The following is a 57,671-nucleotide window of genomic DNA, read 5'->3' on the forward strand; positions in this document are numbered from 1 at the left end:
GGTGGTCGCGGCCAGGAAGGTCGCGCTCGCGGCGGAGACCCCCATCGACCCGCTCACCCTGGCCGCCCGCATGGTCGCGCGGCACCCGGACGCGGCGACGTTCGCGGTGGATCTGAGTGCGGCGGGCGAACGGTTCTGGGGGCACACCCTGGTCGGGGCGAGTCCCGAGTTGCTCGTCAGCCGCCGCGGGAACACCGTGACGTGCCGGCCCCTGGCCGGAACCGCGGCCCGACGCGAAGACCCCGACGACGACCTGCGCGCCGGCAAGGACCTGCTCGAATCGGAGAAGAACCTCGCCGAGCACCGATACGTAGTCGAATGGATCCGCGCCCGTCTCGCACCGCTGTGCGACGAGCTGACGATCCCGGAAACACCCGAGCTCACCTCCACGCCGGACGTATGGCATCTCGCGACCCCGATCACCGGGAGACTGCGCGACGCCGAGACCGACGCGCTCACCCTCGCGACCGCACTGCATCCCACTCCCGCCGTGGCGGGCACACCCACCGAGGCAGCGATGGACGCCATCGCACGGGTCGAGGGGGACCGCCGGTTCTACGGCGGGGCAGTCGGCTGGTGCAACTCCGACGGTGACGGCGACTGGTTCGTCGCGATCCGCTGCGCCGAGTTGAGTTCCGACTGCCGTCGGGCGATCGCGTGGGGCGGGGGCGGGATCGTCGCCGATTCCGATCCACATGCGGAACTGGACGAGACGACCGCGAAACTGCGCACGCTGCTGGGCGCGCTCGGGGTGTAGTTCCGTATCCGGGTGCGGACGGTCGGACATCGCGCGGTGGGGTGATAGTTTGGCGCGGAGCAATACGACATGCGTCACGAAATGCGTTACGAACGATGGGGAGATTGGTATGGCGAAGTTCCTGGCTCCGGCCCTGGGCAGCGCGGCAGTCGGTGTTGTTCTCGGCATCGTGGCGGTGTTCGGAGTGACAGCCGCCGTGCAGGAGAACACGCGCCCCGAGATCGACCGCAGCGGAAACGCCGATTCCTCCCTCCTGAACCAGGTTGAGTACGGCAGCCGCTGACGGCTCCGGCAACGCTTCGAGTTCACTCACGTACCGAGGCGCGACGGACACCCCGTCCGCCGAACCCCTGTCTCGACGGTGGCTGTACGGCGCCACCGTGGTGGCAGTGCTGCTGTCGTTCGCACAGGTCCCTGGCCTGGTCGTCGCCGACACCAAGTACGACCTGACGCAGAATCCGCTCGGTTTTCTCGCGCGCGCTGCTCACCAGTGGAGCAGCACCGCGCCGCTCGGGCAGGTGCAGAACCAGGCGTACGGCTATTTCTTCCCGCACGGCACGTTCTTCGCCGCCGGGCAACTGCTGCACATCCCGCCATGGATCACCCAGCGTGCCTGGTGGGCGGTGCTGCTCGTCGTCGGTTTCTGGGGAATCATCCGGCTTGCCGAGGCCCTCGGAATCGGTAACCGCGGTTCCCGTGTACTCGCGGCGATCGTGTTCGTCCTCTCCCCCCGCGTCCTGACCACACTCGGATCCATCTCCTCCGAGGCGCATCCGATGATGCTGGCCCCGTGGGTGCTCCTTCCCCTCGTCCGCTACCTGAGCAACCGGGATGTGTGGTCGCCGCGCAGGCTGGCCGCGCAGTCGGCGGTGGCGGTCGCGCTCATGGGCGCGATCAACGCCGTGGCCACCGCGGCGGCCTGTCTCATCGCCGCGTTGTGGTGGGTCGCGCACCGGCCCGATCGCCGATGGTGGCGATTCACGGTGTGGTGGATTCCGTTGTGCCTCGTCGCGGTGACGTGGTGGATGGTGCCGCTGCTCCTGCTCGGCCGCGTCAGCCCGCCGTTCCTCGATTTCATCGAATCGTCCGGCGTGACCACCGAATGGACGTCGCTCGCGGAGGTACTTCGCGGGACGAGCAGCTGGACGCCGTTCGTCTCCCCCGAGCGCATCGCCGGCGCCGTCCTGGTGACCCAGCCCGCCGCAGTACTCGTCACCGGCGCGCTCGCGGCAGCCGGAATGGCCGGCCTCGCGATGCGGTCCATGCCCGCGCGTGGCCGCCTGACCCTGATCCTGTTCGTCGGGATCGCAGGGCTCGGCGCCGGCTACGCCGGGGATCTCGGCTCGCCGTTCGCAGATCAGGTGCGCACGTTCCTGGACTCCACGGGCGCGCCGCTACGCAACGTCCACAAACTCGAACCACTGATCCGCTTGCCGCTCGTCCTCGGGCTCGCACACCTGCTGCGGTGGGTGCCTATGCCCGGTTCGGTGCCGTGGGCGCGTACCCGCGCCGCGTTCGCCCACCCCGAACGCAACCCGATGGTCGCCTTCACGACGCTCGTTCTCGTCGCGCTGACCCTCGCGACGTCGCTCGCGTGGACCGGCAAGCTCGCACCGCGCGGCGCCTACGACAGCGTGCCCGAGTACTGGCACGACACCGCGGCGTGGCTCGACGAGAACACCGACGATCGCGGGGAACGCGCCCTGATCGTGCCCGGAGCACCGTTCGGCAGCCAGATCTGGGGACTGACCCGCGACGAGCCGCTACAGGCACTCGCCTCCACACCGTGGGCGTCGCGCGACGCCGTGCCCCTCGTCCCGCCGGGCGCGATCCGGGCCCTCGATTCGGTGCAACGGCAGATCGCGGACGGTCGCCCCTCGCCGGGGCTGGCCGCGACCCTGCGCGGCCAGGGCATCGGGTTCCTCGTGGTGCGCAACGACCTCGATCCGGAGACGTCCCCGGCCGCACGACCCGCGCTGGTCCACCGCGCTCTCGACGAGTCCCCCGGCATCGAGCGGGTCGCCCGATTCGGCGACGACATCGTGTTCGCGAACGCCGACGGATTCGTCACCGACGCCGACCTGCGCCCGGTGTATCCGGCGGTGGAGATCTACCGCGTGACTGCCCCCGCGGCGGCCCCCACCGGCCCGTACATGGTGGACGCGGCGGACGTGCCCGTCGTCCAGGGCGGCCCCGAATCGTTGCTCGGCATCAACACCGCAGACCCGGACCGGGTCGGGCCCACACTGCTCGCCGCCGATGCGGAACGCGCGGGTCGACCCGTCGGCGAACTCACCGTCACCGACACCCCGACCGACCGTGAGACCGACTACGGCCAGGTGGATCACCATTCCTCGGCGATCCGCGCGGCCGACGACCCGCGGCGCACCCACAACGCGGTGCCCGACTATCCCGTCCCGGACACCGAACTCGTCCGCGCCGAGTGGGAAGGCGCACGAATCACGGTGTCGAGCGCCGCCTCGGATGCCACCCAGCTCGGCGGCACCGCGGTGGGCAGCGGACCCGCCGCCGTCGTCGACGGCGACCCCACCACCGGCTGGCACAGCAACGGTCTCGAATCCGCGGTCGGCCAGTGGCTGCAACTCGACCTCGACACCCCGATCCACGCCGGCATGCTGCAACTGACGATCAGTTCCGGAGCGCTCGGCGATCCCGTGCGGTGGCTCGAGGTGTCCACCGAACGCGGCAGCACCGCCGTACGCGTCGACGAACCCGGGCGGCCCCAGACGGTCGCGCTGCCGCTCGGGACGACGTCGTGGATCCGTATCACCTCCACCCACACCGAACGCGGGACGCGCGGCAACCAGTTCGGGATCGCCGAGCTCGCGGTGGACGAGTTCACCGACGGTCGCACCCCCGAACGCATCGACATCCGGCGCCGCATCGTCGTCCCGGGACCGTCCGCAGGCGCCGAGGTCCGCGGCTGGAATCTCGGACAAGAGTTCCCCGGGCGCGGTAGCTGCGTCGACACCCCGGACCGGGTGCGGTGCGCGCGTGGCCTCGCGACGTCGACGGAAGAGCCCAACACGTTCACGCGCACCCTCGAGGTTCCCGCCGCCACCGCCGTCGAACCGGACCTGTGGGTCCGGGCGCGGCCTGGGCCGGCACTCGACGCCCTCGTCACCCGCACCGATCGGGTCGTCGCCCGTGGCGCCGCCGAGGTCGTCGATCTGCAGGGATCCGCCTTCGCGGCAACCGACGGCGACCCCCGTACGTCGTGGGCCGCCGACGAGGGATCCCTCGGGCCCGGTGGCCCGCGCCCGACTCTCACGCTGGAACTGCCCTCGCCGCAACGGGTGACAGGTCTGGACATCGCAACGTCGCTGGGGACGCTGCCGGTCGCGCCGCAGGCTGTCGCGGTGAACCTGGGCAACGGCCCGCAGGTACGTGAGCTGGACGAGGGCACCACGTCGGTGGAACTCGCCCCGCATCTCACCGACCGGATCACCCTCACGCTCGTCCGCTGGGACGACGTCCTCGACCGGACGGTGCTGGGCTTCTCGAAACTCGCGCCTCCCGGCATCGCCGAAGTGACCGTCCGAGGTGAGAACGGCCCGATCGGCGCACAGGATCCGATCTACGACAGGGAAGTGACCGTCGGATGCGAGGACGGCCCGGTCGTCACCGTCGACGGGCAGCAGTACCGCACGTCGGTGACGGCAACCGTCGGCGATCTCGCCTCCGGAGCAGAAGTTCCCGCGACACTGTGCGACGCCGATGTGGTGGGCATGGCCGCCGGCAGCGTCGATGTCGACGTCGTGCCGGGCACCGCGTTCATCGTCTCGCGCCTGCACCTGACCGTTCCCGGCGCCGACCCTCAGGTCGTGTCCCCGGTGGAGTTGGAGAAGGGTCGCTGGTCGGCTGCCCTGCGAGAGCTGACCGTGCCCGCAAGCGACGAGGACCGGCTGGTGGTGATCCCCGAAAGCACCAACGTCGGCTGGACGGCCCGCAGCGCGGACGGTCTCGACGCCACCCCCGTCGTCGTCGACGGGTGGCAACAGGGCTGGATCCTGCCGGCAGGCGCGGAAAGCACGCTGACGCTCGAGTTCACCACCGACCGCTGGTACCGGCTGGGGATCTTCGGCGGTCTCGCGCTGCTGCTGCCGTTGTTCGCGCTGGCCCTGTGGCCGCTGTCCAGGCGTCGCGGGTCGGACCCCGGCCCCGCGTCGCGTACCTGGCGGTCACCGGCGGTCGCATTTGCCGGTGTGCTGGCCGCCGCGGTCGTCGTGGCGGGTGGCGCAGGTGCGGCGGTGGTCGTTCTCGGTGCCGCCGGGCTCGTCGCCGTCGTGCGTCGTCGGGGACAGCGCGCCGCGTCCCGTCTACTCGTGGGCACCGCAGGCGGCGCGACCATGGTTGCGATGGCCTTGCTGTCCACCGGGCCGTGGCGCTCACCCGACGGATATGTCGGGCATTCCTACCTGATTCAGCTTGCGGCGCTGGTCGGGCTCGTCGCGGTGGGTTTCGCGGCCCTGCCCTTGCGGGACGCTTCCCAACGGCGGAAAGCGTCGCGGGCGGGTACCTCGACGAGCGCGTAACTGACCGACGCGATCGCGGTGCTGAGCACCAACGTCACCGCGAGCACCGGCCAGAAGTGGCCCTGGAACGGCGCGATCCCGAAAACCGGGAACACGATCGCCATCACCGCCAGGTGCCAGATGAACAGCCCGTACGACCAGCGGCCCACTGCCAGTGCCAGCGGACTCGCAAGGATCCGGTGCCGCTCGCGTGGGGCGAGCACCAGCGGTGCGAGCAGCGCGAAACTCATGATCGCGCCCAGCACGATCTTGTTGGTGTACTCCCACGGTTCGAGGTCGGTGAGCGTCTTCGGCCCGGCCAGCGGAGTGGCCGCCAGACCGAACGCCACCACCGCGATCACGGCCATGAGAGATCGGCGTTCCGCGATCCGGTGCAGCCACGTCCGGGGACCCGTCACGAGTTCGGCCAGGAGGATTCCGGCGACGAACCACGGCACGTACCCGGGTAGCCAGTTCTCGTGGTTGGTGTGCTCGGGAGTCGGCACCGGCAACCACACCCACGCCAGCGACAGCACGCTCACTCCGAGCAGCAACGGAATCCGGAACCTGGCGGACGGCCCCCGCAATCCGGCTACCGCGACCGCCGCCAGTGGCAGCACCGCATAGAACGCGACCTCGACGGACAGGCTCCACATCTGGGTGAGCCCTTCGGTGAGCGTCAGGGGCACGAACACCTGCGTGAACGTCATGTTCGCCCACCACACCGTGGCTCCACCCCCGGCGCCGGGGAGCAGCCACAACACCAGGATCACCGCGATCCAGTAGGCGGGCAGAATGCGCGTCGCGCGCGAGACCAGGTATCGGCGGGTGGAGGGTCGCGGGCCGAGGCCGCGCACCTCGGCGGCGTGCGGCCGCCACAGCAGAAAACCCGACAGGGCGAAGAACAGAGCGACGGCGAGATCCATCCGTCCCCAGACCCGGCCGATCACCGGGTCGTTCACCGCGCCGGTCTGGAATGCGACGTGGGTGACGAGCACGGCTACCGAGGCCAGCCCACGCATGCCCTCCAGCGCTGGGAGAAAGCCCTTCGCGCCGGGGTCGGGGGCCGTACTACTAGTCATCGGCGACCAGTGTGCCCGCCTAGGCATGCCCGCGTAAATGCGGGTTCGTCACGAGCGACGACCAACTCGAGTCCGTGGGCTGTTAGTGTCTGGGCTCACGTGGCGTTCGCGGGTCGGATGCCAAGGCGATCCGCGCAGCCCTGCTGCCGGTGGGGGTACTCGATGACAACCCGTTGAGTGAGGAGAGACAGCATGGCTGAGCGTTCGAGCTCCGGCCGGATACTTGCGTTGAGTCTGATAGGCCTGGGGGCTTTCCTCCTGGTAATCGCAATTCTCGTACCGACCTACACTGTCGGCAAATTGGCGACCACGCCCCTCGACCTCGAGGTGACCACGATCGCCGAGGGCACGGGCGACATCCTCAATTCACGAGCGCTGCTCGCAGGCAAGGCACAGGTCGACCGGGACGTCCCGATCGTGGCACAGCGTTACGTCACGGTGGAGGATCCGTCGAACGGCGACATCATGACGCTCCAGGCAGGTCAGACGGTGCGCCGTCTCGACATGCAGGGCGACACCGGCCTGGTCTCGGCGACGGTCGACCGGGTCACCATCGACCGCGACACGGCGCTGCCGGTCTCGTCCGAGGACTTCGCCGACCGCGTGAGCACGGTGCAGACGACTGCCGACGCGCCGCCCACCGATCTCGGCGACCGCGGTGGCCTGCAGTACAAGTTCCCGTTCGACGTCAAGCAGGAGTCGTACCCCTACTTCGACATCAATGCCCGCGAGACCTTCCCCCTCGAGTTCCAGGGTGAGGAAGAGATCAACGGCATGGCGGTCTACCACTTCCGTCAGGAAGTCGGACCGATCGACCTGTCCGAGGCCGATCCCGAGGTCCCCACGTACAAGCTGAGCCTCCCCGCCTCCACCTGGGGTGTCGGTGAGGGCGACGAGCCGATCACGATGACCCGCTGGTACAACAACGTCCGCGACCTGTGGGTCGACCCCATCACGGGTGTCGTGGTCAAGGGTCAGGAAGCACAGGACCAGTACTACGCACGCGAAGCCGACACCCCGGAGGTGACGGTTCTCGACGTCACACTGCCGTTCAACGAGGAAACCGTCGAGTACCAGATCGGTCAGGCCAAGGACGGGCAGGATCAGCTGTCGCTGTTCGGCCGCACCCTGCCGATCATCCTGGGCATCCTCGGCGCGATCCTGCTGATCGCGGGCTTCGTTCTCGGTCTCCGCGGCGGGCAGAACGGTGGCCGTCGTGCCGCCACCGCCAACGGACCGTCGCCGGCCGGTCCGGAGACCACCACGGTCGGCACGACGCAGTCGACGACGTCGCAGCGTGACTACACCGACGACCGCACCGAGGTCATCCCGCGCACCGATCCGGATGCGGACACGCAGCAGCGTGACTGGACCACCGATCAGACGCAGGAGATCCCGCGGACGGACCTGCGTAAGCCTCCTCCCCAGTAGGGCCGCAGTTCAGTAGAGCCGCAGTTCACTGCACCTCGCGCACCGCCCCTCACCGTCCACGGTGGGGGGCGGTGCCGTTCTCCGGGTCCGGCGCCGGCACAGACGCGCCGGCGGCACGCACGGCCAGCACGGCGACGACCGCCGCTGTCACTGCCGCGACGCCGACCGCGATCCCGACGAACTGTTCGATCGTGGAGGCGACCGTGAGCATCAAAATCGCTTCGACGGCGAGACCCGCCCACGCGACCAGCGCGAGATGCGTCCTTTCGCCCGCTATCGCCGACAGCAGCGCCCCCTGCAGCACCGACAGGCACGCTCCCTGCAGTGCGAACATCCACAGCAGCGACTGCACAGGCTGGTACGCGTCACCGACGAGAAGCGGGACGAGCGGTGCGCACACCGCGGCCGCCGCGACCAGCGCCGCGCCCAGGCCCACGAGCACCGTCAGCGCGGACCGCACCGCCGCCGCGGATTCCGCCGGATCGGCCATGCGTGGATACAGCACCACGCCGACCGCCTGCGGCAGCCAGAACGCCACCTTCGTCGCCACCGCGCCGAGGGCGTAAAGACCTGCGGAGTCGGGATCGAGCACCACGCGGGCGAGCAGCAGGTCGAGCGACGTCAACGCGATCAGCGCGAGTTGCACCTGGGAGGCACGCAGTACCGCTCCGGCGCTGGGCACCGGTGACCGTCCCGGCTCCGCACGGTCACCGCGTCCGACGAGCGCAGCCGCGACGACTGCGGTGAGACCGGTTCCCACGGCGCCGGCGAACAACGCCGCACCGGGTCCGCCGCCGAGCATGAGCACCACGACCGCCGGAACCACCTTCGCGACGCCCGCGGTGGCCAGCACGACGCTGAGCGCGCCGAACCTGCCGCTACCTTGCAGAAGCCCCTGTTCACCCGCGAGGAGCACGAGCAGCGGTGCGGTCACCAAGGATCCGGCCGCGCCCGCGACGCTGGTGTCGAGCGCCCACGCCACCACCGGAACAAGCACCAGCGCGACGACACCCGCCGCGGCCGCGCACCGGAAACCGAGGCGGCGGAGCACCGCGACGCTGCTGCCGTGCACGGCCTCGCGGGCCACGACCGTCTGCAGGGCGAGCGCCGGAACCGCCAGCACGAGCTGGGCGGCGAGCAGGCTCGCGAACTCGCCGTATCCGGCCGGACCGAGCCAGCGACCCGCGGGAAGGTGCAGCAGGTAAGCCGCGATGTTCGCGGTCATCGCCCCGACGGTCACCATCGTCATTCCGGCGGCAGCCGACCGCCGCGTCGTCTCGGGTCGAGGCATCCGCCCATCCTCGCATCAGCAGAGACACCGTATTCTGCCGCCATGCTCACGCCGGTGTCCTCGCGTTCGGGCGCACCGGCGTCGGTGCGTGCGTTCGCACCGGCCCTGTGGTCCCTCCTGCTGACGTTCGTGGTTCTCGGCCCGCTCCTGACATCCCCCGGTTATCTGCTGCTGCGGGACGCGGTGAGCACGCCGCGCTCCTTCCTCACCGACTCCGCCCTCGGTTTGTCCGACGCGGCGGCTCGCGCCGTCCCCCAGGATGCGCTGCTCGCCTGGGTGACCACCATGATCGACGGGGGAATCGCGGTGACCGTCATCCTGGCGCTGTCGGTGTGGGCCGCCGGGTGGGGAGCCGCGCGGCTCGTCTCCGTCGTGCTGCCGCGGGCGGGGATCCCCGGACAGCTCGTCGCGGCCACGGTCGCGGTCTGGAATCCCTACGTCGCCGAACGGTTGCTGCAGGGCCACTGGAGCCTGCTCGCCGGGTATGCCGCGCTGCCCTGGGCGATGTGCGCGGCGGTGACGATCCGTCGCCGGCGACGCGGCGGGTGGCCGGCATTGACGCTGAGCCTCGCAGCGGCCGGGCTGACACCGACCGGAGTGCTGCTCGCGGCCGTCGGGGCTCTGGCGGTGCTCGCCGTTCCCGGAGGACGCGTCTCGGTGCCCGCGCGGGTGGCCGGCGGGGCTGCCCTCACCGTGTGCGCGTCACTGCCGTGGCTCACCGCCACGTTCCTGGCGGGCGGAGGAACCGAGGCCGACCCGGCCGGGGTGCGGGCGTTCGCCGCGCGGGCGGAGCCGATGCTCGGCACCCTCGGGTCGCTCGCCGGGCTCGGCGGTATCTGGAACGCCGGTGCAGTGCCGGAGTCGCGGAGCACGCCGTGGGCGCTCGTCGGCACGGTCCTGTTGCTCGTCGTCGTGGGATGCGGTGTCCCGGCGCTGTGGCGTCGCCGTCGTCATCCGGTGGTCGTCTCGGCCGCGGTACTGGCTGCGCTGGCGGTGCTGGGACCTGCCGTGGCCGCGACGGGCGCCGGTCTCGCGGGCGGTGCATGGTCGATGGAGAACGTGCCCGGCACGGGCCTGCTCCGGGATACCCAGAAGTGGGTTGCGCTGGCGATGCCGGGTTACGCGCTGGCCGCAGCGGCAGGTGTGGGGGCGCTACGTCGCCGGTTCTCCGGCCCGTCGACGGTCTGGGCGACCGCTCTGATCGCCGGACTCCTGCTCGCACTGCCCGACCTCGCGTGGGGGGTCTCCGGGCAGATCCGGCCGGTGCACTACCCCGACGGGTGGCGCAAGGTCGCCGAGTCCGTCACCGCGCGCGACGGCGATGTGGCGGTGCTGCCGGGAGGCATGTTCCGGATCTTCGATTTCTCCGGTCTGGTGGCCGTCCTGGACCCCTTGCCACGCATGGTGCGTGCGGACGTGTTGCAGACCGGCACGCTCGTCGTGGCGGGAGGCACGGTAGCCGGTGAGGGTCACCGTGCCGAGGAAGTCGAAGAACTCCTGCTGACCGGCGCCGACCCGGCGGCACTAGCCGCGAACGGTGTGGGCTGGGTGGTCGTCGAACACGGCACCCCCGGCGGCCTCGGCGAGTCGCAGCGCACCCTGGATGCACTCGAGCAGGTGTACGGCGACGACGATCTGAGCCTGTACCGGGTCGACGGGGTTTCCGGCGACGCGTCGCCGCACCGGGCGTCCGCCATCGCGGCGCACATGGTGTGGCTGCTGATGTCAGCGTGCGGCGCTGTGGGCGTGCTTGTGCAGCGGTTCGCCCGTTCTCGGAAACAGCCCTGAGACGGCTCGGCCGCGGGCGGTGCCCGACAGGACGTCGAACACTCCGTCACCGGTGGCCTCCCACGAGAATTCCCCGGCCCGGAAGCGGGCCTTCGCACCGAGCTGACGCAGCCGGTCACGATCCTCGAGCAGGTCGGCCACCGCATCGGTGAGCTGGGCCGGAGAATTCACCAGCAGCCCCGTCACCCCGTCGATGATGGAATCGGTCAGGCCCTTGGAACTGCGGTATCCGATCGTGGGCACACCGTGCTGGGCGGCTTCGACCACCGCCAGACCCCACCCTTCCTTGCGGGAGGGCATCACGTGCAGCCATGCGCGGGAGAGGAGTTCGTGTTTCCGATCCTCGGCGACGTGACCGTGGAAGGTGACCGCGTCCGCGATGCCGAGTTCTGCTGCGGCATCGCGCAGGTTCTGTTCCCACCAGCCGCCGCCGATGACGTCGAGATGCAGGCCGGGAATGCGTCTGCGCAGCGCGGCGACAGCGCCGAGCGCGTCCTCGATCTGCTTGTGGGGTACGAGCCGGGACAGCACGCACAGGCTCGGATGTTCGGTGCGGGTGTGGTCGTCTCCGGGGACGACACCGGCGGGGATCGCGTCCGCGCCGTTGCGCACCACCGCGATGCGGTCCCGGTCGACGCCGAGCGCACGCAGTTCGTCGGCCGACGGGAGCGACACCGTGAGGTACTGGTTGCGGCGGTGGACCCGCGGCGACAACGACGACTCGATCCACCAGCCGAGTTTCGCCATCAGCCGTCCCGCGACAGGCCACTGCTCCCGGTGGCAATGGTGCACGAGGAGGGTGACCGGTGCTCCGGCGACCACCCTGGCGAAGAACGGGATGCCGTTCTGGGTGTCGATGACAGCATCGGGGCGGATTCCGGCCAGCGGACCGAACCCCAGCCGTCCGGCCGCGATCGCGGCGAGTGCGCGCGGGTACACGGTGAGCCGGCCGCCACCACGGCTGATGTCGATGCCGTCGACGGTGTCGCGACTCGGCGCACCCGGATACGACGCAGTGCGCAGCGTGACTTTGATACCGCGCGCGGCGAGTTGGGCGCCCACCTGTTCCAGGTACCGCTCGCTGCCACCCCCTTGGGGGTGTCCGGTGTCCCGCCAGCAGAGCAGCAGTACCTCCTGCACGCGAAGCCCCCAATGTGTTGCAGACGTCCCGTAGGGACCGGTGGGTGACCCGGGAGGGCCTAGGTATGACAACGAACACCCTAACGGTTACGGGACCGGCATAGGTATGGAGATCTCCCTCGAGCTCCACACTAAGGTGGTTCGACGTGCCTTCTCCGACCGCGCCCGACTCCCGCGTGACCCGGCTCTTCTCACGACGCGCGACGCTGCGTCGGTCGGTGGGCCTGCTGAGCAGTTTCCGTTTCGAGCAGACTGCGCCCGAGAAGTTCTACGGCGGCCTCGCCCACGACACGGTCGATCTGATCGGGGATCTGTACACCGGCGCCACCGGCACCGGACTGTCGGGCACGACGGTCGTCGACGTCGGTGGCGGACCCGGATACTTCGCGGACGCATTCCACGCGGTCGGGTCGCGTTACGTGCCGATCGAGCCGGATCCGTCGGAGATGCACGCGGCCGGACTGCGAGTGGGTGGCGCGATCCGTGGATCGGGACTGGCGTTGCCGCTGCGCGACGGTTCGGTGGACGTGTGCTTCTCGTCCAACGTCGCCGAGCACGTCTCGGCGCCGTTTGTGATGGCCGACGAGATGCTGCGCGTGACGCGGCCGGGCGGGCTGATGGTGCTGTCGTACACGTTGTGGTGGGGTCCGTTCGGCGGTCACGAGACAGGACCGTGGCACGCGTTCGGAGGTGAGTACGCGGCCCGGCGGTACGCCCGCAAGCACGGACGCGAACCGAAGAACAGATACGGGCATTCCTTGTTCGAGGTGGGTGCGAGCGACGGTCTGCGCTGGGCGCGGGCGACCCCGGACGGCACCTTGCTCGCCGCGTTTCCGCGCTACCACCCACGGTGGGCGTGGTGGCTCGTGAAAGTCCCGGGACTGCGGGAAATCCTGGTGAGCAACCTGGTTCTCGTGATGCAGCGGCGGTGACCTGCGCGGGCACCGGGCGCACATCGCCTAGGGTCGCGGTATGACCGCACTGGCCCTCGACGTCGGCGGCACGAAACTTGCCGCGGCCATCGTCGCCGACGACGCGACACCACTCGAGCCGAAGTCCTTGCCCGTGCCCGCCACGGGTGTCTGGAATTCGTGCGCCGCACTGCTGCGAGACGTCGCCGGCCCGGAACCGGTGACGGCGGTCGGGATCGCCGCGGCCGGTCCGGTCGACGCCGTGCACGGCACCGTGTCGCCGATCAACATCGCCGAATGGGCCGCCGGATTCCCGCTGGTCGATGCCGTCCGCAGCCTCTTCCCGCGCGCCCGCGTACGCATGGCAATGGACGGTGCCGCCGCGACCCTGGGTGAGCAGCGCTTCGGTGCCGGACGCGGCGCGCCCGATCTGCTCGGCGTGGTCGTCGGTACCGGGGTCGGAGGTGGGCTGGTTCTCGGCGGCCGGATCGTCGGCGGGCGCACAGGCAATGCCGGACACCTCGGGCACATGGTCTCGGCGTACGGGAACGCGGTGTGTGCGTGCGGAGGGGTCGGTTGTGTCGAGACCGTCGCGAGCGGGCCGTCCGCGGTTCGGTGGGCGCGGGCGCACGGCTGGGAAGGATCCGACGGTGCGGCGCTCGCTGCCGATGCCCAGGCCGGCATCGGTGTCGCCGCGGCCGCGCTCGAGCGCGCGGGAACCGCGTTGGGCCAGGTCATTGCATCCGCCGCGGCCCTGACGGACATCTCTCGTGTCGTGGTCGGCGGCGGCTTCGCGCAGTCCGGTACGCACCTGTGGCGGCCGATGCTGGCGTCGGCGTCGCGGCATGCCCGGCTCGGATTCTTGCGCGAGTTGCAGATCGTGCCCGCCGAACTCGGTGCGCTGGGCACCCTCGCGGGCGCGTCACTGCTCGCCTCAGGTCACGACTAGATAACCAATCCCTGCTCGCCCTCGACGCTGCCCTACCCTCTGACGTACCACTCATCCAGCGGATCGATCGGCGGTATCGGGATGCGGATTGCTGAGATTTTGCGGAACAAGGGGTCGGGCGTGTGCACCGTCCCACCCGAAACGCCGATCTGCGAGTTGCTCGGCGATTTCGCGCGTTACAACATCGGCGCCATGGTCGTGGTCGAGAACGACGCGGTGGTCGGCATCATCACCGAGCGAGACGTGGTTCGCAGCCTCAACCACCGCGGACCGTCCATCCTCGCCGACACCGCGCGCAACCTCATGACCACCGAGGTGGCGACGTGTCTCCCGAGCGACACCGTCCACAGTCTGGCCGAGACGATGACCGACAGACGGGTCCGTCACCTGCCGGTCGTCGAGGACGGACGCCTCGTCGGGATCGTCAGTATCGGTGACATCGTCAAGAGCCGTCTCGACGAACTGCAGGACGAACGCGATCAGCTCGCGTCGTACATCCACCGAGGTTGACGACTATCCGTCCGAGTTCTCGGCGTCGCTCTGCTCGTCGTCACCGTCCGTGGCTGTCTTCTTGGGCCGATCGAGGACGCTCACGCTCATCCCGTAGGGCAGGAAGCGCACCGACCTGGTCGGATCGGTGTTGCCCTTGAGTGCGCGCAGGGCGTCGAGTTCGGCCGGATAGACCTGATCGACATACACGACTCCGTCGTCGTCGCTGGTGTAGACGACCCAGACGCCCGCGCCGGTCTCGCCCGTAGTCTCGGGCGAGGGGGCACTATGGGGTGTGCGGGGTCGCTCCGGCGCGTCGAGGAACGACAGCACACGGTCCTTGAGCTGACGTAACTCCTCACCGGCCTCGCGGACCACTCGGTCGAGGTCGTCGGGATCGAATCCGAAGGGGTTGTTCTCCGCCATTGTTCTCTCCTGCCGTTGGCCCCGTGACCGAGCGCCACGGCCACTGGACCCCGTCGCGTGACCCCGGGCACTGTCCAGTGTGGTCAACTCCCCGGGTTCCCGCCACCGCCCGTCCTCAACCTTCCCAAAAACCTGTAACCTGTTCTAGTGTTCGGGGTCACAGGCGGGGGCCGCCGGAACGCCGGTACCGAACCACGAACCTGCCTTGTATACGAGCAACCAGCAACTGGTGAGGATGCGGACATGACCGACTACGACAAGTTGTTCATCGGCGGCCAATGGGTGGCACCGTCGACCGACGAGAAACTCGAGGTGTTCTCCCCGGCGACGGAGACACGCGTCGGATCGGTTCCCGTCGCCGGGCCGAAGGACGTCGATGCAGCAGTCGCCGCCGCGCGTCGCGCGTTCGACGACGGCCCGTGGCCGCGCATGACCCCGACCGAGCGCGGCCGGGTGATCGCGAAAGCCGCAAAACTTCTCGAAGAACGCGGTGCCGAGATCGCGTCGCTCGTCTCGTCCGAAATGGGCCAGCCCGCCGCCTCGGTGCAGATGATGCAGATGACGCCGTCCCTCGCAACGCTCAACTACTATGCAGGACTTGCCGATTCGTTCAAGTGGACGGACGAGCGGACCGGTTCGTTCGGCCGCTCGCGCGTCACCCGCGAACCGGTCGGTGTCGTCGGAGCCGTGATCGCATGGAACGTGCCGTTGTTCCTGTGCGCCAACAAGCTCGGACCTGCCCTCCTCGCCGGCTGCAGCGTCGTCCTCAAGCCGGCACCGGAATCGCCCCTCGCGGTCAACGTCGTCGCCGAAATCTTCACGGAGGCCGGACTTCCCGAAGGAGTCCTGTCCGTGGTGCCTGGTGGCGCCGAGACCGGTGAATACCTCGTCTCGCACCCCGACCTCGACAAGATCACGTTCACCGGCTCGACGGCCGTCGGCAAGCACATCGGCGAGATCGCCGCACGCAATCTCAAGCGCTGCTCCCTCGAACTCGGTGGCAAGTCCGCGGCCATCATCCTCGAGGACGCCGATCTCGACTCCACCATCGCGATGCTCGTGATGTCGGGCCTGATGAACACGGGCCAGGCCTGCGTCGGGCAGACCCGCATCCTCGCGCCGCGGTCCCGGTACGACGAGGTGGTCGAGAAGATCGTCGCCACCGCCGCCTTCTTCCCCGTCGGCCCGCCGTCCGACGAAGGTGCACAACTCGGTCCCCTGATCTCGGCCAAACAGCGCGAACGCGTCGAGGGTTACATCGCCAAGGGCCTCGAAGAAGGTGCCCGCCTCGTCCTCGGCGGCGGTCGCCCCGCGGGCCTCGACACGGGCTACTTCGTCGAACCCACCGTTTTCGCCGACGTCGACAATTCGATGACGATCGCGCGCGAGGAGATCTTCGGCCCCGTCCTGTGCGTCCTGCCCTACGACAGTGTCGACGAAGCCGTGCAGATCGCCAACGACTCCGACTACGGCCTTGCGGGATCGGTCTACACCACCGATGTCGAGAAGGGCCTCGACATCGCGTCGCGCGTCCGGACCGGCACGTACGGAATCAACTGGTACGCATTCGATCCCGGCTCGCCGTTCGGTGGGTACAAGAATTCGGGCATCGGCCGCGAGAACGGTCCCGAAGGCCTCGAGGCGTTCTGCGAGACCAAGTCCGTGCTCTACCCGCCCGGTTACCAGGACTGACCCGAAACCGGGTCCAGCGAAACAAAAAGCGTGGCACTCGGTCGAAAGACCGGGTGCCACCCTTCGTGCTACCCCCGCAATGCTTCGTCCCGGACGTTCGGCCGAAACACTGCGACCTCTGCCAATGCAGCCGTGGCCGATTCGACAGCACCTTCGAACAGCGCTGCGCCGGCTTCAGCCGACGCCGCCGTCGGGTCGCCGATCACTCCGAGGCTGCCGAAGTCGTCGCTGAGCCACCCGAAGCTCACGGGCTTGCCGAACCCGACGTAGTGGTACTCCGTGAGGTGTTCGGGGACGCTGCGCTCTGCGAGAGACATATCCACCAAGTCCGGACGCAGATGCAACATCAGTGACGATTCCTTCGCACCGCCGTGTACACCCATCCCGAGTTCGTCACCGACCGATACGCCACCCTGATCCGCGGGCATGGACGCATGGAGCAAGAAAGTCTGCAGTCCGAAGCGGCGGCGCAGTTCCCGGCAGGCGACCTGGAGCAGCGCCGAATTACCACCGTGCCCGTTGAAGAAAGCCAGTCGACGACAAGGGGTCGACGCGACCGAGCGCCCGATATCCACCACGGTGGCCATCATCGTTTCCCACGACAACCACACTGTTCCGGGCGCCCAGTGGTGCTCGTCGGACTTCGTGTACGCCAGTGGAGGCAGGTGCCACACATCGACGCCACGTGCATGCGCACGTTCGACCGCACTCCGGGCCACCGCATCCGCAACGATCAGATCGGTTGCCAGAGGAAGATGTGGACCGTGATGCTCGATCGCGCCGGTCGGAACGACGATCACCGAATCGCGTGCGAGGACTGCGCCTGCGGCAGGCCCCGAGAGCTCGGCCAGATTGCGCGTCATACGAGCTTGCCCGGATTGAGCAGTCCGTGCGGGTCGACACGTGCGGCGTGCGCCCGGACGGCTTCCACGTTACGGTCCACGAACCACTGGTGGGGGCTGTGAACAGCGACCCCCAGTTCCCGTAGCCGGTCGATGCCGTCGTAGACCTGCTCCGGGCTGTGGTAGATCCCGTTGAGCATGCCGATCGGCGCCCTGTGGCCGGCCTCGATGTGCAGCATCGATCCGTCGTACACCTGGTTCACCTCCGCAAAGCGGTCGACCAGTGCGTCGCCGCCGACTTCCACGTGGAAGTATTTTCCGGGAGCCGTTCTCTGCAGATGCCACGTCGGATGGTTGTACGACAAAGAGGACAGTTTCGCTCCGGTCTGAGGCCCTTGCCGGATGTCCTCGACTCGGCCGCCCGCATTCTCGACCATGGCGACCGCCGTATCGAGGGCCTCCACATCGATGATCGAGCGGAGGCTCGCGCGGCCGTGTGGGTACCCACGATCGCGCGGCAGTGTGGCGACCACCTGCGGCACATCGGCCGAGACGAGGCGGGGACGGGGCGACAGACGGCCCAATTCCCGCACCATCGGTAGAGCTTGTTCGAAAGTTTCGAAGCTGCAGAACAATCCACGCCAGTCCTGGAGTGGTTCGAGCCTGACCGTCGCCCGTGCCAGGATGCCCGTGACGCCGTACGCGTGCAGATAGGTATCCACCTCCGCTCCGGACACGGATACGAGTTCACTGCTGCCGTCGGCATGTGCAACGTCGAGTGCGGTCACGAACCCGTCCATATTCGACCCGTGCGCGATAGTGCCCGTTCCGCCCGAACCACCAGCAAGAAAACCTCCGAGAGAACTCCCCCCGGTCGACGGGTACATCCACAATTGCTGGCCGTGATCGCGAGCGACGGATTCGAGCGTGGTCATCTTGGCGCCGGCCTCGGCAACTAGGTACCCGTCCCCGATCTCGAGAACCGCAGTCGCACGGGATAAGTCGACCACGAGCCCGCCGCGCATCGGGATCGCCTGGCCGTAGTTCCCGGTTCCTTTCCCTCGCGGCGTCACCGGGACCGCATGTTCCACCGCCAGAGCGACGATCGGCGCCACCTGGTCTGCAGACGACGGATACACCACGAGATCGGCGAGTCCGAGAGGGAGTTGAGCTTCGAGAATCGGTGACATCTTCGCCCAGTCGGCGGAGGCTTTCCGACGGGCCGCCAAGTCGGTACTCACGCAGTCGGCGCCCACGAGCACCCGAAGCTTGCTGGTGAAGACGTCGAGACGGGATTGGAGAACCGAGGTCACAGTTCCGCTCCGATCGAGGTGTCGACGAACTGGTTCGTGGCGATGTCGTCCGGTGTGATGTCGGCCTTGATCGACGCCCCGGATTGCTGAAGGATCGGAACGAACGTGTCGATCGTTTCCTGAATCCGAGCGATGTCGAATTGTCCGACGGCGAGGCCCGGTTCGGCCCCCATGAAGCCCTGCTCCTTCAACTGGGTCGCGCCGTATTCGGCCACCCCTTCGGAGTAAACCCAGCCGTCGTTGTACTGCGTGACGATGTCGGTGATGATTGCATTTGCCCTGGAGGGGTCGGCGACGTAGTCGAGAGTCGACTGCTGAATGATCGGCACGAGCTTCGCAAGACATGCCTCGTGCTCGGCAAGCTTGTCGGCACGAACCGAAATCGCCTGGGGATATACGACATAACCCTCGTCTGCGATAAGGGCCGAGGCGATCGGCCTGCCCCAAGCTCCGACTTCGTTCTCGTATGTGTACGGCTCGGCGGTCGCGTACCCCTGCTGCACGATCGTAGGGTCGGCAACGAACCGGGCCGGCGCACCGTCGTAGCTGTTGTCGAGCTGGTCTGCCTTCAAGAGCCCCCTGCTCACGAGCATCGGTCCGAAGACGTTGCCCTGGTTCACCACCACGGTCGCGTCGGACTTGCCGATATCGCCGAGGGTCTTCCAGTCGGGATAAGTTTCCGGATCCCACATCAGGATCTGGGGACTCTTCTTCATCAGGGCCGCCACCGCGATCACGGGCTGGCTCTGCGAAGCAGAGATGGCCCCGTCGGTGGTGATCGTGCCGAGCATCAGGTCGTCGTCGACGTACAGCTGGGACGAGACCGATTGGAATCCGATGGCCGGACCGCCGGCACGGACGTTCACCGCCACCCCGGTGTCCTTGCCATCGGCAACGAGAGTGCCGGTCACACTCTTGCCGGCGGTATCGACGGTGTAGTCGGGTCCTACCAGATTGTAGAGCGGGCCGTGTTCGGCTTCCGGTTCCCAATCCATCTGAATGCCGATCACATCCGGACATATCCCGGACAGTGCCTGATCTGCTGCGGCGGGTTCGAGAGAGACGGTCTCCGTCGTGCCGGTTTCCGAACTTCCGCATGCACCGAGCACCGCGGTGGACAGGACTATGGTCGCGAGGACCGGAATCGAGCGTGTCGATCGCACAGAATGCCTCCGATGGTGAGTGAGAAAGCAGGGTCGAGGGTCAGTCGGCGGTGTTCGACCGCACCGACGAATGCCAAGAACCGATCGCGGCCTTGGTCAGTGCGGTGACGACGAGGAACACCGTGATGCCGTAGAGCGAGGACAGTCCGATCGCCGCATAGAGGTCCTCGGTCTGGAGCCGAGCCCGGTATGTGGTCAGCAGGGTTCCGATTCCTGCCTGGCCCTGGGTGAAGAACATGTCCCCCACCACCGCACCGATGACAGCGAGTCCGGACGAGATACGCAAACCGGCAAAGATCGACGGGAGAGCACCCGGGAGCTGCAATTTGACCAGCCGATGCCACGACGACGCAGAGTTCATGGTGAACAGGTCGTGCATGCTCTTCTCGGTGGAGGTCAGTCCGAACAACGTATTCGAGATCATCGGAAAGAGCGCGATGATCACACATACGACTGTGCGCGAGAAGAATCCGTAGCCGAACCAGAGACCGATCAGCGGGACGATCGCCAGAATCGGGACGGTTTGCAGGATGATTGCGTAAGGGTAGAGCGCGCTTTCGAGCCATTTGGTGCGGCTCATCAGGATCGCCGACCCGATCCCGAGCACACAAGCTACGAGGAGTCCCACCATGGAGACTTGGGCTGTGAGCCACAAAGCTCGCAACATCGGGCCGAGATGCTCGAAATCGAGCAGAGAGACCTGCACGATCCGGTGCGGCGGAGGCAACAGGAACCTGCGCTCGGGTGGGAATACGAGATAACTCACTGCGTACCAGGCGGACACCGCCAGAATAAGGGTCACGATTGCGGGAACCGCAGACAGTACTTTGTGCCGCAACAATTCCCGCGGCCGACCCGCCGTCGAGCCGGCTTCCGGGACGAGCAGGGGAGGGCGTGGGGACTCCAGAAGGGTACTCATCGGTGGCCGCCTTCCAGAGCGGTCGAAACCGCAGCTGTGATGTCGGTGAACGATTGTTCGTAGCGCAGTTCCGGTGGACGCGGATACGCGAACGGCACATCGATCTCGGCGACGATACGGCCGGGACGTGCAGACATCACCACGACGCGGGTGGACAGATAGACCGCTTCGGACACCGAATGTGTGATGAAGAGCCCGGTCACTCCAGACTGCGCGACGATGCGTTGGAGCTCGACCTGCATCGTGAGCCGAGTGATCTCGTCGAGAGCTCCGAATGGCTCGTCGAACAACATGAGGTCAGGATCGCCTGCGAACGCCCGAGCGATCGAGACACGCATGCGCATGCCCCCGGACAACTGACCCGGGAGCTGCTTCTCGAAACCGGTGAGGCCCACGAGATCGATTGCTTCCTGGGCTTTGCGACGGCGCACTGCGCGCGGAACGCCCCGCAACTCCCCTGTCAGTTCGACGTTCGCGCGGACACTGCGCCACGGCAACAACGTCGCCTCCTGGAACACGTAACCCAGGCGAGCGCCGCCCATACGCACGGTTCCGGCAGTTGGTTCACTGAGCCCGGCCGCGAGGCGCAGCAGCGTCGACTTGCCACATCCGGACGGGCCGACGACGGTGACGAACTCACCAGGAGCCGCCACCAGGCTCACATTGTCGAGAGCCAGTGTCCCGGTAGCAAATCTCTTGGTAACAGAGTCGAATTCAACTCCATGCCTCCTTACTTCCACTCCGGCCGGGACCGGAGAGGGCAGTCGGCTTCGGGTGGCGAGGACTGTTGCGATGCTCATGAGCGAACCTCCGATTCGAGGGATGCTGCGAGAGGGACGTGTACCGAACTGCTGACGACCGAAGTGGCGACGAGCCGCCCACGATGCAGGACATGTCGAGAGGAAGGCGCTTCGGCGACTGCTTCGTCGAGGTCGTGCGCTCGAATGGCGAGGAAATCCGCCTGAGCACCTACCGCTACACCTGCCAGAGGCAACGACATGATGTCGCGCGCCGAAGTGCTTACCGCCTCGTAGGCCTCGGTGGTGGTCAGATGTCCCGCGGTGACCAGCAACATGGCGGTCTCGAGCGCGTCGCTCCGACCGAGGGGATTGAAGGGATCCCTGACGTTGTCGGCTCCGCCCGCTACGCGGACGCCGGCATCGAGAAGAGCTCGCACCGGCGTGAGACCCCGGGGAGTCGCCACCGGATGCCCCCAACCCTGGAGGTAGAGATTGGTGATCGGGAGCGCAACGATCCCGATGCCGGTCGCGCGGACGGCCTCGATCACGTGTGCCCGCACTCCCGGATCGACGGTGCCCAGACTCACGCAGTGTCCCGCGGTCACCGGAATGTCGTCGGGCCACCCGCGCACCGTTTCCGCGAGTTCCAGGAGGGTGAGCACATTCGGATCGAGTTGCTCGTCGGTGTGCATGTCCACGCCCACCCCACGCCGTTTCGCGATCGACAGCAGCCGCTGCAGGGTCGCGCTCGGATCGGGGGCGTGGTGGGGACTCCCGCCGACAAAGTCGACGCCGAGATCGATTGCTTCTTCGACGATCTCGTCACCCACGTCGTGTGGAGTGAGCGCGGTGAGTTGAATGTCCATGACGCTCGCCAGCTCCTCACGAACCTGCAGGAGTGCGTGGACGCCGCGCAGGGGTTCCGGCCCGGGAAGGAGGTCGACGTGTGTCCGGACCGCGGTGGTTCCGTTGGCCAGCAACGACAGTGCGGCACGTCGGGCGCGCGCTGCGACTCCGGTCACGGTGAGCTGTGCGCTGTAGTCTCTCCAGGCCGTGATGGCAGATGCAAGGTCGCCCATGGGGGGACGGATCTCGTTCCAGGACAGCGCTTTGTCCAGGTGCGCATGCGGTTCGGCCGGCGCCGGAAGAAGCAGGTAACCGTCGAGATCGAGGTCATCGGCCACTACAGCTTCAGGCGTCGCCGGTACAACCGCGGTAACGGTCCCCCCGGACATGTGTACGTCGACGCGAGAACCGTCGGCGGTGGTTGCCCGCCGCAGAACCGCCACTTCGCGTCCGTGTGCTCGGCTTTCGTCCACGCGGATCCTCCGTTCGACGAGTGCCAGCGCCCCAAATGTAAGTGCTGGTTACATCGAGTTAAGGTAGAGGCCAGGCGTTTCCCCTGGATGAAGGCGTGCGACGATCTTGTAACACTCGCCGACGGCACGGGGACCCGATTCGTAGGAGGTTTCCGTGACGCGTGTCGTCGACGAACAGTCGGTCCGGCTCGGTCGGCAGATCCGACGACTCAGGCGTGCTCAGGGGTTGACTCTCGTGCAGCTGGCAGAGCGCACCCACCTGACCCACTCGTTTCTGAGTCAGCTCGAACGCGGCCTGACCCGTCCGAGCATGCCGTCGCTCGATCGAATCGCCCGCGCACTCGACAGCACCCAACCCGCGCTGATGGCAGCCGCCTCCGAACCCGAGTTCGTGCTCACGCCCGGCTTCGAGACCAGGGTGCTGCGCGCCGACGAGGGCCCTGCCGTCCCCGCAGCTGGTGGACACGCGCGCATGCTGGTCCCGCACGACAGCGTCTTCCATCCCCTGGAGTACGTCGGTACCGAAACAACCGCCGGCACGTACTTCTCACATCCCGAAGACGAGTTCCTCTATGTTGCATCCGGTTTCGTAACAGTTGAACTCAGAGACGAGGGCTGTCACCGGCTGTCCCCAGGCGATTCGCTGTACTACCGCGGCGGGACACCGCATCGTTGGTGGGCATCGGAATCGGACGAACCCGGCTATCGGCTCCTGGTCGTGAAGCAACGAATCCACAACGGACACTGATCAAGGCGTTCGGTCGGCCAACAACTTCCGCAGAGAACCCACGATCTCCCGCTCGTCGCCAGAGACCAACTCGCCGTCACGGACCACCACCCTGCCCGCGACCACGACGTGCCGGGGCCTGCGGCCGGGCGCAGCCCACAGCAACCCTGCAACCGGGTCGGCAACTCCTACGTCGGCCACCCCCGCAACGTCCCAGACACAAAGGTCCGCCGCCGCACCGACCTCGAGAGTGCCCAACTCGGGCCGTCCCAAGCCTGCGGCTCCACCGGATGTGGCCGCCGCCAGGACTTCACGAGCCGGTATCGGCCGACCCACCAGGGGTGCCACCTGCATCGCAAGTCGCGCATCGGCGAGGAGGTGCCCGGCATCGTTGCTGCCGCCGCCACTCGTACCCAGGCCCACGACGACACCGGCATCCAGCAACGCCGCAACCGGCGCGATGCCCCACCCCATCGGCAGGTCGCATCCCGGCGCATGGGTTGCCGACACACCGGCAGCTGCGAGTCGCGTGATCTCCACGTCCGTCAGGTCACACAAATGGGCGAGGGTCACATCGGGCGCAAGCCACCCCCACTCGTCGAGCAGCTCGATCGGCCGGCGACCGTAACGCTCCTGAGCGACCGCCACGTCGACCTGTTCGTTGGCCTGTGTGCGGCGGCGCAGGCCGTACTTCGCAGCTACCGCCGCAAGGGCGTCGAACGTCTCGCGCGAATCACTGTGCACTCCGGCCGGGCCGACGGCCAACTGCACCATGCCGTCCTTCGTCACCCCTCCGTCACCGACTGTGAACCAATGTGCGGCAATCGCTTCCGCCGACTCTCCGGCCGCATACGGGTCGTCCTTGGCGCTTCCGCGCACGAACACCAGTCGTACGTGAAGTTCCTCGGCTGCTCCGCGTACCGCGTCGGCGAATTCTACGGTCGATGCCGCGGTACGACCCGCGGGCCAAGTCAGATGATGATCCGCGACAGTGGTGACGCCACACAACAGAGCTTCCGCGAGTCCGGCGCGCGCAGCGGCAGCGCCCAACTCCGGATCGGTGCCGGTGGACTCGTATGCCGCGGCCATGGTGGGCAGCCACTCCGCCATCGGAACCCCACGCGTTCCAGGAATCGTGCGGAATGCCGTCTGGAACAGATGATGGTGAGCATTGACCAAACCCGGCGTGACGACACAGCCGGACACGTCCAGTACCTCGGCACCCTGCACCGCGTCCTCGACAATGACGCCGTCCGCGCAGTGGAGGTCTCCGGAGCCCTCACCCGCGGGCCCGAGAAGGAGTCGCTCTGCTCCGGTGAGGCTCAACATGCAGTCACCGTACTAGCGTCGGCAATACCGCGCGCGGCGAACATGATTCGATGCCGACGCGAGCTCCGTAGGGCGCAATCGGCGCCCCACGGAGCTGCGGTCAGATGTACATCGCGGGATCGATGAAGGTCGTCGGATCCACGAGCGGCTCGTGCTGCCGACGCGAGCGAACGGTCGCCGGAATGCCGGTTGCGATCGAATCCGCCGGCACGTCGTGTGTGACAACCGCATTGGCTCCGATGGCGCTGTCGTCCCCGACGACTACGGGTCCGAGGATCTTCGCCCCGGCGCCGACGGTGACACGGTTGCCCAACGTGGGATGCCGCTTCTCCTTGAGAAGCGAGCGACCGCCGAGCGTCACCCCGTGGTACAGCATGACGTCGTCACCGATCTCGGCCGTTTCACCGATGACGACGCCCATCCCGTGGTCGATGAAGAAGCGCCGCCCGATGGTCGCGCCCGGGTGGATCTCGATGCCGGTGAGGAACCGGGTCAACTGCGCGAGCACCCGTGCGGGCCCACGCAGGGCAGGTACCGCCCACATCCGGTGCGCGACCCGGTGGGACCAGATCGCGTGGAGGCCGGAGTAGACGAGTGCATTCTCCGCGTTGCTGCGCGCGGCCGGATCCTGGCCGCGCGCAGCCTGCAGATCCTCTCGAACGGTCCGGAGGATAGCCAGCACGGAATCAGTCCCGGATGTGCTCGAACAGCGGGGTCGAGATGTAGCGCTCTCCGAAGTCGGGCACGACGACGACGATCAGCTTGCCCGCATTCTCAGGACGCTTCGCGATCTCGAGGGCAGCCCACACGTTGGCGCCTGCCGAGATGCCGCCGAGGATGCCTTCCTCGGTGCCCAGCCGGCGGGCGACGTCGATGGCGTCGTTGAACTTGACGTCGATGATCTCGTCGTAGATCTCGCGGTCGAGAACGTCGGGCACGAAGTTCGCACCGATGCCCTGGATCTTGTGCGGTCCGGGCTCACCGCCGGTGAGGATCGGCGAATCGGCGGGCTCGACACCGACGATCTTCACATCGGGCTTGCGTGCCTTGAGGGCGCGGCCGACGCCCGTGAGGGTGCCGCCGGTACCGATGCCCGCGACGAAGATGTCGACGGCGCCGTCGGTGTCGTTCCAGACCTCTTCACCGGTCGTGCGCTCGTGGATCGCCGGGTTGGCCGGATTGCCGAACTGGCGCGCGAGGACCGCGTTCTCCGTGTTCGCCACGATCTCCTCGGCCTTGGCGACCGCGCCCTTCATGCCCTCGGAACCCGGGGTGAGGACGATCTGGGCACCGTAGGCGCGGAGCATGACGCGACGCTCGGTGGACATCGTCTCGGGCATCGTGAGGACGACGTTGTAGCCGCGCGCAGCACCGACCATCGCGAGCGCGATGCCGGTGTTGCCGGACGTGCCCTCGACGATCGTGCCGCCGGGCTTGAGCTCGCCCGACTTTTCCGCGGCATCGATGATCGCGACACCGATGCGGTCCTTGACGCTGTTGGCCGGGTTGTAGAACTCGAGCTTCGCGGCGACGGTGGCGCCGGCGTCTTCGGTGAGCCGGTTCAGCCGCACGATCGGCGTCCGGCCGACCAGCTCGGTGACGTTGTTGTAGATCCCCATGGCGGAGTCCTCCTCGTGGCCACTGCCGCGGCCCTTGTCGATCCAGCTTTGTGGTCTATTGCACCATCCCGTCGTCGCGTGCAGACGCGGAGGTCCCAATGAAGTACGAACGTATCCGCTAGTCGTCGTATTCCCGCGGGAAGCGAGGATTCCGTCGAGGTCCGCATCGGAGCGCGGGTTCCCGTCCCCGGATACGACGAATGCCGCCGTCCTTCCGGACAGCGGCATTCGTCGTGCTTCGTTCGATCAGCCGAGACGCTGCTTCAGAGCCTCGAACTCGTCGCGGATGCCGGAGGGCACCTTCTCGCCGAGGAACTCGAACCACTCCTCGATGAGGGGAAGCTCCTGCTTCCACTCCTCCACATCGACCTTCAGTGCCTCGTCGACATCGGCGGCGTCGACGTCGAGCCCGTCGAGGGTCAGGTCGCCGGCGGTCGGCACGTACCCGATCGGCGTGGACTGTGCGTCGGCCTTGTGTTCGATACGGTCCACGATCCACTTCAGGACGCGCGAGTTCTCGCCGAAACCGGGCCACAGGAAGCGGCCGTCCTCGCCGCGACGGAACCAGTTGACGTAGAAGATCTTCGGGAGCTTGGTCTCGTCGGCGTTCTTGCCGAGGTTGATCCAGTGGTTGAGGTAGTCGCCGGCGTTGTAGCCGAGGAACGGCAGCATCGCCATCGGGTCGCGACGCACGCTGCCGACCTTGCCTTCGGCGGCGGCCGTCTGCTCGGACGACAGAGTGGCACCGAGGAACGTTCCATGCTGCCAGTCGAAGGACTCGCTCACCAGCGGAACAGTGGTCTTGCGGCGGCCACCGAACAGGATCGCCGAGATCGGCACACCCTGCGGGTCGTCCCACTCGGGAGCAAGGATCGGGCACTGCGACATCGGGGTGCAGTAGCGCGAGTTCGGGTGCGCGGCCTTCGTGTCGGACTCGGGGGTCCAGTCGTTGCCCAGCCAGTCGGTCAGGTGCGCCGGGGTCTCGCCGCCGATGCCCTCCCACCAGATGTCGCCGTCGTCGGTCTTGGCAACGTTGGTGTAGATGGTGTTGCCGGCCTCGATGGTGGCCATCGCGTTGGGGTTGGAGTCGGCGCTCGTACCCGGGGCGACACCGAAGAAACCGAATTCCGGGTTCACCGCGTACAGGCGGCCGTCCTCGCCGAAGCGCATCCATGCGATGTCGTCACCGAGGGTCTCGGCACGCCAGCCCGGGATGGTCGGCTGGATCATCGCGAGGTTCGTCTTGCCGCATGCCGACGGGAATGCTGCGGCCACGTAGTACGGCTTGTTCTCGGGCGAGATCAGCTTGAGGATGAGCATGTGCTCGGCGAGCCAGCCCTCGTCGTGGGCCATCGCCGATGCGATACGCAGCGAGTAGCACTTCTTGCCGAGGAGCGCGTTGCCGCCGTATCCGGAACCGTAGCTCCAGATCTCGCGGGTCTCCGGGAAGTGGGTGATGTACTTGGTGTCGTTGCAGGGCCACGCGACGTCCTGCTGACCTGCTTCGAGGGGCGCACCGACAGAGTGCAGCGCCTTCACGAACGGCCGGTCGGTGCCGAGCTTCTCGAGAGCAGCGGTGCCCATGCGGGTCATGATGCGCATGGAGACGACGACGTACTCGGAGTCGGTGAGTTCGACGCCCAGCTTCGGGTCGTCGGCGCCGAGGGGACCCATGCAGAAGGGAACCACGAAGAGCGTGCGGCCGCGCATGCTGCCGCGGTACAGCTCCGTCATGATCTCGCGCATCTTGTCGGGCGCCATCCAGTTGTTGGTGGGGCCGGCACCGACCTCGTTCTCGGTGCAGATGTAGGTGCGGGACTCCACGCGCGCCACATCCGACGGATCGGAGTTCGCGAGGAAAGAATTCGGCTTCTTCTCATCGTTGAGACGAGTGAACGTTCCCGCCTCGACCAGCTGCGCGGTGAGCCGGTCCCACTCCTCGTCGGAGCCGTCGGCCCATACGACGCGATCGGGCTGGGTGAGCTCTGCAACCTCGCGGACCCAGGCAAGCAGCTCGGCATGCTGGGTCGGGAGCTTGTCGTCGGTACCGTTCAAACCGGGGATGGTTGCTGAGGTCATCAAACTCTCCTGGGGTGTGCCCGGAACCGGATCCCTCCCCCGACCTGCGCCGATGGCGCAGGGACAGTGGCAGACCCGGGCTTTTCCCCTCTCGGCAGGGGTACCACCAGCTTCATCCGTGGCCGGACGGCGAAGCGGGCGCCGGAAGTCCTATTGGTAAAGGCTAACTGTGGATGTCCTACCGGTAACACTCGGGGCCGGTCGGAAATATCACATGAACGATTCAGAGAGCGCGCAGAATACCTTCACCTACCCCCCTCGTACAGACGGACACGGCTCACTTACCCGTTCCTTTCGTGATCTACGTCCTCGAGATTACCTTGGTCGACACACGTCCAGCGGGTGGTTCCATCGAGCTCGCGATGGAGTTCCCACACGCCGTACTGCCCGTCGTCCTCGATCGCCGTGAGCCTGTCGGTGTGCCCGTCGAGATCGGTGTCGGTGGCGACCACCAAGCCTCCGCTCGCGAAGATGCCCCGGTCGGCCACCGCACTGTCGGCGACGACGGTGTCGAAGATCCCGTCGCCGTCCAGATCGGCGGTCGGCACCGCTTCGTCCGCCCAGACGGCCGCCGCCACCGGGTCGAACTCATCGGGCACCACCGTGCCCGAGCCGTCGCCGCCCGGAAATGTCTCCATCATCAGATCCCCCGAACCCGTGCACGGTCGTCGCTCACCGACTCGCTCTCCTGACCGGTTCGACGCACGGCGCGCCCTCCCGGTTCCCCGTTCCTACCCGTTTCGCCGGCCTGCCCGAGTTCGCCGGCCCGCCCGAGCGCTGCGAGGTCCCTCTCGCACGCCGTGATCCGCGCGCGCCGCTCGCCGATGAGCCGCCCGATCTCGTCGTCGAGGGCGCCGAAGCGCTCCCGCCTCCGAGCGGTGCGCGCGTCGTGCGCACTCCGGGCAGCCGCTACCGCCTGTGATTCCAGTTCGTAGGTACGGGTGCGCACCCACGCCTCGAGTTCGGCACGTGCGGTTGCCAGTTCTTCGCCCACCCACCGGCGGACTCGCTCGCGGTGAGCGATGCGCCGGCGCACGTGGACGAGCCACCACGCTGCGGGTATCGCACCGCCGAGTGCGACGGCCACCGCCGCCGAAGCGGGAATGTCGCCGAACGGCGTGACCAGCAGCCGTCCCAGCCCCGCGCCCGCCGATGCGCCGAGCACCATGGTCAGCCGGTCCTCGAGAGCCCGCCCCGCGTCCGGCAGCGGGGAGAGGTCGGTGTCCGGGAGAGATGAGTCGATACCCCGGCGGTCCGAGTCCGTCCGCGAGGCGAGATTCGCGACGACGCGGGCGCGCACCCCCTGGAGATGCGCGTCCAACGCCGCGGCGACGTCGTCGGCAACGCACACGGTGTCGTCGAGCACGTCGCGCATCGCGGCCACCACACCCCGGATCTCGCGCGCGACGTCCTGGAGCAACTCGACGCGCACTCGCGGCAGTTCCGCCGCCGGGACTACGGGCAGGGGTGACGCCGCGAGTCGATTTCGCTCGGCGCGGAGGTCGGCGGTGTCGTCGTCCTCGTCCGCCCGCAGCGCCTCCATCTCGTCGCGAATCATGCGCTGTGTGTGCGCCAGGACGGCGCGGCGTGCCCGCCGGGTGTCGGTCGCGGCATCGACCGCCGCGGCGAGGACGTCACGCAGTTCGGTGATGCCCGCTTCGATCAGAAGTACCGAACCGGCATCACCCCCGATCTCGCGGGCGCGTCGCGACGTTTGCACCGACACCGGCAAAAAGGTGATCCGCTCGAGAAAGGTCGCGTGGCGGTGCAGCAGGTCCACGTCGCGGTCGCGGATCGGGCGCCACGCCGGATACCGGTCGATTCCCGTCAGGACGCACACCACCTCGGTCGCGGTGAGCGCTGTTGCGGCGAGCAACTCCAGTTCGGTGCGCCCGATCACCGCCGACGCGTCGAACACGACGAGCGCCACCGCGGCCGGCCCGTCGCGCACGATCCCCACGCCCCCGATCTGCCCGAGTTCGTCGCAAAGCGCCCCGGCACCCGACCCAGAGACGCCGACGACCCGCACGACCGGTGATGCCGGCTCGTGGAGCCGCGCCCAACCGTGCGGATTCCATCGGCGCACGACTTCGTCGGCACCGGTCGTCATGCGACCTCGCGTGACGTGCTCGCAGCGTCGATCGCCGCTTCGATCAGGTCGCGGGCCGCAGGGACGGCGGCGATTCCCGCGACCGTCCGCACGAGGTACTCGTCGCGGTGGGCGAACGCGGCGGCCAGACGCGCTGCCACAGCGTCGGGCAGCGCAGGATCGTCGACAGTGAAGACCCCGATGCCGAGGGTCGCGGCGATCTGATCGGCCTGTTCGCCCGGTCCGCCGGCGACAACTACGAGGCGTCGGGCGTCGATGCGGGCGAGCGCAGACCGGTCGGCGGGATGCACCGACGCGGGATCGAGACGGATCGGCAGCACGTAGACGACGACATCGCCGTCGAACGCCGGGTCGGTTTCTCCCGGCGCGTCGACCACCACGCCGGTGACTTCGGCGGCGGAGTCGGCTCCGACCGACGCAGTGACGATGTTCTCCACGGACCGTCGGCCGGTGCCCGCCCGGCCGGCCACCTGGATCCGCAAGGGCGCGGCACGTTCGCGAACCGCCGCGTGCACCGCGCGGCCTGCCACGCCGTCGAGTTTCTCCACCTCCACCGCGAGCCGGTCCCAGAGGTCCCCCGTCATCGACATCCCCCGATCGTCGGCCGGGATTGTGTCAGAACACACGACGTCGCGCAGGGGTAAGGCGCGACGCAATTCTGAGAAAGTGAGCGACTCGAGAGGCGAAGAAATGCGACGCGGAGCCGGAAAACGGCACGAAAGCCCGGGAAAACCGCTCCCGAACCCTAAAAATCCCGGTGTGAGCCTGAGAAAACACTGTGGTCCCTTCCGTCACTCCTGCCACCCACTCGCCGGATACGTGACAATGGTCGGGTGAACGACGCCGATCAAGACACCACCGAGATGCTCGACGAGCAGCCCAACCGCGGTAATCGCCTGTACCCGAGGGTCACGAGCTTCCGGTCCCGCCGGGGCGCGCTGACCGAACCCCAGCAGCAGACCTGGGACCGGCTGTGGCCGCAGCTCGGCCGGGACGTCGGCGACGACCAGCTCGATATCGACGCGTGGTTCGGCCGGTCCGCCCCCGTGGTGCTCGAGATCGGGTCGGGAACGGGAACCGCCGCCGTCTCGATGGCGCGCGCCGAGCCAGGCGTGAATCTGATCGCCGTCGAGGTCTACCGCCCCGGCCTCGCTCAGACGCTGCAGCGCATCGAACGCACCCTCGACACCGACTCCCCGGTCACGAACGTCCGCATCCTCCGGGGCGACGCCGTCGAGGTGCTCGAGAAGATGGTTGCTCCCGGGTCGCTGACCGGAGTGCGGGTCTTCTTTCCGGACCCGTGGCCGAAGGCTCGGCACCACAAGCGCCGGCTGCTCCAGGCACCGACGTTCTCCCTGATCGCCGATCGTCTCGTGCCCGGTGGTGTGCTTCATGTCGCCACCGACCACGCCGAATACGCCGAAGCGATCCGCGAAACGGGAGACGCCGAACCGCTGCTGAAGCCCCTCTCCGGAGAGTCGCCGATCAGCCTCGAGCGGCCCGTGACGAAGTTCGAGGGGAAGGCCCACCAGGTGGGCAGCACAATCTCCGAAATGGTCTGGGGGAAGATCGGAGCATGAGTGTCCACGAAGAGCTGTCCGATATGACCGACCCCACCGCAATCGAGAGCGGTCCTGTCGGCGGCAGCGACCAGCCCGGTCGTGTCCTTCTCGTGTGGGACGCTCCCAATCTGGATATGGGTCTCGGCGCGATCCTCGGTGGCCGCCCCACCGCGGCGTACCGCCCCCGGTTCGACGCCCTCGGCCGCTGGCTTCTCGGCCGCACCGCCGACCTGTCCCGTCGGGTCGGCGCGCCGCTCGAACCCGAGGCGACGGTGTTCACCAACATCGCCCCGGGCAGCGCCGACGTGGTGCGCCCGTGGGTGGAAGCCCTGCGCAACGTGGGTTTCGCGGTGTTCGCCAAGCCCAAGATCGACGAGGACAGTGACGTCGACTCCGATATGCTCGAGCACATCGAGCTGCGTCGGCGCGAAGGTCTCGCCGGTGTCATGGTGGCGTCGGCGGACGGGCAGGCCTTCCGTGAACCGCTCGAAGAACTGGCCGCCGCGGGCATCGCGGTGCAGGTGCTGGGTTTCCGTGAGCACGCCAGCTGGGCGGTGACGTCCGAGATCCTCGACTTCGTCGATCTCGAAGACATCCCCGGCGTGTTCCGTGAACCGCTGCCCCGCGTCAGCCTCGAATCGCTTCCCGACGAAGGTGCCTGGTTGCAGCCGTTCCGACCGCTGTCCGCCCTCCTCGTGGGCCGCAAGAGCGTCGCCGAATAGGAGATCCAGTGTTCGACCGTTGGGGAGAGCTCGTCTATCGCGCGCGCTTCACCGTGATTGCGGTGATGGTTGCGGCGCTGCTCGGGCTCGCCGGGTACGGACTGAGCCTGAACGACCATCTCAGCCAGAGCGGCTGGGACGATCCCGGTTCACAGTCCGTCGCCGCGGCGAAACTGGCAGACGGGACGTTCGGCCGCGACACCAACGGTGACGTGCTGGTTCTGTACACCGCACCCGAAGGCAAGACCGTCGACGACCCCGAGTTCGCAGCGAAGGTCAGCGACAGCCTCAACGCGCTCGTCTCGGAGAATCCCGAACACATCCTCAAGATCAACGGCGCGTACTGGCCCACAGACACCGCCCCGTCGCTCCCGAGCCTGGCCGACGAATCCCGGCAGCACGCCATCGCGTCCGTCGCGATCGCCGGCGCGAACGACACGGAACTGACCGGGAACTTCCGCGACGTCAAGGACAAGTTCTACATCGACGGCGTCGACGTTCAGCTCGCCGGCCTCCAGCCCATCTCCGGTGCGCTCAACGACACGATGGCCAACGACATCAAGCGCATGGAGATCCTCGCGATCCCCGCCGTCGGCATCCTCCTGTTCTTCGTGTTCGGTGGCGTCATCGCCGCCGCGTTGCCGCTGATCACCGGCGGTCTGACGATCGTCGCCGCAAACGGCGTCGTTCGGTTGATCACGAACTTCACCGAGGTCAACTCGTTCGTCGCGCCGGTCGTCTCGCTCATCGGCCTGGGTCTGGCGATCGACTACGGGCTGTTCATGGTGTCGCGCTTCCGGGAAGAACTCGCCGAGGGTTACGACACTCCCGCGGCCGTGCGGCGCACCGTCATGACAGCCGGTCGCACCGTCATCTTCTCGGCGACGATGGTCGTCACCAGCCTCGGCGGTCTTCTCCTGTTCCCCCAGGGCTTCCTCAAGTCCGTCTCCTACGGTGCGATCGCCGCGATCTCGCTCGCCGCACTGCTGTCGGTGACCGTCCTGCCCGCCATCCTCGGCATCCTCGGCAAGCGCATCGACAAGTTCGGGATGAAGAAGTTCGGCCAGATCCAGTCGAACGAACAGGTCGAGAACAGCTTCATCGGACGGCTGACCCGCTGGGTGATGCTCAACCCGATGAAGGTGACCATCCCGACGGTCATCGGACTGCTGCTGCTGATCATGCCGCTGACCGGCATCAAATTCGGCGGCATCAACGAGACGTACCTCCCACCCGACCATCCGACGCGAGTCGCGCAGGAGCAGTTCGACGAACTGTTCCCGGGTCAGCGCGCCGAACCGGTGCGCCTGGTGATCCAGGGCGCCGAGGGCGGCGATCTGAACAAGATCATGGAGACGGCGAACGGCGCACCGGGCCTCGTCGAGAAGTTCACCATCACCGGTCCGGCGAAGGACGGCGTGCGCGTCCTGAAGGCAGGGCTCACGGACCGCAACGAGACCTCCCCGACCATCGACTATCTGCATTCCGCGGAGTGGCCCGAAGGCGTCCAAGTGCTCGTCGGCGGCACCCCGGCCATCGAGCAGGATTCGATCGCGGCGCTGCTCGACACGCTGCCGCTGATGGTGCTGGTGGTCGTCTCGCTCACGATCGTGCTGATGTTCCTGGCGTTCGGATCGCTGGTGCTGCCGATCAAGGCCGTGTTGATGAGTGCACTGGGTCTCGGCTCGACGCTCGGCATCCTCACCTGGATCTTCATCAACGGCAACGGCGCGGACCTGCTCAACTTCACTCCGGGGCCGATCATGTCTCCGGTGCTCGTGCTGATCATCGCGATCGTGTACGGGCTGTCGACGGACTATGAAGTGTTCCTGCTCTCCCGGATGGTGGAAGCGAGAGCGCAGGGCGCCAGCACCACCGAATCGATCAGGGTGGGTACCTCGCACACCGGCCGCATCATCACCGCGGCCGCGCTGATCCTCATCGTCGTCACCGGCGCGTTCGCGTTCTCCGAACTCGTGATGATGAAGTACATCGCCTACGGCATGATCGCCGCTCTGGTCATCGACGCGACCGTCATCCGCATGTTCCTCGTGCCGGCAGTGATGAAGTTGCTCGGCGACGACTGCTGGTGGGCACCGGCATGGATGAAACGCATCCAGGAGAAGGCCGGCCTCGCCGAACCGATCCTCGCCGACGAACTGATGCCCGAGGACGTGCCCGAACTGATCACCGTCGGGATGTTCGGTCCCGCGACCGTGTCGGCAACCGGTTCGCATCGATTCCCCGCCGGCATATTCGGGGAAGCCGCGGACATGACGCAGCCGCTGCCCAAGATCGCCGCTCCGCGACCGGCGGCCGAGCAACGCAAGTTCCGCGACCTCACGCCGCAACCGCGGCGGCAGGGTCCCGGCCGTCCGGTACCTCGTCCCGCCGCACAGCGGCCCCGTCCGGACCAGCAGGGTCCCGACGCCCGCAACCGCACAGCCGACGGCCGTCCGTTGCCGCGCGCCGCGCAACCGGTCGACGGACGGGCGCAGCAGGTACCACCCCAGCGCCGCGCGCAGGGCCCCGCAGACGAGCACCAGGTTCCGCCGATGCCGCAGCGCCGTCCCGTGGGGCCCCCGGACCAGAATCCGAACCAGCGGTCGCAGATGCCGCAACGACGGGAAGCAGAGGGAGTAGATCCGACGCAGGTGCAGCCGCCTCAGGGACGGCCCTCCGCGGCTTCCCAGCCGCCGACGGCTGCCATGCCCCCGCTCCCCCGGCGTCGGCGCGGCGATGTTCCGCCGCCGTTGCCCCAGAACTTCGTGCGACCGTCCCCCGCGGAGCCGAGTCCGGTCGGGGACTCACCCGGCCGGCTGGGCGCCGGCGGATCGCAGCCCCACGGGGACCCGTCGACGGGTGCCGACCGGGCCCGGGATCCGCAGGCGATCGAGAGTTGGCTGTCGCAGTTGCGACGAACCGCTCCCGGAGCGGGGCAGTCCGCGCACCGCCCGCCGGAGACCGGACCTCGCCCCCAGGCCGGGCCACGTCCTCACACCGGACCTCGCCCTCAGGAAGGAGCGCGTCCTCAGGAAGGAGCGCGTCCTCAGGAAGGGCCACGCCCACAGGACGGGCCACGTCCCCCAGTCGGGCCTCGCCCCCAGGACGGGCCACGTCCCCAGGCCGGACCTCGCCCGCAGGTCGGACCTCGCCCCCAAGTCGGACCTCGCCCACAGGCCGGACCTCGCCCCCAGGACGGGGCACGTCCGCAAGCCGGGCAATATCCCCGAGGCGGGCCGTACCCGCAACAACCGCCCAACCCACAACCGCGGCCGCAGCCCGGTCAGAATGCCCAGCAACCATCGGCACGACCGGCGGGGCCGCCCCGGCCCGCCGGACGATCGCCGGAGGCCCCGACCGATCCGGAGGCCGACCACCCGGTCGATCCGGACGATCCGCAGGGCAGCAGGCACAGCGACGACGCCGGGCGTCCGATCAGTGTCAGCGAACTGATCGCACGCCGGCGCCGTCCCTGATCAGGGACGGCGCGGGCCGGGGAGCAATCTCAGGCGCCGTTGATGAACTTCCGCAGCCGCGTGGCGAATGGGTGCGCGACGTTCACGTTGCCGCAGAAGATCTTTCCGACCACGACGACGTGGAGCGGACCGAACGGCGCACCACCGCGCACCTTGGTGGTAGCGCTGGAAGCGACGGTCTCGACACCGTTGATGTCGGCTGTGGCTTCCGCGGGAAGCACGATCGAGATCGAGCTGAACGAATCGTTCACTTCGATCCGCACGACCTGCGTCTGCATCACCGCCTCGGTGAAGTCGAGGGTGACCGACGACGCGAACGTATCGAGACGGATGACCGAAGGGACGTCCCATCGACCCTTGCGGGTGAGGGACGACAGGCGTCCCTTGAGCACGAGCGGACCACCCGGCCCGGCTGCCGGGTAGGCCGGAGCACTGCCGGCCTGCGGCTGGACCGGGAACGCTGCCGTGGTCTGCGGGAGGTACTCGGGTCGCATCTGGATACCGGGCAGGTCGATGAGAACCTGATTCAGATCGCCACGGGTCTTGGCTGCCAGGACAGTGTCCATCCGTTCGGTGAACTCGCCGAGAGAGAGCATTCCCTGTCCTACGGCTCGCTGGAGAAGCCCGCCCACATGTTCACGTTCGGCGTCGGATACGCGCAGATCCTTCGGGTCCATGCGTACAGAATAGGGATCCGCGACACAGTTGGTCCGCCCGGAACGTCCGTTCCCTCACCGTGCGGTCGGCCGCGAGGGCGCCCGCACGGAACGAGAATCGCGTCACTCCGCGTCCCGAAGGTGACCACCACGCGTTGTGACCGTCCCGACAATGGTTTGATTTGAAGTCGTGCTGAGGTCCTATCGAGCCGTCGCCGCGACATTGCGTAGTCGCTGGCCGCTGTATATGGCCTCGATGGGCGCATCGAACCTGTTCGGCGCCATGCTGGTGTTCGCGTTCGTCCGGTACGGCGTGCCGTTCGCGGACGAGGATTTCAACACCGTCGACCGGGTTCAGAACTTCACCGTGTTCGCGGTGTATCTCGTCTTCGCCGGCATCGTGAGCCTCACGGCGGCCGCGCTCATGCTCCGCTCGGTTGTGCGCTGGCAGTTGCGCGGTGGTCCACCGACCCGGGCCGAGCAGATGGCGGCGCTGCACGCACCGCTGCGTCAGGCGATCGTGCACCTCGGCCTGTGGTTGCTCGGCGGCGTCCTGTTCGTGTTCCTCACCGCAGGGGAAACTCCGTCTCTCGCGGTGGCGGTGGCACTTACCGTGGCGATGGCCGCGACGAGCACGTTCGGCTTCACCTACATGCTCGGCGAGCGGATTCTGCGCCCCGTAGCGGCCCGCGCGCTCAGCGAGGGAAACTTCGACCGCACGATGGCTCCCGGCGTCGGTACCCGCCTGGCGATGACGTGGGGGCTCGGCACCCTGATGCCCGTCGCGGGGATCGTCCTGCTGTGCGTCACCCAGATCACGACCGAGTCCTCGTTCACGCCCGACGCGCTTGCCTATGCGGTACTTGCGCTCGCCGTGACGTCGATTCTGCTCGCCCTCGTGCTGTCGTTGCTGACCTCCGCGCAGATCTCCGACCCGATCAAGCAGTTGCGCTGGGCCATCGAACGTGTGCAGCGCGGCGCGTCGGCGGTGCAGGTCGAGGTGTTCGACGGCAGTGAGATCGGACGACTCCAGGTGGGCTTCAACCGGATGATGGCCGAGGCCGACGAGCGGCGGCGCCTACGGGAGTTGTTCGGTCAGCACGTCGGCGAGGACGTGGCCCGGCGGGCGTTGCAGTACGGGACCGAACTCGGCGGTGAGACGCGCTACGTGGCGGTGCTGTTCGTGGACATGGTGGGATCGACCGCCACGGCGGCGGAACGACCCCCCAACGAGGTCGTCGATCTCCTCAACGAGTTCTTCCGGGTTGTGGTGGAGGTCGTGGACCGGCACCACGGCTTCGTCAACAAGTTCATGGGCGACGCTGCGCTGGTGATCTTCGGTGCCCCCCTCGACCGGCCGGACGCCCCGACCGCCGCACTCGCGGCAGCCCGCGAACTGCGCTTCGCGCTGGACGACATCACGGGGCTCGACGTCGGTATCGGTGTCTCCGCCGGCCTCGCGGTGGCAGGCAACATCGGCGCGGCCGAACGCTTCGAGTACACGGTCATCGGCGACCCGGTGAACGAGGCGTCGCGTCTGACCGAACTCGCCAAGCTGCGTCCGAGCCGGGTCCTCGCGTCGTCGAGCGCCCTGTATTTCGCCGACGACGACGAGCGTGGGCATTGGGAACTCGGGGACGAAGTGCAACTGCGTGGACGACGGAGGGTCACCCAGCTCGCCTCGCCCGTCCGGTATCCGAGCGGACGCCGTCCCGGCGACGACGCCGCCGAACAGGGCGGTTGAGAGAGGGAGGTACGTCACCGGCGGACCTCATTTGCGCCATCTACATACCGGCGTCGGTTACGGTGAATGACGTGGCGCAGCCGCAGCAAGACCTCTCTGGCCCCGACGCCGCACCGCGCCGGGGCCGTTTCCTGTGGGTCAAGTGGCTGATCGCCGCGGCTCTCGTCGCCTTGCTCACGGTGGAGGCCATCTACTTGTGGCCGACGATGAGCGACTCGTGGAAAGCCCTCACCGGAATCCATTGGGGCTGGTTCGCGGCCTGTCTGGCGGCCCAGATGATGTCGCTGAGCGGTTTCGCGGGCGTCCAGCAACGACTGTTGCATGCGGGCGGTGTGCGGGTGGGTCATTTCCGCTCGGCGTCGGTGATCTACGGGAGCACCGCCATGGCGGTGACCCTGCCGGCCGGGCCGGTGTTCTCGACCGCTTTTACCTACAAGCAGACCCGCAAATGGGGCGCGACCCCGGTCGTCGCCTCGTGGCAACTCGCGGTGTCCGGAGTCATCGCGGCGGTCACCCTGGCATCCGTGGGCGTCGCGGGCGCTTTCGCGGTGGGTACGCGCATCAGCCCCGTGACGCTCGTACTGTCGCTCGCCGGCTTGATCGTGCTGTTCTACGGGCTCCGGTACGTAGCCCGCAATCCGTCGTCGATCGAAGCCGCGGGCACGCGGGTACTCGCTCGCCTCAACAGGTTCGCCGGGAAGCCCGAGGACACCGGTTTCAGCATGTTCGAGCGGGTGCTCGCTCAGCTCGAAGCCGTCGAACTCGCACGGCGCGATGCGGTCGCAGCGGTGGCGTGGTCGGCCGTGCACCGCGTTTTCGACGTCGCCTGTCTCGGCTTCGCATGCTGGGCGGTCGGAGGTTCGCCGTCGGTCGCCGGGTTGTGCATCGCATTCGCCGCCGCCAAGGCCGTGGGCAGCGTTCCGCTGGCGCCCGGAGGCCTGGGGTTCGTCGACGGAACCCTCATCGCGACGCTCACGGCGGCGGGCCTGACCGCGCCGCAATCGCTGGCTGCGGTGTTCGTGTACCGCGTGGTGAGCTTCGGGTTCGTGGCGCTCGCCGGCTGGGGCACGATCGCAGCCCTGTACCGCGGGAGCAGTGCGGACGAGGACATCGACGCCGCGGCGGAACGCGAGGAGCAAGATCGCACTGCCGTCGCGCGCCGTCGCAAGCCGGTGGCACCCCCGGGCGATGCTGTGCCGACACCGGATGCCGCTGTGCCTACACCGGACGCTGCTGTGCCGACACCGGACGCTGCCAGGCCGGCACCGGCTGCTCCGGGCCCGACACCGGACGCTCCTCGGGCTACCCCCGACCATTCGGTTGCCACCCCGGACAATTTCGAGCGCCGTCCGGACAACGCCGAATCCGTGTGATACCGATCACCGACTAGTTGCGTACGCAACCAAATCGTGCCATCGTTGTCGCATCAAGTTGAAAGTTCAATGATGCGAGGAGATTGCACATGACCACCGCCACCACCACCTTCCCCGGACTGACCGCAGGCACCTGGGTGCTCGATCCCGTCCACTCCAACGTCGGCTTCACCGTCCGTCACCTCATGGTGAGCAAGGTCCGCGGCAGCTTCGAAGACTTCTCCGGCGCGATCACCATCGCCGAAGACGGCACCGCATCGGTCCGCGCCGACATCCAGGTCGCTTCCATCACCACGAAGAACGCCGACCGTGACGCGCACATCCGGTCGGCCGACTTCTTCGACGCCGAGCAGTTCCCGGTCGCATCGTTCGTCTCCACCGGCATCCGCCCGGACGGCGACGACTACATCGTCGACGGTGAGTTCACCCTCCGCGGCGTCACCAAGCCGGTCGAGCTGCGCCTCGAGTTCAACGGTGTGAACGCCGGTATGGGCAACGGCCCGGTCGCCGGATTCGATGCCACGACCGTCCTCAACCGCAAGGACTTCGGCATCACCATCGACATGCCGCTCGAGGGTGGCGGCGCCGTCGTCGGCGACAAGATCACCATCCACCTCGAGATCGAAGCCGGCCTGCAGGCCTGATCGACCGAGTCTTCACGGGCGTTCCTCCTCGCGGAGGGACGCCCGTCGGCGTCTGCGGAGCCCGTTCGCGCCGGCGCTACCCTGAAAGCCGTGAAGAAGTACGCTCCCGCGCTGGTCGTCGACGTGGTCCTCATCGTCGTGTTCGCTGCCCTCGGCCGATCCAGCCACGAAGAAGTCCTCGATCTCGTCGGTCTGGCAGGCACAGCATGGCCCTTCCTAGGTGGTCTGACCGTCGGCTGGTTCCTGGTCGTGTGGCTCTACCGCGACAAGTTCGACGCGTTCGCCGCCGCACCAACCGGACTTCTCGTCTGGGTGTCCACCCTCGTCGGCGGCATGCTGCTCCGTGCCGCTACCGGTCAGGGCACCGCGACGGCATTCATCCTGGTCGCGACTGCATTCCTGGGAGTGACCCTGATCGGCTGGCGCGTCCTCGCCCGAGTGATGCGACGGTCCGAGACCCGGACGCGGTGAGCACAACCACTCGAGATTTTTTCGAGATCGATTGGCTCGAGATTGTTCTGCAGTGAAACATTGGATATATGACAGACACCGCTGCTTCAGTGCCGGAGTCGCGATCCGATACCAGGTTTTTCGGCCAGCCGTTGGCGCTGGCGAACCTGTTCGGCGTCGAGATGTGGGAGAGATTCTCCTTCTACGGCATGCAGGGCATCCTCATCTACTACCTGTACTACTCGGTCGACCAAGGCGGGCTGGGGATCAGCAACGCCGCCGCGACCTCGATCGTCGGCGCCTACGGCGGCACCGTGTATCTGTCGACGATCCTAGGGGGATGGATCGCCGACAGACTTCTCGGTTCCGAACGGACGCTGTTCTACAGCGCGTTCCTCATCATGTTCGGCCACATCGCGCTGGCGATTCTCCCCGGCTTCCTCGGGGTCGGCGCGGGCCTCGTGCTGATTGCCGTGGGCAGCGGCGGCCTCAAAGCCACCGCCACCTCCATCGTCGGCGACCTGTACGACGAGAAGGACGAGCGCCGCGACGCCGGTTTCTCCATCTTCTACATGGGCATCAATATCGGCGCCCTCGTCGGTCCGCTGCTCACCGGCTTCCTTCAGACCCGCTACGGATTCCACTGGGGATTCGGCCTCGCCGCAGTCGGCATGGCCCTCGGGTTGCTGCAGTACACGATCTACCGCAAGCATCTCGGTGACATCGGCAAGGTTGCCCCGAACCCGTTGCCGGCGGAACGCCGGACCCGCATCGCCGGGATCGCCGTCGCTGCGATCGTCCTGATCGTCATCCTTGCCTCCACCGGCATCATCTCCGCCGGCCGGTTGTCCGACATCGTCGTAACCCTGACCGTCATCGCGGCGATCAGCTACTTCGTCATCATCCTGTCGAGCAAGAACATCACCTCGGTCGAGCGGAGCCGGGTGGTGTCCTTCATCCCGATGTTCGTGGCGAGTGCCGTGTTCTGGTCGCTTTTCCAGCAGCAGTTCACGATGGTCGCGGTGTATGCCGATACCCGACTCAACCGCGACCTGTTCGGCTGGGAGTTCCCGCCCTCGTGGGTGCAGTCCATCAACCCGGTGTTCATCATCGCGTTCGCAGGCGTCTTCGCGGCCTTGTGGACCAAGCTCGGCTCGCGCCAGCCGTCGTCTCCGATCAAGTTCGCAGCCGGCACGATCATCATGGGCATCGCCTTCCTGTGCTTCATCCCGATGGCGGGCGGCGGCGCCAACAGCGCTCCCCTGCTCGGCCTGGTCGGCATCCTGCTGCTCTTCACCTTCGCCGAGTTGCTTCTGTCGCCGGTCGGCCTGTCACTGACGACGAAACTCGCGCCGAAGAGCTTCCACACGCAGATGGTCGCGTTGTTCTACCTGTCGGTCGCGCTCGGCAGTTCTATGGCCGGGACACTCGCCGGGTTCTACGACCAGAACAACGAAGTGCCCTACTACCTGTGGATCGGCGGTGCCTCGATCGCGGTCGGCGTGGCCCTCGCAGTGGGTTCGCCGTGGATCCGGAAGCTGATGCACGGAGTGACCTGACGACCTCCGGACGGTCTCGCCGCGACCCGGCCTTCTCGCCTCACGCGAAGGCGAGCCACGCGGCGAGACCGAATCCGGCGGTTGCGACTCCGACTCGGAGCACCGTCGGCGGAATCCGGGCAACCAACGGCGGTCCGCACCACCCGCCGGCGAACGCCCCGATCGCCATGGCTAGGGCGGCGGGCCAGTGCACCGGACCGAACACGGCGAAGCCGATCGCCGCGACGAGGTTCGCGATGCCGAGCAGATAGCTCTTGAGGATGCTCGCGCGCCAGATGCTCTCGGACGTGCAAACCAACGTCACCGCAAGGATCATGACGCCGGCACCCGCACCGAAGTAGCCGCCGTACACGGCGACCAGGAACAACGCGGCCGCAAACGTGCGCGGCAGGTCCCGGCCGTGCGCCAGCGCGCGGATACGGGGTTGCAGCAGCAGTGCGAGCGACGCGAGCGCCACCAGATACGGCACGACGGCCTCGAACGACCCGGCCGGCGCGACGAGCAGCACCCATGCCCCGAGCGCGCCGCCCACCGCCGCATATGCCGTCCACCGCCACACGCGCGGCCCGGTGTCTACGACCTCGCGCGCGGAATTGCTGAGCGCGCCCACTCCGACACCGACCATCGCGACGGTGTTCGTTACGTTCGCGGCGACCGGCGGCAGACCTGCAGCGAGCAGCGCCGGATACGACACGAGCGACGCCAGCCCGGTGACGAACCCGACCACCCCGGCGAAGAATCCCGCCACCACGAGCAGCAGCAGGTCCAGGACACTCACGAGGGCTGAACCTACCGCTTGCCCGGTGAGGTCGCGCATCCGGACGATCGACTGACTGACGACACCCGGCTAGGAAATGCGGACGGCGTCAGAATGCGTCGTAGGGTTGCGCGAGCTTGCTCAGGAACGTATCTGCGACCTTGATCGCCCGGTCTCCCCCGTCGGCGTCGGCGACGAATACCGCGAAGGCGATGTCGCCGCTGTATCCGTAGAACCACCGGTCGTCGCCGCTCGCCGCGGCGACGCCCGACAATCCGCCGTGCCTGCGGAGGAAGGACGCGGGGCCCTTCTGGACGTTGTCGGCCATCATGCCGCGCATTGCGTCGACGACGTGGGGCGGAAGCGCGTCGACCGGATCGTTGATCGTCGCGGGCTGGCCCTGCACGATCGACGGTGCGACCGCCTCGCCGCGTGCCACGGATGCCGCGAGGATTGCCGCGCCCATAGGACTGATGAGCGCGTCGTCGTTGTCGGAGCCTGCGAACTGCACCACGCCGGACCGGGTGTTCCCGATCTGGCCGGTCTGGAAGTCGAAGCCGGGCACGGTGACGTCGAGGCCGAGACCGAGTCTGCGTCCCGTCTCCGCGAGGTCCTCCGAGCTCACATCGCTGCTGTCGATTCCCTTGTCGAGTCCCGCGGCGAGCCGCACCGGATCGAGGGTGCCGCCCGCCGAATACATCCCGTGGGTCGCGACCGGTCCGAGTTCCATCGCCCAGTTGTTCACGTCCGCAGCAAGAACTCCACCCGTTGAAGGCTGAATCGCGACCAGCGCGGTGGGGGTTCCCGTCGTGACCACTGCTTCCTTCGCGGCGAGTTGCACCTGCGAGTCCACCATGGCATTGAGGTCCGGCGGTGGCGGTCCCTGGAAGCCCGCGACCTGAATCGGCCCATCCTCGGGATCTTCGAGGGTGACCGCCCATCCCGCGGTGCGATCCCGCTCGAGTTGCCACGCCGAGCGCAGCGAATCGAGCAGCGGGGTGGAGATCCGCCGGTCGGCGCTGATCAGAGTGGGGGTCTGGATCACCTCGACACCAGGAATCGACGCCATGTCGCTTTCGAGGAACTGGTAGTCCTGGTCGCGCAGTTTGACCGCGGTGATCCGGTTACCGGGGTCGCTTGCGAGCCGCTCCTGCATCAGTTGCGCGGTGATGACGGGCGCCACCGGGGCGAGCACTTCGGCCAGCCGGGCCGTGGTCGCGCCCGGGTCGGGCATCGCCGCAGGATCGAGCACGACGGCGTTGATCGTCTGCTCCTCCATGAGCAGGCGGCCGTTCCGGTCGAAGATCTTCGGCGGGGCGGCGTCGGTGCGAACGTGGTGGACGGTTCGTCCACCACCGAGGTCGGGCACGATGATGTCCGGGTCCCAGGAGACCCTCCACCCCACGCCCAGTTTCCTCACCGCGCCGTCGACCTGGTAGCTCCAGTCCTTGCCTTCGCCGAAGTTCCATGCGGCCGAGAGGGTGAAATACCCGGATTCGCTGTTCAGTTCGACGAATTGCGAGACTTCGTAATCCACGGTTCCGTCGGACAATCCGTCGAACATCTGCCCGATGGCGCCTTCGGCTGCGCTCGGATACGACGTGACGGCGGCGGCAGCGGACGGGTCGCGGTTGTCGAGGGCGGCGACGAAGTCGTCGACGAGGCCGCGTGCGTCGGTCCGTGAACCGTTGACGACGAAGGCAGTTATCGCCACCGTGACAGCCATTACGACAACAGCCGTGAGGGCGAGCACTTGCGTACGCCCCCTGCGCCGCCACTCACCGAATCCCATGCCTACCAACCTTCACTTCGGCCACAGGAGGAACAAGCACGGCTCGTCTACGAACGAATCACAATTACGCCACACGTCCGATCTACCCCCTCAACCACCTGCCGGCGGCCTCGACTGCGGGAGCCGAACCGTTCGCCCCTGCCACGAACACTGCGAAGGCCAGATTATCTCGTGAGCCGATGAACCATCCGTGCGCCCCGTCGTTTAAACCGTACTCTGCGGTCCCGGTCTTTCCCGTCAGATCGGGGATGTCCTGCAACAAACTGGCTGTACCTTCGGTTACGGTCTCCCGCATCATCGTTCGCAACGCATCGGTGACCGCGCGAGGTGCGGGATCCACCTGTTCGTCGACGGTCGTCTCGCGCCCGTCCACGAGTACCGGAAGGGGCGCGCTGCCGTTCGCGACGGCCGCCGCGACGAGTGCCATTCCGAACGGCGTCGCAGTGACTTCTCCCTGTCCGATCGCGGATTCGACGCGCGCCGTAGGTGTATTCGTTTCCGGTACCGATCCGGTGACGGTCACAAGTCCGGGCGTGATGTAGTCGGCACCGAGCCCGAATTGGAGCGCCGCGTCTCGCAGCGCGGTCGAGGACAGGTCCATCGCGAGCTGTCCCATCGTGGTGTTGCACGAGAACGCGAACGCAGTATGCAGCGGCACCGCGCCGAGGTCGAAGCTCTCGTCGTTGGGAATGGTGCGGTCGCCGATCGTCGCGACGCCCGGACACGGCAGTACCGTATCCGGATCCGCGAGCCCCGCCTGGAGTGCGGCGGATGTGGTGACGGCCTTGAAGGTGGAGCCCGGCGGGTACAGACCGGTCAGCGCGATCGGCCCCTCGCTGTCGGCGGCGGCGTTCTGCGCGACCGCCCGGACGGCCCCCGTCGAGGGTTCGATACCGACGATCACGGCTGGGGTGTCGAGCGACGCAAGGGCCGTTTCCGCGCGGGTCTGCAGGTCCAGGTCGATCGTGGTGGTCAGGTCGGGTGCGACCGGCCCTGCCTCGCCGGCGAGTTGCTCCGCGGTGCCGTCCGATTCGACCCGCTGCACGACCCATCCTGCGGACCGGGCCTGCCCTTCTTCCCACAACTCGACCAGACCGGACCACACCGGTGACGCGAGCGCCCGGTCGGCGACCAGCAACCGGCTCTGCGGTACGAGCGCCACGCCGGGCAGGGCGGTGAGCTGCTGTTCGATCGGCGCCAGGTCTTCCTCGCGCAACGCGATCGCGGTCAGCGACTGGCCCGGTGCTTTCGCGCGGTCGGCGGCGAGCGACTCGGCGGTGATCGTCGGAGCCACGGGCGCGAGCAACGGCGCAACCGCGGCCGGGTCGGCGCTCGCGTCGAGGTCGACGAGGGTGACGACCTGCTCGCTGAACAAGGTGCCGCCCGAGCGATCGTAGACGGTCGGTGGGGTGCCGGCCGTCGTCAGGGCACGCAGCGACGCTCCGTCGGTGAGTGCGGGGGACAGCACCGCCGGGTCCCAGCGCACCCGCCACGAATCGGCCTCTTCGACGGCCGATCCCGTCGTGCGGTACGCCCAGTCGCGTCCCTCCCCGAAGTTCCAGGACACGTCCAGGTCGAAGGTGTCGCCGTCACCTGTGCCCGCGACAGCGACGGCGGGATCGTCGCCGAGACCGTCGAACAATCCTGTGATCGCGGTGGCCGCGGATTGTGGGTCGGTGGTGAGGGCGGCGGCCGCCTGGACGTCGCCCGCGTCGAGCGCGGAGGCGAACTCCGCGGCGACGGTCTCCGGTTGATCCGGTCCCGATCCGCACCCGGTCGCTGCCAGTACGAGAGCCAGCGCGACACCTGCAGGAACCCACTGCCGTCGAATACGCACGCAGTCGATCATGCCCGTATCTACGATCGCGTGCCGGGCAGTACACGCCGCCGAAGGCGTCACGTGCTGGTGAGGATATTCGGTTGCACGACCCTTTCCGGCCTCCTACCTTGGTATTCGGCCCTGTCACCGACCGATCGGAGAACTGCATTGCTCCAGTAGTGGTTTTCGACCACGCGGGTACCACCGCGATCGATCCCACCTGTCAGGAGCACTCATGTCTTCGCCCTCGGGCATCACCCTTTCCGGTATCAGGTACGAACACCCCGACGGAACCCGTGTCTTCGACCAGCTCGACGCGACGTTCACCCTCGGCCGCACCGGTCTGGTGGGACGCAACGGGAGTGGGAAGAGCACTCTTCTCCATCTCGTCGCCGGGCATCTCCGTCCGCGCAGCGGATCGGTGACCGTGCGCGGCCGGGTCGCCTTTCTCCGGCAGGATGTGACCCTGGACCCGGCGGTGACCGTCGCGGAGGTCCTCGGTCTGGCTCAGGTCCGAAGAGCTTTGCGGCGCATCGAATCCGGTGTCGGCGACGCTACGGACTTCGGTGCCGTAGGCGACCGATGGAACATCGAGGAACGAGCTCTCGCATTGGTTCACCGCCTCGGCCTGGGACGAATTGTCCACGACGACAGCGACTTCGACCGAACCGTCGGCAACCTTTCGGGCGGCGAGACAATGCTGCTCGCCCTCACCGCGCGGTTGCTCGACGAGCCGGACGTACTGCTTCTCGACGAGCCGACCAACAACCTGGACGCCGACGGGCGGTCCCGGCTGCAGGAGGCTCTGGATCGATTCCCCGGCACCGTCGTCGTGGCCGGGCACGACCGCGACCTTCTCGACCGGATGGACGGGATCGCGGAAATGCGCGACGGGCACCTCCGGTTGTTCGGTTGCGGTTACAGCGAATACGAGCAGATCATCGCTGCCGAGCAGGAATCCGCCCGTGCCGCACTGCGCGATGCACGCAACGACGTTCGACGGCAGAGCCTGGATCTCGCGGCGGCGGAGTCGACGATTGCGCAACGACAGCGGTACGGCCGCAGGATGTTCGAGCAGAAACGCGAACCGAAGATCGTCATGGGTGCGCGCAAACGACAGGCTCAGGAATCGGCGGGCCGGTACCGCCGTGAACACGAGACGAATCTCGCCTCCGCGCGAGCGCAACTCGCACACGCTCAGGACGCCGTACGCGACGACCGGGAGATTCGAGTCGACCTTCCGGAAACCACCGTGCACCCCGGCACTCGCGTGGCGGAAGGGCCACTCGAGATCGTCGGGCCGGAGCGTATCGCTCTCGGTGGCGCCAACGGATCCGGCAAGACGACACTGCTCGACGCCATCGTGGAGGCGGGCCCCCTTGTGCCGTTCGCGCTCCTCGCCCAGCGACTCGACATCTTCGACGACGCGCTGTCGGTGGTGGAGAACGCGGAACGGCGGGCTCCCCACCTGCCGCCACAGGAGATCAGGGCGCGACTGGCACGTTTCCTCTTCCGCGGTAGCGACGGCGACGTGCCGGTCGGCGCACTGTCCGGTGGCGAGCGTCTGCGGGCAGCGCTCGCGATCGCTCTCGCCGCTGATCCACCGCCGCGACTGCTGTTGCTCGACGAGCCCACCAACAATCTGGACCTGCCCAGCCTCGAGCATCTGACCCAGGCGTTGCGCGGGTTCGCGGGAGCCCTCGTCGTCGTCTCCCACGACAAACGATTTCTCGACGACATCGGTACCACCCGGTCGGTCACACTGGGCACATGAGTATCACGACCAACCCCGCCGACGGCACCCGGATCTCGTATTCGATCGCGGATCCCGACCGGACAGAAGCACCCGACGTGATGCTCGTGCACGGGAGCGCGTTGTCGTCTGCCGTGTGGCGTGGTTTCGGCTATGTGCGTGCGCTGCGCGACCGGTATCGGCTGATCCTGCCCGACCTGCGCGGGCACGGTCGCAGCGACACCCCGCACGACCCGGACGCCTACGGGATCGACCGCATCGTCGGTGATCTACTGGCCGTGCTCGACGCCGCGGATGTCGAGCGCGTGCACTACGTCGGATACTCGTTCGGCGCGCGGGCGGGACTGGCGCTGGCTGTCGCCGCTCCCGAGCGTGTCGCGAGTCTTGTCCTGCTCGGCGGCAGCGCGCGACCGCAACGCGGGGCGATGGACGCGATGTTCTTCTCAGGCTGCATCGAAGTTCTCGAACGCGACGGCATGGAGGGTTTCCTCCGCGACTGGGAACAGAACCGAGCCGAACCGGTGGACGAGGCGACGCGGGCGGCCTTCCTCGCGAACGATCCCCTCGCGTTGGCCGCGTATTTCCGGCGCTCGGATCGAGAACCGGGCATCGACGACGACACCCTCGCAAGACTCGAGGTGCCGACGCTGGCGGTCGCCGGGTCGGAGGACCACATGCGGGTGGACGACACCCGCGCCATGGCCCGCACGATTCCCGGCGCCCGCCTCGCCGTACTGCGCGGATTCGATCACGCGACGACCGTGGCGGCGTCGCCCGAGGTCCTCTCCGTGATCGAACCGTTCCTCGCTGCCCGCACAGCCCCGTGACGGGTCGCGTGCTCAGCCCACCGTTGCCGGACGGCGGGCAGCCACCGCCTCCGCAATCAGCGCTTTGACCACCCGTTTCATCACTTCGACGGCGTCGGGCACCGGAAGACGCAGCACGTCGCGCAACGAGACCCACATCGGCCACGTCGTGCTGATCGCGATCGAACTCTCGATCTGGCAGCGCACTTCACTTCCCACGCCCTCGAGTTCCCGCGCGAACAGCACTCGCGCTTCGAACGCCGCACGCTCGAAGTAGCGCAGACGATTGTGCTGCAGTTCCCGCGAAAACGGCGCCCGGACCTCCGACGATCGGGCGAACGGTGCGATGAACTCGAGCAGTTCGGCCCGCTGGCGGCAATACGCATCGATCCGCTCGGAGAGCGGCAACGATGGATCCACGGGCTCGTATGCATCGTCCTGGCGGCGTAAGAGTTCTGCGCCGGTCGCCTCGAACAACTTCTCGAGGTCTCCGAAATGACCCCACAGCGACCGCAACGACACACCTGCTCGCGCCGCGATCTCCGCCCCTGTGGGTTTGAGTTCACCGGCACGGATCAACGCAATATGGGCATCGATCACGGCCTGCCTGGTGCGTTCGGCACGCGCCGACCGCCCGTCGACATGGCTCGGTGGCCGGACTCCGGTTTCGATATCGTACGCGTACATCGCTCCCCCGATTTCCGCTCGATAACTATGTACCGGCCACTCCCCTCGTCGGTGGCCGGATTGTTGTATCGCCGAGAATAGACGACACGCCGGGCGAAAATAAGGACGCCCGACGTGTCTGGGTCGAAACCAGCGAAATTACCTAGCCAGCAATCCCTTCGCGATGTGGGTCACCTGGATCTCGTTGCTGCCCGCGTAGATCATCAGCGACTTCGCGTCCCGCGCGAGTTGTTCGACGCGATATTCGGCCATGTATCCGTTTCCGCCGAACAACTGCACCGCCTCCATCGCGACGTCGGTCGCGGCTCGCGACGAGTAGAGCTTCATCGCGGAGGCCTCGGACAAGCTCACCGGCTTGCCGGCCTGCGCGCGCTCGATGGCGCTGAACACCATGTTCCGCACGTTGACCCGCGCGATCTCCATCTCCGCGAGCTTGAGCTGGATGAGCTGGAACCGGCCGATTTCACTGCCCCACAGCTTGCGGGAGTGGGAGTACTCGACGCACAGCTCGAGACACCGTTCGATGATTCCCAGCGACAGGTATGCGATACCGATCCGCTCTGCCGCGAACGACTCCTTGGCGCTGTCCTTGCCGTCGCTCTTGCCGCTTTCTTCCGTTTCGCCGAGGAGACGGTCGCGGGTGATGCGGACGTTGTCGAAGAACAACTCGCCGGTGGGCGACGAATTCATACCCATTTTCTTGAAGGGCGGGCTCTGGGTGAGCCCTTCCATCCCCTTGTCGAGCACGAACACCAGCACCTTGCGATCACGGCGGTCGACGGAGGCGTCGCCCTCGTCGAGTTTCGCGTAGACGATGATGACGTCCGCGTACGGGCCGTTGGTGATGAACGTCTTCTGCCCGTTGAGGATGTAGTCCTCCCCGTCCCGACGGACGGTGGTCTTCATCCCGCCGAAGGCGTCGGAGCCCGAATCCGGTTCGGTGATCGCCCAGGCACCGACCTTTTCGAAGGTCACGAGTTCGGGCAGCCACCGCTTCTTCTGCGCGAGCGTGCCGCGACTGCGGATCGTCCCGGCGGTCAGTCCCAGGCTCACGCCGAGGGACGCCACGAGGCCGAGGCTGATACCCGCGATCTCGATGTTGAGCAACGCGGCCATCCCGGGAGAACCGCCCATGCCGCCCGATCCGGAAGACTTCTCGCCGGCTTCCTCCTTGGCGAGGGCGCGTTCGAGCGATTCCCGCGCCATCTCGTCGATGCCGAATGCCGAATACAACTTGCGAATGATGTCGTATGGAGGCAGCTCACCCGACTCGAGCCTGTCGACATGCGGACGGATTTCCTTCTCGATGAATCCGCGCAATGCATCGCGGAACATGAGGTCTGTATCTGACCACTCGTACATCCCCGAAATATAGAACACGTTCCGGTTTCTGTATACGCTGCGCGTCGGCTGCGGCCACACCGAAACCGCCCGGACGGCGAGCATCCAGGGTTACTGTTTCGTCCCGAACACGCTGCCCAGGAGGTCTCGAAGTGGATGTCGTGGCGCTTCACATGAGCGACGGATTGATCGATCCGCGCGCCTCCACGTTGTTCTACGTGGTGGCAGCGATCGGCCTGTGCCTCGCGGCATGGTGCGCGCGCAGCGATCTCCGCCTGCACACGGTGCCCGTCGCGGCTCTGGTGACGGCACTGATCTTCGCGCTGCACACCGTCGCGGTGCCGATTCTGCCCGGCGTCAGCGGGCACGTGGTCGGCGCGGCGATCGCCGCCATTCTTCTCGGCCCGTTCGTCGGCGCGCTGAGTGTGGCGATCGTGCTCACCGTGCAGTCGTTCGTCTTCGCGGACGGTGGACTGTCCGCGCTCGGCGCCAATGTCACCAACATGGCGCTCGCGGCCGTCGCCGCCGGGTTCCTCGTCGCGGTGGCTTTGCGCGTCCTCCTCGAGCGTCGCCACTCCTCGTCCACACTCGTGTGTGTACTGGTCTGCGCCGCCGCGGGATTCGTGTCCGTGTTCGCGGCGACGGCCGGGTTCATCGTCGAATACGCGCTCGGCGGTGCCACCGTCACACCCCTGGAGAACGTGGCGTATCTCTTTGCGGTGCACATCCCGGTCGCTCTCGTCGACGGGATCGTGACTGCACTCGTGGTGGGTGCCGTCGCCCGACTGCACCCCGCTTCGGTATTCCTGTTCGGGGAACCGGACGTACCGGACCGGACTGCGCGGCGGTCGCGGAGCTTGTTGCTCACCGGACTGGCATTCGCGGCACTGGTGACCGCGGGGATCGTCTCACCGCTCGGTGCGTCCGGACCCGATGCACTGGAAGCGGCAACCCTGCGCGGATGCTCGGCGGGCCCCGATTCCGATACCGGCGAGTGCATGGCACGCCGGGTCGAAGAACACCGCTTCGCCGGAAGCGCGCTGGCCGGGTACACGGTGGGCGACAGGCCCGGATCGGACGGTGCAGCGGCAGTGATCGGGACTCTCGGCACCTTCGTCGTCGCCGGGATCTGCTTCCGATTGCTCGCGCCGCGGGAACGCAAGCGCACCACGGTGACTGCGGCGTGAACGCCCCGGCAGTGCCCTACCCGGATTTCGGGGTGAGCACGAACACCGGCAACGTCCGGTCGGTCCGCTGGGCGTACAAGTCGTAGTTCGGCCACGTCTTCACCAGCACGGACCACAACCGGGCCCGCTCGTCGCCCTCCGCTATCCGCACGGACACCTGCGTCTGCTCACCCTCGTACAGCACCGACGCCTCGTCGGCCTCGCTCAGGTTCAGCGCCCACGCCGGCGGCTTGGGATGACCCCAGTTCGATCCGACGACGAGCCAGCCACCGTCGTGGGGCACGCACAGCAGCGGGGTGGTCCGCGGCTCACCGGACTTCCGTCCGCGCACCGTGAGCGCGAGCGACGGCAGTCCACCGATCTTGAGCAGTGTGAACTTCCCCCGCGTGAGACGTTGAATGGTTTTGTCCACCGCGATGATCGGGCGCGAATACTTCGGGAGCCATGGCAACCGCCCGATGCGGATCGCGAGCGGACGGAAGGGATTCACAGCGCTACCCTTCCCAGGTTGCAAGCACGGTGCGGGCGGCGGTGACGACGGCCAGCGGCTGATCGATCATGGGATGGTGGCCCGCCGCAGGCAGTTCCACCATCAGAGCGTCCGGGCCGAGGTGCCGGCGGATCCGCGCGGCGAGCGTGTCGTCGACGATGCCGTGCTCGCTCCGGAAGTACGCCAGGCGGCATCGCGGCGTCATACTTTCGAGGCTGCCGCGTCCCTCGCGGCCCATCCGGAGATTGTCGAACTTCCACGACCACCCGCCCTCGACCTGCTTCAAGGATCCCCGCGCGATGCGGTCGAGGACGTAGGGCTCCGCCGTGTCCTGCGGTGGGACGAGACGGAATCGTGCCACCGCTGCGTCGACCGACGGATACACCTTCGGCGGACCGGCATTCGCGGCGATCTTGGCCCGCATCTCGAGTTCCTCGGGAGTCAGGTCGCGAATCGGGGAATCGAGCACGATCGCGCCCCCCAACCGGTCGCCGTGCAGGTGAGCCGTCGCGAACGAGACGATCCCGCCCATGCTGTGCCCGAGCAGGACCGGTCGCCCGGTTATCCCCCCTGCTGCCGCAGCGGCAAGCACCTCTGCAGACCACGCCTCCAGAGAGTAATGCTCCCGGTGCATGCTGTCCCCGTGTCCGCTGAGGTCGAGCGCGACCACCCGGCGGCCCTGGGCCAGTTGCGGTCCGATGTGATCCCACCAGCCGGAGTGCGCCATCCCGCCGTGGACGAGAACTACACCCGGGTTCCCCGTGTCGCCCCACGCACGGTAGGCGATGGTCGCCCCCTGGACCTCGACGGTGCCTTTGTCGACGGGTGTCGCAAGGGCGTCGACGAACCAACCGGGAGCAGTCTCGTTATCGCTCATGATCCGAACCTATGCGAGATGTGACCCCGGTGAGCATTCGGGCCAGCATTTCGATTCTCGGATCCTCCAGTTCGGGCTGGGGGTGAACGATCGACGACACCGCCTCGCCGTCGAACATGTGCACGAGCGAGAACAGGACGAGGTCGAACTGCGTGGGCGGCAATCGGTCTGCGACCGGCAACGACCTGCCGAACTCGGCGATCTGCGCGTGATATCGGGCAGCCATGGGCGCGAGGTGATCCCGGAGCGCCGGATCCGTACGTGCCGCGCCGAGAAGTTCGTACCAGGCCGCATTCATCGGCGCCCGGCACGCCTTCCGCAACAGCAGCAGGCACGTCCGCACGACCCGGACGGTGGCATCGGCACCGGTGCGCTCCTCCAGACCTCCGAGCACCTCGAGTCCTGCCCGGAAGTTCACGAACTGGCGTTCGCTCACTTCCTCGGCCGCCGCGACCATCAGATCGAGCCGAGTGGGGAAGTGCCGGAAGACGCCTCCCGACGACACTCCCGAGCGCCGGCACACCTCACCGATGGTCGTGGCGGTGTAGCCGCGTTCGGCGAGTGAGGCGATCGTCGCGTCGAGAATCCGGCCGATCGTTTCCTCGCGCCGCTCCTTCTGGGTGCGCCGGGGTGAGCGCTCGCCGTGCAGAACGGGCACCCCTACCCCACCGATGCCTCCATCGTCCGCGCCGGCGCGGGTCCACGTTCCTCCACACCTGCCCGCAGGAAGCGGCCGGTCCCGACGGTGCGCCCGTATCCGGGTACGAACTGCCCGTCACGGAAGACGACCCGGCCCGCCACCGCGGTCGCGGTGACCGCCCTGTCGTTGCGGTTCACCATTCTCCGCAGGCCACCGAATTCCTCCAGCGGCGCTTCGTGATAGCGGTCCGTGTCCTCGTCGAGGCCGGCCGGGTCGATGACGACGAAGTCGGCGCGGTCACCGATCCGCAGATGCCCCGCATCGATACCGTAGAAATCCGCGAGTTCGCCGGTGAGCTTGTGGACTGCGGTGTGCAAGGGCAACACCGGCTTTCCGCGCTGCTCGCCCTCATGGATTCGCCGTAGCAGGCAGATACCGAAGTTGTAGAACGCCATGTTCCTCAGGTGTGCGCCGGCATCGGAGAACCCGAGGGTGATGCCGTCGGTCCGGATGAGCCGGTCGGCGACCTTGGGTCGATCGTTGGCAATAACGGTGTGCCACCGGAAGTCCCGTCCGTATTCCACCACCAGATCGAGGAAGGTGTCGACGGGGTGCAGCTTGCGCTGCCGGGCGACGTCGCCGATCGACCGGCCGACGAGCGACTCGTCCGGGCACTCCACGATGCGGGTGTCGTCGAAGTCGCGGTGCCAGACGCGCGGCGAGAACTTCTTCTCGAAGTCGCGGCGGAACCACCTGCGATACGCCTCGTCGCGCAGCAGGTCGTTGCGGCCCATCTCCTCCTGCAGGTGCAGCGCCGCCCGGCCCGAGCCGAACTCCTCGAACACCACGAGGTCGATGCCGTCGGAGTAGACCTCGAATGTCGTCGGCAGGTGCTGCCACCGGAACGCACCCTTGCCGATCCTGTTGGCGGCATAAGCGATCGGCCCGAAGATCCGGTTCACCCACCGTTCGGCTTTGGTGTCCGCCGCTGCGAGGACGGACGTCTTCATCGGCTTCCTGCCGAGTCCGGTACTCGCCGCGGCGAAGAACGCTACGTCGTACTTGGTGTTGAGGTTGGGGACGGCCTGCAGGACGCGCCCACGCCGGCGCAGGATCTTGTGCAACCGCCGGAACTCGGACCACGAAGCGTGGGTCGACGGCAGGGTGCGGGAGCGGTAACGGTCGCCGTCCATCTTGTCCCACGGATTCGTCATCGTGGAGACGCCGAGGAACCCTGCATCGAGTGCTTCCGACACCCGCGCGTCGATCGCGGCGAGTTCGTCACGGGTCGGCCGATTGGCTCCGTCCGTCGAGCGACCGAGGCCCATCACCGAAGCACGAACATCCGAATGTCCCACGAAGGCCGTGATATTGGGGCCGAGAGGCAGGGCATTGAGCGTCTCGATGTACTCGCGTGGGGAGTTCCACGTCTTGGAGCGTTCGAGGGCGGTGAGCACGTGCTCGCGCGGCAGGGCTTCGACCCGGCTGAACAGGTCCGCGGCGTCGACCGGCGGGACGTAGACCGTCGAGATCGAGCAGTTGCCCATCAGCACGGTGGTGACACCGTGTCGTACCGATTCGGGCAGACCTGGTCCGACGAGCACCTCCGCGTCGTAGTGCGTGTGCGTGTCGACGAAACCGGGCATGACCCATCGGCCCTCGGCTTCGACGACTTCGGTGCCGGGGCCGACCGGCAGTTCGTCGGAGGTCACGACCGCGACAACTCCGTCCCGGATGCCCAGGTTACGGACGACACCGGGCGACCCCGTGCCGTCGAACCACAGACCGCCGCGCACGACGACATCGAAATCCTCGTTCTTGTGATCCACACCACTCATGGGGCGAGTGTAACCCCAATTAGAGGTCATGCACTCTCCAAATTCCGATTTGTTTCCGAACGCCCTGCCCACCCCCGATAGGCTGCGGAAATGACCTCGTTTCCCGAGCTCGATGCGACCCCCGTGCTCGTCGTAGACACCGACGTCCTCGACCGCAACCTCACCCGCATGGCCGAGTCTGCCGCAGCGCGCGGGCTCGCCCTGCGACCCCACGTGAAGACCCACAAATGCGTCGAGATCGCACGTCGCCAACTCGACGCCGGCGCCCGGGGACTGACGGTCGCGACGGTGTCCGAGGCCGAGGTGTTCGCCGACGCCGGTGCCGACGACCTGTTCGTGGCGTATCCGCTGTGGGTGGACGCGGCCCGCGGTGCGCGACTTCGCGCACTCGCCGGCCGGGTCCGGCTCACCGTCGGCATCGAGTCCGCCGCCGGCGCCCGGGCCCTCGCCACACATGCCGGGACAGGCGCGGGCGTGCTCGTCGAGATCGACAGCGGACATCACCGCACCGGGGTTCCGCCCGAGCGGGCAGGCGACGTGGCGACAGCCGCCCGCGACGCCGGTCTCGATGTGGTCGGCATCTTCACCTTTCCCGGTCACTCGTACGGGCCGGGTGTGCCTCCGCGAGTCGCCGCCGAGGAGTCGGCCGCGCTCACTGCGGCGGCCGCGTCGTTGCGCGCCGCCGGTACCGAGCCCTCGGTGATCAGCGGCGGCTCCTCACCCACCGCGCTGATCGAGGTCCGGACGGACGCAACCGAACTGCGGCCGGGGGTGTACGTGTTCGGCGACGCCCAGCAACTCGAACTCGGAGCAATCACCGAGCGCGACATCGCTCTCTCGGCGT

48 protein-coding genes and 1 pseudogene (2 of these 49 cut by a window edge) are annotated in these 57,671 nt (G+C 67.6%); 22 read left to right on the forward strand and 27 right to left on the reverse strand.

The window, feature by feature from the left end; all coding sequences use genetic code 11:
- From RDCOP1_RS17845 to RDCOP1_RS17855, 3 genes are all read left to right on the forward strand, one after another.
- Positions 1-757 carry the 3' portion of an isochorismate synthase gene (locus RDCOP1_RS17845; protein ID WP_072703381.1) on the forward strand. The gene continues 326 nt to the left of window position 1, outside the view, so 757 of the gene's 1,083 nt are visible here — the last part of the coding sequence; its start codon lies off the left edge, out of view; the stop codon is at positions 755-757.
- Positions 758-866: 109 nt separating this feature from the next.
- Positions 867-1,040 (forward strand): DUF2613 domain-containing protein, encoded by a 174-nt coding sequence (locus RDCOP1_RS17850; protein ID WP_072703384.1) that lies wholly within the window; start codon positions 867-869, stop codon positions 1,038-1,040.
- Positions 1,021-5,313 carry an alpha-(1->3)-arabinofuranosyltransferase gene (locus tag RDCOP1_RS17855; protein WP_072703388.1) on the forward strand — a complete coding sequence of 1,431 codons (4,293 nt, stop codon included), beginning with the start codon at positions 1,021-1,023 and terminating at the stop codon, positions 5,311-5,313. Before RDCOP1_RS17850 ends, RDCOP1_RS17855 begins: the two co-directional genes overlap by 20 nt.
- Here the strand turns inward: RDCOP1_RS17855 and RDCOP1_RS17860 are convergent.
- Positions 5,202-6,374, reverse strand: a complete 1,173-nt coding sequence (locus RDCOP1_RS17860; protein WP_072703391.1) for an acyltransferase family protein — start codon at positions 6,372-6,374, stop codon at positions 5,202-5,204. The two genes, RDCOP1_RS17855 and RDCOP1_RS17860, sit on opposite strands and share 112 nt — an antisense overlap.
- A gap of 192 nt (positions 6,375-6,566) precedes the next feature.
- Here RDCOP1_RS17860 and pgfA point away from each other — a divergent pair, with 192 nt between their 5' ends.
- The gene (gene pgfA, locus RDCOP1_RS17865) at positions 6,567-7,805 is read left to right on the forward strand and encodes a cell envelope lipid trafficking protein PgfA (protein ID WP_072703394.1); all 1,239 of its coding nucleotides are present in this window, start codon (positions 6,567-6,569) and stop codon (positions 7,803-7,805) included.
- A 49-nt stretch (positions 7,806-7,854) separates the two neighbouring features.
- Here pgfA and RDCOP1_RS17870 read toward each other — a convergent pair whose 3' ends face one another.
- Positions 7,855-9,096, reverse strand: coding sequence for a polysaccharide biosynthesis protein (locus tag RDCOP1_RS17870; protein ID WP_072703397.1), 1,242 nt, complete (start codon positions 9,094-9,096; stop codon positions 7,855-7,857).
- A gap of 42 nt (positions 9,097-9,138) precedes the next feature.
- Between RDCOP1_RS17870 and RDCOP1_RS17875 the strand changes: the two genes are divergently transcribed.
- Complete coding sequence (locus RDCOP1_RS17875) at positions 9,139-10,884, forward strand: MmpA family trehalose lipid delivery protein (RefSeq protein WP_072703400.1); 1,746 nt, start codon at positions 9,139-9,141, stop codon at positions 10,882-10,884.
- Here the strand turns inward: RDCOP1_RS17875 and RDCOP1_RS17880 are convergent.
- Positions 10,822-12,024, reverse strand: a complete 1,203-nt coding sequence (locus RDCOP1_RS17880; RefSeq protein WP_072703403.1) for a glycosyltransferase family 4 protein — start codon at positions 12,022-12,024, stop codon at positions 10,822-10,824. The two genes, RDCOP1_RS17875 and RDCOP1_RS17880, sit on opposite strands and share 63 nt — an antisense overlap.
- A gap of 176 nt (positions 12,025-12,200) precedes the next feature.
- Here RDCOP1_RS17880 and RDCOP1_RS17885 point away from each other — a divergent pair, with 176 nt between their 5' ends.
- The 3 genes from RDCOP1_RS17885 (at position 12,201) to RDCOP1_RS17895 (ending at position 14,394) form a co-directional block, all read left to right on the forward strand.
- Entirely contained in the window at positions 12,201-12,956 is a 756-nt protein-coding gene (locus RDCOP1_RS17885) for a class I SAM-dependent methyltransferase (protein ID WP_072703405.1), read from the forward strand.
- A 40-nt stretch (positions 12,957-12,996) separates the two neighbouring features.
- Complete coding sequence (locus tag RDCOP1_RS17890; RefSeq protein ID WP_072703408.1) at positions 12,997-13,884, forward strand: ROK family protein; 888 nt, start codon at positions 12,997-12,999, stop codon at positions 13,882-13,884.
- 81 nt (positions 13,885-13,965) lie between these two features.
- Entirely contained in the window at positions 13,966-14,394 is a 429-nt protein-coding gene (locus RDCOP1_RS17895) for a CBS domain-containing protein (RefSeq protein ID WP_072703411.1), read from the forward strand.
- 3 nt (positions 14,395-14,397) lie between these two features.
- On the opposite strand, the gene RDCOP1_RS17900 is transcribed toward RDCOP1_RS17895, so the two are convergent.
- Positions 14,398-14,799, reverse strand: a complete 402-nt coding sequence (locus RDCOP1_RS17900) for an Rv0313 family protein (RefSeq protein WP_072703414.1) — start codon at positions 14,797-14,799, stop codon at positions 14,398-14,400.
- Between the two features lie 243 nt (positions 14,800-15,042).
- Here RDCOP1_RS17900 and RDCOP1_RS17905 point away from each other — a divergent pair, with 243 nt between their 5' ends.
- The gene (locus RDCOP1_RS17905) at positions 15,043-16,491 is read left to right on the forward strand and encodes an aldehyde dehydrogenase (RefSeq protein WP_072703417.1); all 1,449 of its coding nucleotides are present in this window, start codon (positions 15,043-15,045) and stop codon (positions 16,489-16,491) included.
- A gap of 68 nt (positions 16,492-16,559) precedes the next feature.
- Here the strand turns inward: RDCOP1_RS17905 and RDCOP1_RS17910 are convergent, their stop codons facing one another.
- The 6 genes from RDCOP1_RS17910 to RDCOP1_RS17935 are packed head-to-tail and all read right to left on the reverse strand — an operon-like array spanning position 16,560 to position 22,652.
- Complete coding sequence (locus tag RDCOP1_RS17910) at positions 16,560-17,354, reverse strand: creatininase family protein (protein ID WP_072703420.1); 795 nt, start codon at positions 17,352-17,354, stop codon at positions 16,560-16,562.
- The gene (locus RDCOP1_RS17915; protein ID WP_072703423.1) at positions 17,351-18,646 is read right to left on the reverse strand and encodes an FAD-binding oxidoreductase; all 1,296 of its coding nucleotides are present in this window, start codon (positions 18,644-18,646) and stop codon (positions 17,351-17,353) included. The genes RDCOP1_RS17910 and RDCOP1_RS17915 overlap by 4 nt, the downstream gene beginning before the upstream one ends.
- Positions 18,643-19,809, reverse strand: a complete 1,167-nt coding sequence (locus RDCOP1_RS21620; RefSeq protein WP_072703426.1) for a substrate-binding domain-containing protein — start codon at positions 19,807-19,809, stop codon at positions 18,643-18,645. The genes RDCOP1_RS17915 and RDCOP1_RS21620 overlap by 4 nt, the downstream gene beginning before the upstream one ends.
- A 40-nt stretch (positions 19,810-19,849) precedes the next feature.
- On the reverse strand, positions 19,850-20,728 hold the full coding sequence (locus tag RDCOP1_RS17925; protein ID WP_072703429.1) for an ABC transporter permease: 879 nt from the start codon (positions 20,726-20,728) through the stop codon (positions 19,850-19,852).
- The gene (locus RDCOP1_RS17930) at positions 20,725-21,528 is read right to left on the reverse strand and encodes an ABC transporter ATP-binding protein (RefSeq protein WP_072703432.1); all 804 of its coding nucleotides are present in this window, start codon (positions 21,526-21,528) and stop codon (positions 20,725-20,727) included. Before RDCOP1_RS17930 ends, RDCOP1_RS17925 begins: the two co-directional genes overlap by 4 nt.
- Positions 21,525-22,652, reverse strand: a complete 1,128-nt coding sequence (locus tag RDCOP1_RS17935) for an amidohydrolase family protein (protein WP_231922883.1) — start codon at positions 22,650-22,652, stop codon at positions 21,525-21,527. Before RDCOP1_RS17935 ends, RDCOP1_RS17930 begins: the two co-directional genes overlap by 4 nt.
- Before the next feature lie 289 nt (positions 22,653-22,941).
- Here RDCOP1_RS17935 and RDCOP1_RS17940 point away from each other — a divergent pair, with 289 nt between their 5' ends.
- Positions 22,942-23,535 (forward strand): helix-turn-helix domain-containing protein, encoded by a 594-nt coding sequence (locus tag RDCOP1_RS17940; protein WP_072703437.1) that lies wholly within the window; start codon positions 22,942-22,944, stop codon positions 23,533-23,535.
- Here RDCOP1_RS17940 and RDCOP1_RS17945 read toward each other — a convergent pair whose 3' ends face one another.
- The 7 genes from RDCOP1_RS17945 to RDCOP1_RS17975 form a co-directional block, all read right to left on the reverse strand.
- Positions 23,536-24,843 (reverse strand): amidohydrolase family protein, encoded by a 1,308-nt coding sequence (locus RDCOP1_RS17945; protein ID WP_072703439.1) that lies wholly within the window; start codon positions 24,841-24,843, stop codon positions 23,536-23,538. It abuts the gene before it with no gap.
- 100 nt (positions 24,844-24,943) lie between these two features.
- A complete protein-coding gene (epsC, locus tag RDCOP1_RS17950; protein WP_072703850.1) occupies positions 24,944-25,522 on the reverse strand; it encodes a serine O-acetyltransferase EpsC in 579 nt (192 codons plus the stop codon).
- Between the two features lie 7 nt (positions 25,523-25,529).
- A complete protein-coding gene (gene cysK, locus RDCOP1_RS17955) occupies positions 25,530-26,462 on the reverse strand; it encodes a cysteine synthase A (protein ID WP_072703441.1) in 933 nt (310 codons plus the stop codon).
- 246 nt (positions 26,463-26,708) lie between these two features.
- On the reverse strand, positions 26,709-28,541 hold the full coding sequence (locus RDCOP1_RS17960; protein ID WP_072703443.1) for a phosphoenolpyruvate carboxykinase (GTP): 1,833 nt from the start codon (positions 28,539-28,541) through the stop codon (positions 26,709-26,711).
- A 281-nt stretch (positions 28,542-28,822) separates the two neighbouring features.
- On the reverse strand, positions 28,823-29,182 hold the full coding sequence (locus RDCOP1_RS17965; protein WP_072703445.1) for a DUF6802 family protein: 360 nt from the start codon (positions 29,180-29,182) through the stop codon (positions 28,823-28,825).
- Complete coding sequence (locus RDCOP1_RS17970) at positions 29,182-30,651, reverse strand: hypothetical protein (protein WP_072703447.1); 1,470 nt, start codon at positions 30,649-30,651, stop codon at positions 29,182-29,184. The genes RDCOP1_RS17965 and RDCOP1_RS17970 overlap by 1 nt, the downstream gene beginning before the upstream one ends.
- Positions 30,648-31,241: a hypothetical protein gene (locus RDCOP1_RS17975; RefSeq protein ID WP_239537274.1), complete on the reverse strand. Its 594-nt coding sequence runs from the start codon at positions 31,239-31,241 to the stop codon at positions 30,648-30,650. The genes RDCOP1_RS17970 and RDCOP1_RS17975 overlap by 4 nt, the downstream gene beginning before the upstream one ends.
- A 273-nt stretch (positions 31,242-31,514) precedes the next feature.
- Between RDCOP1_RS17975 and trmB the strand changes: the two genes are divergently transcribed.
- Genes trmB through RDCOP1_RS17990 form a run of 3 tightly spaced genes read left to right on the forward strand, consistent with a single transcriptional unit; the run spans position 31,515 to position 36,414 of the window.
- A complete protein-coding gene (trmB, locus tag RDCOP1_RS17980) occupies positions 31,515-32,231 on the forward strand; it encodes a tRNA (guanosine(46)-N7)-methyltransferase TrmB (RefSeq protein ID WP_371836834.1) in 717 nt (238 codons plus the stop codon).
- On the forward strand, positions 32,228-32,935 hold the full coding sequence (locus RDCOP1_RS17985) for an NYN domain-containing protein (protein WP_072703451.1): 708 nt from the start codon (positions 32,228-32,230) through the stop codon (positions 32,933-32,935). The genes trmB and RDCOP1_RS17985 overlap by 4 nt, the downstream gene beginning before the upstream one ends.
- A gap of 8 nt (positions 32,936-32,943) precedes the next feature.
- Complete coding sequence (locus tag RDCOP1_RS17990; RefSeq protein ID WP_072703454.1) at positions 32,944-36,414, forward strand: MMPL family transporter; 3,471 nt, start codon at positions 32,944-32,946, stop codon at positions 36,412-36,414.
- 29 nt (positions 36,415-36,443) lie between these two features.
- On the opposite strand, the gene RDCOP1_RS17995 is transcribed toward RDCOP1_RS17990, so the two are convergent.
- Positions 36,444-37,091, reverse strand: coding sequence for a DUF1707 SHOCT-like domain-containing protein (locus RDCOP1_RS17995; RefSeq protein ID WP_072703457.1), 648 nt, complete (start codon positions 37,089-37,091; stop codon positions 36,444-36,446).
- 226 nt (positions 37,092-37,317) lie between these two features.
- Here RDCOP1_RS17995 and RDCOP1_RS18000 point away from each other — a divergent pair, with 226 nt between their 5' ends.
- From RDCOP1_RS18000 to RDCOP1_RS18020, 5 genes and pseudogenes are all read left to right on the forward strand, one after another.
- Complete coding sequence (locus RDCOP1_RS18000) at positions 37,318-38,814, forward strand: adenylate/guanylate cyclase domain-containing protein (protein WP_072703460.1); 1,497 nt, start codon at positions 37,318-37,320, stop codon at positions 38,812-38,814.
- 71 nt (positions 38,815-38,885) lie between these two features.
- Positions 38,886-40,013, forward strand: a pseudogene (locus RDCOP1_RS18005) (lysylphosphatidylglycerol synthase transmembrane domain-containing protein); the annotation flags it as partial.
- 263 nt (positions 40,014-40,276) lie between these two features.
- On the forward strand, positions 40,277-40,831 hold the full coding sequence (locus RDCOP1_RS18010) for a YceI family protein (protein ID WP_072703462.1): 555 nt from the start codon (positions 40,277-40,279) through the stop codon (positions 40,829-40,831).
- Between the two features lie 90 nt (positions 40,832-40,921).
- The gene (locus RDCOP1_RS18015; protein ID WP_072703464.1) at positions 40,922-41,302 is read left to right on the forward strand and encodes a DUF3054 domain-containing protein; all 381 of its coding nucleotides are present in this window, start codon (positions 40,922-40,924) and stop codon (positions 41,300-41,302) included.
- A 68-nt stretch (positions 41,303-41,370) separates the two neighbouring features.
- The gene (locus tag RDCOP1_RS18020) at positions 41,371-42,840 is read left to right on the forward strand and encodes a peptide MFS transporter (protein ID WP_072703466.1); all 1,470 of its coding nucleotides are present in this window, start codon (positions 41,371-41,373) and stop codon (positions 42,838-42,840) included.
- Positions 42,841-42,880: 40 nt separating this feature from the next.
- On the opposite strand, the gene RDCOP1_RS18025 is transcribed toward RDCOP1_RS18020, so the two are convergent.
- From RDCOP1_RS18025 to RDCOP1_RS18035, 3 genes are all read right to left on the reverse strand, one after another.
- On the reverse strand, positions 42,881-43,618 hold the full coding sequence (locus tag RDCOP1_RS18025) for a sulfite exporter TauE/SafE family protein (RefSeq protein WP_072703856.1): 738 nt from the start codon (positions 43,616-43,618) through the stop codon (positions 42,881-42,883).
- Between the two features lie 88 nt (positions 43,619-43,706).
- Positions 43,707-45,389 (reverse strand): NTF2-like N-terminal transpeptidase domain-containing protein, encoded by a 1,683-nt coding sequence (locus tag RDCOP1_RS18030; RefSeq protein WP_072703468.1) that lies wholly within the window; start codon positions 45,387-45,389, stop codon positions 43,707-43,709.
- Positions 45,390-45,471: 82 nt separating this feature from the next.
- A complete protein-coding gene (locus RDCOP1_RS18035) occupies positions 45,472-47,238 on the reverse strand; it encodes a penicillin-binding transpeptidase domain-containing protein (protein ID WP_072703469.1) in 1,767 nt (588 codons plus the stop codon).
- A 205-nt stretch (positions 47,239-47,443) separates the two neighbouring features.
- Here RDCOP1_RS18035 and RDCOP1_RS18040 point away from each other — a divergent pair, with 205 nt between their 5' ends.
- Positions 47,444-48,982, forward strand: a complete 1,539-nt coding sequence (locus tag RDCOP1_RS18040) for an ABC-F family ATP-binding cassette domain-containing protein (protein WP_072703471.1) — start codon at positions 47,444-47,446, stop codon at positions 48,980-48,982.
- A complete protein-coding gene (locus RDCOP1_RS18045; protein WP_072703473.1) occupies positions 48,979-49,788 on the forward strand; it encodes an alpha/beta fold hydrolase in 810 nt (269 codons plus the stop codon). The genes RDCOP1_RS18040 and RDCOP1_RS18045 overlap by 4 nt, the downstream gene beginning before the upstream one ends.
- Before the next feature lie 12 nt (positions 49,789-49,800).
- Here the strand turns inward: RDCOP1_RS18045 and RDCOP1_RS18050 are convergent, their stop codons facing one another.
- Both RDCOP1_RS18050 and RDCOP1_RS18055 read right to left on the reverse strand, forming a co-directional pair.
- Positions 49,801-50,454: a TetR/AcrR family transcriptional regulator gene (locus RDCOP1_RS18050; RefSeq protein ID WP_072703475.1), complete on the reverse strand. Its 654-nt coding sequence runs from the start codon at positions 50,452-50,454 to the stop codon at positions 49,801-49,803.
- 138 nt (positions 50,455-50,592) lie between these two features.
- The gene (locus tag RDCOP1_RS18055; protein WP_072703858.1) at positions 50,593-51,816 is read right to left on the reverse strand and encodes an acyl-CoA dehydrogenase family protein; all 1,224 of its coding nucleotides are present in this window, start codon (positions 51,814-51,816) and stop codon (positions 50,593-50,595) included.
- A gap of 152 nt (positions 51,817-51,968) precedes the next feature.
- On the opposite strand from RDCOP1_RS18055, the gene RDCOP1_RS21960 reads away from it, so the two are divergent.
- The gene (locus RDCOP1_RS21960) at positions 51,969-52,982 is read left to right on the forward strand and encodes an energy-coupling factor ABC transporter permease (RefSeq protein WP_072703477.1); all 1,014 of its coding nucleotides are present in this window, start codon (positions 51,969-51,971) and stop codon (positions 52,980-52,982) included.
- Between the two features lie 16 nt (positions 52,983-52,998).
- On the opposite strand, the gene RDCOP1_RS18065 is transcribed toward RDCOP1_RS21960, so the two are convergent.
- From RDCOP1_RS18065 to RDCOP1_RS18080, 4 genes are read right to left on the reverse strand one after another with little or no spacing between them, the layout of a single operon-like run.
- A complete protein-coding gene (locus RDCOP1_RS18065) occupies positions 52,999-53,472 on the reverse strand; it encodes a nitroreductase family deazaflavin-dependent oxidoreductase (RefSeq protein WP_072703480.1) in 474 nt (157 codons plus the stop codon).
- A gap of 4 nt (positions 53,473-53,476) precedes the next feature.
- Positions 53,477-54,349, reverse strand: a complete 873-nt coding sequence (locus RDCOP1_RS18070; RefSeq protein WP_072703483.1) for an alpha/beta fold hydrolase — start codon at positions 54,347-54,349, stop codon at positions 53,477-53,479.
- Positions 54,339-55,007 (reverse strand): TetR/AcrR family transcriptional regulator, encoded by a 669-nt coding sequence (locus RDCOP1_RS18075; protein WP_371836833.1) that lies wholly within the window; start codon positions 55,005-55,007, stop codon positions 54,339-54,341. Before RDCOP1_RS18075 ends, RDCOP1_RS18070 begins: the two co-directional genes overlap by 11 nt.
- Positions 55,008-55,009: 2 nt before the next feature.
- A complete protein-coding gene (locus tag RDCOP1_RS18080; RefSeq protein WP_072703486.1) occupies positions 55,010-56,827 on the reverse strand; it encodes an N-acyl-D-amino-acid deacylase family protein in 1,818 nt (605 codons plus the stop codon).
- A gap of 90 nt (positions 56,828-56,917) precedes the next feature.
- Here RDCOP1_RS18080 and RDCOP1_RS18085 point away from each other — a divergent pair, with 90 nt between their 5' ends.
- Positions 56,918-57,671, forward strand: the 5' portion of a protein-coding gene (locus RDCOP1_RS18085; protein WP_072703489.1) for an alanine racemase. 320 nt of this gene lie beyond the right edge of the window; only the first 754 of its 1,074 coding nucleotides appear in the window; its start codon is at positions 56,918-56,920; its stop codon lies off the right edge, out of view.

This window comes from Rhodococcus coprophilus NBRC 100603 (assembly GCF_001895045.1).
Lineage (GTDB): Bacteria > Actinomycetota > Actinomycetes > Mycobacteriales > Mycobacteriaceae > Rhodococcus > Rhodococcus coprophilus.

What these genes read in the sequence shown, in the direction of transcription:
- RDCOP1_RS17850 (WP_072703384.1), top strand. Translation starts at nt 867, where the DNA reads ATGGCGAAGTTCCTGGCTCCGGCCCTGGGCAGCGCGGCAGTCGGTGTT.
- RDCOP1_RS17860 (WP_072703391.1), bottom strand. Translation starts at nt 6,374, where the DNA reads ATGACTAGTAGTACGGCCCCCGACCCCGGCGCGAAGGGCTTTCTCCCA.
- pgfA (WP_072703394.1), top strand. Translation starts at nt 6,567, where the DNA reads ATGGCTGAGCGTTCGAGCTCCGGCCGGATACTTGCGTTGAGTCTGATA.
- RDCOP1_RS17870 (WP_072703397.1), bottom strand. Translation starts at nt 9,096, where the DNA reads ATGCCTCGACCCGAGACGACGCGGCGGTCGGCTGCCGCCGGAATGACG.
- RDCOP1_RS17875 (WP_072703400.1), top strand. Translation starts at nt 9,139, where the DNA reads ATGCTCACGCCGGTGTCCTCGCGTTCGGGCGCACCGGCGTCGGTGCGT.
- RDCOP1_RS17890 (WP_072703408.1), top strand. Translation starts at nt 12,997, where the DNA reads ATGACCGCACTGGCCCTCGACGTCGGCGGCACGAAACTTGCCGCGGCC.
- RDCOP1_RS17895 (WP_072703411.1), top strand. Translation starts at nt 13,966, where the DNA reads ATGCGGATTGCTGAGATTTTGCGGAACAAGGGGTCGGGCGTGTGCACC.
- RDCOP1_RS17900 (WP_072703414.1), bottom strand. Translation starts at nt 14,799, where the DNA reads ATGGCGGAGAACAACCCCTTCGGATTCGATCCCGACGACCTCGACCGA.
- RDCOP1_RS17905 (WP_072703417.1), top strand. Translation starts at nt 15,043, where the DNA reads ATGACCGACTACGACAAGTTGTTCATCGGCGGCCAATGGGTGGCACCG.
- RDCOP1_RS17910 (WP_072703420.1), bottom strand. Translation starts at nt 17,354, where the DNA reads ATGACGCGCAATCTGGCCGAGCTCTCGGGGCCTGCCGCAGGCGCAGTC.
- RDCOP1_RS17925 (WP_072703429.1), bottom strand. Translation starts at nt 20,728, where the DNA reads ATGAGTACCCTTCTGGAGTCCCCACGCCCTCCCCTGCTCGTCCCGGAA.
- RDCOP1_RS17930 (WP_072703432.1), bottom strand. Translation starts at nt 21,528, where the DNA reads ATGAGCATCGCAACAGTCCTCGCCACCCGAAGCCGACTGCCCTCTCCG.
- RDCOP1_RS17945 (WP_072703439.1), bottom strand. Translation starts at nt 24,843, where the DNA reads ATGTTGAGCCTCACCGGAGCAGAGCGACTCCTTCTCGGGCCCGCGGGT.
- cysK (WP_072703441.1), bottom strand. Translation starts at nt 26,462, where the DNA reads ATGGGGATCTACAACAACGTCACCGAGCTGGTCGGCCGGACGCCGATC.
- RDCOP1_RS17960 (WP_072703443.1), bottom strand. Translation starts at nt 28,541, where the DNA reads ATGACCTCAGCAACCATCCCCGGTTTGAACGGTACCGACGACAAGCTC.
- RDCOP1_RS17965 (WP_072703445.1), bottom strand. Translation starts at nt 29,182, where the DNA reads ATGATGGAGACATTTCCGGGCGGCGACGGCTCGGGCACGGTGGTGCCC.
- RDCOP1_RS17970 (WP_072703447.1), bottom strand. Translation starts at nt 30,651, where the DNA reads ATGACGACCGGTGCCGACGAAGTCGTGCGCCGATGGAATCCGCACGGT.
- RDCOP1_RS17975 (WP_239537274.1), bottom strand. Translation starts at nt 31,241, where the DNA reads ATGTCGATGACGGGGGACCTCTGGGACCGGCTCGCGGTGGAGGTGGAG.
- trmB (WP_371836834.1), top strand. Translation starts at nt 31,515, where the DNA reads ATGCTCGACGAGCAGCCCAACCGCGGTAATCGCCTGTACCCGAGGGTC.
- RDCOP1_RS17985 (WP_072703451.1), top strand. Translation starts at nt 32,228, where the DNA reads ATGAGTGTCCACGAAGAGCTGTCCGATATGACCGACCCCACCGCAATC.
- RDCOP1_RS17995 (WP_072703457.1), bottom strand. Translation starts at nt 37,091, where the DNA reads ATGGACCCGAAGGATCTGCGCGTATCCGACGCCGAACGTGAACATGTG.
- RDCOP1_RS18000 (WP_072703460.1), top strand. Translation starts at nt 37,318, where the DNA reads ATGGCCTCGATGGGCGCATCGAACCTGTTCGGCGCCATGCTGGTGTTC.
- RDCOP1_RS18010 (WP_072703462.1), top strand. Translation starts at nt 40,277, where the DNA reads ATGACCACCGCCACCACCACCTTCCCCGGACTGACCGCAGGCACCTGG.
- RDCOP1_RS18020 (WP_072703466.1), top strand. Translation starts at nt 41,371, where the DNA reads ATGACAGACACCGCTGCTTCAGTGCCGGAGTCGCGATCCGATACCAGG.
- RDCOP1_RS18030 (WP_072703468.1), bottom strand. Translation starts at nt 45,389, where the DNA reads ATGGGATTCGGTGAGTGGCGGCGCAGGGGGCGTACGCAAGTGCTCGCC.
- RDCOP1_RS18035 (WP_072703469.1), bottom strand. Translation starts at nt 47,238, where the DNA reads ATGATCGACTGCGTGCGTATTCGACGGCAGTGGGTTCCTGCAGGTGTC.
- RDCOP1_RS18040 (WP_072703471.1), top strand. Translation starts at nt 47,444, where the DNA reads ATGTCTTCGCCCTCGGGCATCACCCTTTCCGGTATCAGGTACGAACAC.
- RDCOP1_RS18045 (WP_072703473.1), top strand. Translation starts at nt 48,979, where the DNA reads ATGAGTATCACGACCAACCCCGCCGACGGCACCCGGATCTCGTATTCG.
- RDCOP1_RS18050 (WP_072703475.1), bottom strand. Translation starts at nt 50,454, where the DNA reads ATGTACGCGTACGATATCGAAACCGGAGTCCGGCCACCGAGCCATGTC.
- RDCOP1_RS18055 (WP_072703858.1), bottom strand. Translation starts at nt 51,816, where the DNA reads ATGTACGAGTGGTCAGATACAGACCTCATGTTCCGCGATGCATTGCGC.
- RDCOP1_RS21960 (WP_072703477.1), top strand. Translation starts at nt 51,969, where the DNA reads ATGAGCGACGGATTGATCGATCCGCGCGCCTCCACGTTGTTCTACGTG.
- RDCOP1_RS18070 (WP_072703483.1), bottom strand. Translation starts at nt 54,349, where the DNA reads ATGAGCGATAACGAGACTGCTCCCGGTTGGTTCGTCGACGCCCTTGCG.
- RDCOP1_RS18080 (WP_072703486.1), bottom strand. Translation starts at nt 56,827, where the DNA reads ATGAGTGGTGTGGATCACAAGAACGAGGATTTCGATGTCGTCGTGCGC.